Below are 55991 nucleotides of genomic sequence, written 5' to 3' on the forward strand. Positions count from 1 at the left end.
TCCGAAGGGATGGACCTGCCCCGAGGAGATCGACGGCGTGGCCGTGGAGGGCACGTTCCGATCGCACCAGGTGCCCCTCCCCAACGCGCGCGACACGGCGGAGCACCTCCGCATCCTCGAGGACTGGCTGCGCTCCTACCGACCGGACGAGCTCTTCGACGAGGCGGGCGCTCCACGCCAGGAGGTGGTGGCGCTCGCGCCCGAGGGCGAGCGCCGGATGAGCGCCAACCCCGCCGCGAACGGCGGCCTGCTGCGCGTGCCGCTGCGGCTGCCGGACTTCCGCGACTACGCCGTGGAGGTCGCCGAACCGGGCGGCGTGGATGATCAAGCCACCGCCGTGCTCGGACGATGGCTCGCCGACGTGATCCGCCTCAACCCGACCACCTTCCGGATCGTGGGCCCCGACGAGACCGCGTCCAACCGCCTCGCGCCGGCGGTCTACGAGGCCACGGCCAAGCAGTGGAACGCCGAATACCGGCCGGGCGATGTCGACCTGGCCCGCGCCGGACGTGTGCTGGAGGTGCTCAGCGAGCATCAGTGCCAGGGCTGGCTCGAGGGCTACCTGCTGACCGGCCGGCACGGTCTCTTCAACTGCTACGAGGCGTTCGTGCACATCGTCGACTCGATGTTCAACCAGCACGCCAAGTGGCTGGAGTCGTCTCGCCGGATCCCGTGGCGCCGGCCCATCTCGAGCCTGAACTACCTGCTCTCCAGCCACGTCTGGCGACAAGACCACAACGGCTTCAGCCACCAGGACCCCGGCTTCGTCGATCTGGCCGTCAACAAGAGCTCCGAGGTCGTGCGGGTCTACTTCCCGTTCGACGCGAACACGCTGCTCTCCACCTACGACCACTGCCTCCGCTCGGAGGACTACGTCAACGTCGTCGTCGCGGGCAAGCAGCCGGCACCCCAGTGGCTCACCATGGAGGAGGCCGTCGAGCACTGCGCGCGCGGGCTCGGGGTGCTCCCGTGGGCCGGGACCGAGCGCGAGGGCGAGGAGCCGGATGCCGTGCTCGCCTGCGCCGGCGACGTGCCGACCCTGGAGACCCTCGCCGCCGCGACGATCCTGCGCGAGCGGATCCCGGACCTCGCGATCCGGGTAGTCAACGTCGTCGACATCATGCGGCTGCAGTCGGAGCGCGAGCATCCGCACGGTCTGTCCGACATCGAGTTCGACGCCCTCTTCACCGTCGACCGTCCGGTGATCTTCGCGTACCACGGCTACCCCTGGATGATCCATCGGCTGACCTACCGGCGCCGCGGGCACGACCAGATCCACGCGCGCGGGTTCATGGAACGCGGCACCACCACGACGCCGTTCGACATGGTCATGCTCAACGACCTCGACCGCTACCACCTCGCGATCGACGTCCTCGACCGGGTGCCCGGCCTCGCGGCCCGGCACGCCGGGCTCCGGCAGGAACTGGTCGACGCCCGCGCGCGTGCCCGCGCCTACACGCGGGAGCGCGGCGAGGACATCCCCGAGATCGCCGAGTGGCGGTGGACCGCCCCCTAGGCTCCGCGGCGTGCCGTCCGCTCGCCGTGCGGGCGGAGCACCCCGAGCGTGAGCAGCACGAGCCCGCACTCGGCGATGCCGACCGCGAAGTACGCCGCCTGCAGGAAGCTGAAGGGGACGTAGATCATCTGCACGAAGATCCAGATGAGCGTCCCGAAGGCGGCCGCCGTCGACCATACCGGCGCATGCGGCGTCCGCCTCAGCTGCGCAACGAACGCCACGATGTGGGTGCCGCCGATGACCCCGAGCAGGAGGATCCCGGGAACCAGATAGGACGTGAACAGCGAGCCGTCCAGGTACGAGACCGGCGGGACCAGGGGGCCGGCCAGATCGGGACGGAGTCCGCCCAGCATCAGCGCGCCGCCTCCCGCTCCGGCGGTCACCGCGACGAGGGCGTGCAGGACCGCCAGCAACACGCGGGTTGGACGCGCGACCATGGGTCAGCCCGCCGCCGCCGCCGTGGGCGCCCTCGGGACACCGGTCGGCGCCGCCGCTGCCGTGCTCCGCTGTGCCAGGAGGACGACCAGGACCACGACGCCGGCCACCGGCAGCAGCACCCAGAAGATGTGTCCCCAGCCGAACCCCGCATCGCGCAGCCGGCGCACGGTGACCGCGAGCATCGGCAGAAGCGTGGCCAGACCCCACAGGCCCGAGAGGCTCGAGCCGAGGTAGACGGTGCCCTCAGGGGTGAGCACGTTCAGCGAGTTGAGCGCGGCGGAGACCAGAGCTCCGAAGAGCGCGAACCACCAGAACTCCGGGCGCGCGGCTCGGCCTGAGAAGTCTGCGTACTTACGAAACACGGTCGTGATCGCCGTCGGGAAGGTCATCATGCGATCAACGGTGCCCTCGTCGTCGCCACCGCCCCAGGGCCGAACGTCCCGCCGTGCTGCGCGCGACGTCGACCTTCACGAGAGCGGGTGGCGCCAAGGCGGAAGGGACCAATGGCCCTGTCGGGGCTCCGGTCGGCAGCGGACGATGAATTCAGCGAGAGGGAGTGAGGACGCCGGCGATGGACGCGGAATCGATCACGGAGGGCGAGTGCTGGGATCTGCTCCGATCGGAGCGGATCGGGCGATTCGCCCTCGCCACCGGTCGGGGACCGCAGATCTTCCCCGTCAACTACCTCGTCGAGGATGGCATCCTCTATTTCCGGACCGGCCCGGGGCGCAAGTCGATGGAGGCCTGGGCGCACCCTCGCGCGGCGTTCGAGGTCGACGGGCGCTCGGGCAACCGGTTCTGGAGCGTTGTCCTCGAGGGTGACGTCACAATCCTCGATGCGGCCGACCCGGCCCTCGCACGGCTTCTGGACGAACTCGTCTCGCTGCATCCATCGCCCAAGCACATGGTCATCCGCTTCGCCCCCGAGCTCATCAGCGGGCGCAGGTTCATCGCCCCGCAGCGGACCCGGCTGTGGGCCTGAGGTGGGCGACCCGCTGACCCGGGCGAATCCTGCGGCGGCCGTCGTCGCGGCTCCGGTCCGCCGCCGACGCATCCCGCTGACCTGGTCGCTCGCCGGCGGGACCGCGCTGATCGGTGCCGTCGCGGGTACCTGGCAGCTCACACTCGGACCAGGGGGCGTGCCGTGGATCCTGGGCACGCTGGCGGCCGGAGTCGCGGGATGGCGGCTGATCAGGATGATCTCCGACATCCGCTCGCAACGCTGGGGCATCGATGTCCTCGCCGTGCTCGCCGTCGCCTCCACGATGGTCGTGGGAGAGTGGTGGGCCGCCTGGGTGATCACGCTCATGATGACCGGCGGGGACGCTCTCGAGGACTTCGCGTCGCGTCGTGCCCACCGCGAGATCCAGAGCCTGATGGAACGCGCGCCGCGGCAGGCATTCCGTGTGCTGCCCGACGGCTCGACCGTCGAGGTCCTCGTCGACGAGGTCGCCGTCGGCGATGTCGTCCTGGTCCGGCCGGGCGACCTCGTTCCCGTGGACGGGACACTCCTCGAGGACCGCGCCGCGTTCGATCTGTCCTCGGTCTCGGGCGAGAGCCTTCCGGAGACGCTGACCCGGGGCGCGCAGATCCCGAGCGGCGCGGTGGCGACGACCGTGCCGGCTCGCGTGGCATGCACCGCACCCGCCCGCCTGAGCGAGTACCAGCGCATCGTCGACGCCGTGGGAGCCGCCGCAGGTTCGCGTTCCCGATTCGTCCGGTTGAGCGACCGGATCGCCGTGCCGTTCACCGTGGTCGCGCTGCTGATCGCCGCCGCCGCCTGGCTGATCACTGGAGAGTTCCTGCGGTTCGCCGAGGTCCTCGTCGTCGCGACGCCATGCCCCCTCCTGATCGCCGCTCCGGCGGCGTTCGTCGCCGGGATGGGCCGCACGGCCCGCGCGGGGCTCGTGGCGAAGAACGCGGAGGTGCTGGAGCGGATCGCAGCGGTGCGGACGGCCGCGTTCGACAAGACCGGCACGCTCACCGGCGGGGCCCCGATGGTGGCCGGCGTCGAACCGGCCGACGGCGTCGATGCCGATCGCCTCCTCGCGCTGGCCGCCGCCGCCGAGTCGCTCTCGGCGCATGCGCTGGCGGCCCCGATCGTGGCGGCCGCCGCTGAGCGCGGCCTGCGCCTCCCGGCGCTCTCCGCCGTCGCCGAGGTGCCCGGCGACGGCATGAGGGCCAAGGCCGAGGGCGCTGAGCTCCGGGTGGGGAGCGCCGCCTTCACCGGAGCACCCCTCGCCCAGCCGATCGCCGGCGTGGTCGCGGTCACGGTCAGCCTCGGCGGACGGGGCATGGGTCGGATCCTGCTGCGGGATCCGCTGCGGTCCGACGCCGCTGCCACGATCGCGGGCTTGCACGAGGACGGCATCGAGCAGATCGTCATGCTCACCGGCGATGACGCCGGTACGGCGCGAGCGGTCGCCGCGCTCGTCGGCATCGATCGTTTCGACGCTCGTCTGCGACCCGAGCAGAAGGCGGCCGTGGTGAAGGAGCTGCTGCCTCGCCCGGTGCTCATGGTCGGCGACGGAATCAACGACGTCCTCGTCCTGGCGTCCGCCGACGTCGGCGTGGCGGTGAGTCGATCCGGGCTGGGTGCGGTCGGGGAGTCGGCCGACGCCGTCATCGTCACGGACCGGCTCGGTGCGCTGCTGGATGCGCGGCGCATCGCGCGGCGCACGCGACGCATCGCGCGTCAGAGCGTGTGGTTCGGCGTCCTCGTCAGCGTCGGGCTGATGGCCGTTGCCACGACAGGAGTCCTGCCGCCGATCTTCGGCGCGCTCGCCCAGGAGGCGGTGGACGTTCTGACCATCCTGAACGCTCTCCGGGCGGCCCGGGCTCCCCAATAGCATCGGGAGGATGGTGCGACTGGGTCTTCTGCGGCGGCGACCGCTGTTGCATGTCGCCACCGATCGTGGCTCCGGCCCGGTCGTGGTGCTGCTGCACGGCATCGCATCCTCGTGGGTGACCTTCGAGAACGTCATCCCGCTCCTCGACGGACGGCACCGGGTGCTGGCCCTCGACCTCCTGGGCTTCGGCGGGTCGCCGGCGCCGGATGACGCGGCCTTCACCCTGGACGACCACGCAGCGGCCGTTCACCGGACCCTGCGCCGGATGAGGGTCGGCGCGCCGTTCGTGCTCGTGGGGCACTCGATGGGGGCGCTGATCGCGGCACGCTACGGTGCCGCGTTCCCCCGCGATCTCAGCCGGGTGGTCCTCGTCAGCCCGCCGATCTACCTCGCGCCGTCAGCGATCGGCGACCCGCTGGACCGCGCAGCGATGGAGCTCTACCTGCGCGCGTACGGGTTCCTGCGCGAGAACAAGGAGTTCACGATCCGGGCCGCCGGGCAGCTGGCGCGCCTGTCGCCGATCAAGGATCTCCTCGACGTCTCCGACGACAATTGGCGCGCGTTCGTCCTCTCGTTGCAGAGATCGATCGAGTCGCAGACCACCGTGAGCGACCTGGCCGCGATCCGGGTGCCGATCGAGATCGTGTACGGGACGCTCGACCCGTTCCTCGCCCCGGCCGGCATCCGCATCGCGGAGCGCCTGCGCGGCGTGACGAGTCATCGCGTGGTCGGCGGAGATCACGTGATCCGTCGACGGATGGCCCGTGTCGTCGCCACGGCGGTGGGCTGAACCGCCGGCGGGTCGTCGTGCGCTCCGGCATCGGACGATCGCTCCGACGACGGCCGGGGCTCGAGAGCCCGCTCCGCCTGCTGCTTCAGGTACAGCCATTCGGCGTCAGACACGCGCTTCATGCTGAAGGCTCCGCCCCAGGATGCCGCCCCACTCCCGCGCCCGGTCGACTTCACCGTCGCACAGCTGCCCGTGCTCGTCGACGAGGGCCTCGTACCCGCGCCTGCCGACCTGGGCACCGGCTCGGCGGAGCCTGCGCGCGATGGCCGGCAGGGCGGAGCCGCTGAGCAGCCGCGACATGTCCACTCGCGTCGTGAACGGCGTGATCTTCAGGCCTGACAGCGCGGTCCGATCGATCCATTCGCGAAGTCCCGGAGTCAGCGCGCGGTCCTCGAGCTGCGCTCCGTACATCCGCCCCTCCACCCATGTGGCGGCCTCGGCCCGCGACGCGGGCGTCGGCAGGGAGCGGGCGTGCGTCGGAGCGCCGACGACGATCAGGTCGAACCGGTGCAGCTCGAACGGCGAGACGCGCCGGACGTCGCGGCAGTCCGCCTCGGCGGAGCCGCGAACACCGTCGGAGATCGCCTCCGCCACCTGGCGGGTGGCTCCGAACATCGACTCGTAGGCGATGAGCACGCGGGGCGTGGAAGAACTGTCCATGTGTCGAGCGTGTCCGGCACCCGGCCCCGCCTGAAGGGTCGAAGGTCCCCTCGGACGGCGTGGGACCTTCGACCCTAGGTGGCGCTCGACGGGCACGACACGGTGGGCGTCATGACGAATCACCGTGCGCCGTCGACACCGTCGAGCGGCAAGTTCTTGAAGCTGCCGGCCGCGACGGCTCTCGTCGTCGGGTCGGTCATCGGCACCGGGGTGTTCGGCATCCCGTCCGCGCTGGCGGGCTTCGGCCCGATCAGCCTCATCGCGTTCATCCTGGTGACGATCGGCGCGATCGCGCTTGCGCTCGTGTTCGCGGCGCTGTCGAAGCGCTCCGGCGACGGAGCCGGCGGTCCGTACACCTACGCGCGTGAGGCGTTCGGCGAGTTCGCCGGGTTCCTCAACGCCTGGACGTACTGGGTCACGGCCTGGGCGGGAAACGCCGCCATCGTGGTCGCCCTCGTCGGATACGTCGAGGTGTTCGTGAACACCGACCACAACATCTGGTGGTCGATCGTCATCGCCCTGATCGGGCTCTGGATCCCGGTGGTCATCAACGTGCTCGGGCTGAGGTCGCTCGGAGCGGCCCAGACCATCTTCACGGTGCTCAAGGTCATCCCCCTGGCGTTCATCGCCCTGGTCGGCGTCTTCTTCATCAACCCGGCCAACTTCGGCCCGTTCAACTCCTCGGGCACGAGCGGCTGGGCGGCCCTCGCCGGCGCCGGCGCGATCGCGCTGTTCTCCTACCTCGGCATCGAGACCGCCGCGGTCGCCGCCAAGCGCGTCCAGGACCCGAGCAGGAACATCCCGCGGGCCACGATCGCCGGAACGCTGGTCAGCGCGGTGGTCTATATCCTGGGCACTCTCGCGGTGTTCGGCCTGGTCAGCAACGCCGCGCTGCGCAAGAGCACTGCACCGTTCAGCGACGCCGCGAACGCCATGTTCGGCGGCAGCTGGGCCGGCGAGGTCATCGCCGTGTTCGCGGTCGTGTCGGGGCTCGGCTGCCTGATCGGCTGGACCCTCATCGTCGGCGAGATGCCGAACGCCGCCGCCAAGAACCAGCTGTTCCCCCGCGTGTTCCAGACGGAGCGGCACAACGTCCCGATCGTCGGCGTCGTCGTCTCCACCGTCCTGGCGAGCCTCCTGACGGTGCTCGCGTACACGAGCTTCGAGCAGGTCTTCACCACGGTCGTGCTGCTGACCGTCTTCACCTCGGTGGTGCCGTACATGTTCTCCGCCGGCGCGCAGCTCCTTGACCTGATCCGTGGCAGGGGCGTGCGGGGTGGCCGGTTCGTGCGCGACATGACGATCGCGATCATCGCGCTCGCCTTCACCTTCTGGGCGCTGCTGGGAAGCGGCCAGGAGGCGGTCTTCTACGGCACGGTCTGCGTGCTGCTGGCGGTCCCGCTCTACGCCCTGACGCGTTCGGCCCGACGCCGCGGCAACGACCTGCTGCCGGACTCTGCGCCGCTCGGCGCACCTGCCGACCTCGAGGATGCCCGCATCGCCGGGCCTCTCCCCGACATCGATGACGACGCCGCGAGCGGCGAGAAGAAGCTGGAGCCGATCCGATGACCACCCTGACCCCTACTCCCGAGCTCGACGCGGTCGCCGCTCTCAGCGTCGAATCCGAGATCGGCACCCTGCGCGAGGTGATCCTGCACCGACCCGGCATCGAGTTGAATCGCCTCACGCCGGCCAACCGCGAGGAGCTGCTGTTCGACGACGTGCTCTGGCAGTCGCGTGCGCGCACCGAGCACGACACGTTCGCCGAGGCCCTGCGCTCGCGCGGGGTGGTCGTCCATCTGTTCGGCGACCTGCTGCACGACACCCTGCAGGACGGCCACGCCCGCAGCGAGGCGATCGCCGGGACGTTCACCGAGGACCGATTCGGGGCCCGGCTGGCCGCCGCACTCCGCGATCAGGCCGAGGACGCATCCTCCCCATGGCTGGCCGATGTCATGCTGGGCGGTCTCGCCCGCCGAGACATCGATACGCGCGTCGGTCGCGCTCTCGCCCTGGAGGTCGCCGCGCCCGACGGATTCCTGCTGCCGCCGCTGCCGAACACCCTGTTCCCCCGCGACAGCTCCGCCTGGATCTACGGCGGCGTGCAGGTGAACTCGATGGCCATGCCCGCACGACGTCGCGAGTCGCTGCACGTCGACCTCGTCTACCGGCACCACCCGCTGTTCGCGGGCGCACTCCGCTACGACGACCCGCACCGCGTCGGATCTGCGCCTGCCACCGAGGGCGGCGACATCCTCGTCATCGGCGATCGCACCGTGCTCATCGGCATGGGCGAGCGGTCCACCCCCGCCGGCATCGAGCGGCTCGCGTCGCGGCTGTTCGAGACCGGGGAGGCGGACCGGGTGATCGTCGTCGCCATCCCGAAGTCCCACGCGACCATGCACCTCGACACGCTCATGACGATGATCGATCGCGGCACCTTCGCCATGGGCGCCACCCTCGACCCGACCGCGCTGACCGGCTGGAACCTGACCCCCGGCGCGGATGGCGTCGACGTCTCCGAGTTGCAGCCGCTCACGCCGATGATCGCCGATGCGCTTGGCATCCCGTCCCTGACGACCTTCCAGACCGCGGAGGACGATTGGGCCGCCGCCCGGGAGCAGTGGGACGACGCCAACAACTTCCTCGCCGTGTCACCGGGCGTGGTCGTCGGGTACGAGCGCAACGTCGCCACCAACACGGCGCTGCGACGACACGGCATCGAGGTCATCACCATCGCCGGCAGCGAGCTCGGCCGCGGCCGAGGCGGCTCCCGTTGCATGACCTGCCCGATCCGCCGGGACTCGGTGGTGGAGCCGTGAGCGCCGTCATCGAGCGCCGCATCGGCGCCCTCAGCGACTGGAATCTCGTCCCGGCCGCGCGTACGATCCTCGACCTGGCCGCCGAATTGAAGACCGCCCGCCGGGAAGGATCCGAGGTGCAACGGCTGCGGGGTCGCGCCATCGTGCTGCTGTTCGAGAAGCCGTCGACGCGCACGCGCAATGCCTTCGAACTCGCCGCCGTCCAGCAGGGCGCGCACGTCACGTACATCGACGGCGGTCAGACCCACCTCGGCGAGACGGAGAGCGTTGCCGACACCGGCGCCGTGCTCGGACGGCTCTACGACGGGATCGCCTACCGCGGCGCGCCCCAGGCGACGGTCGAGCAGCTGGCGGTGTCCTCGGGTATCCCGGTCTGGAACGCGCTGACCGACGACTGGCACCCGACCCAGGCTCTCGCGGACTTCTTCACGCTCGAGGAGACCTGCGGACGGCCCGCATCCGAGTTGACGATCGCGTTCGTCGGCGACGGCCGCGACAACGTCGTGCACAGCATGCTCGTCACGGGCGCCGCGCTCGGGTCGCACGTGCGCGTCGGCTGCCCCGCCGAGCTGGCGCCGGACCCGGTCGTCGTCGAGCACGCTGCGTCGCTCGCGCACCGCACCGGTGGGACCATCGAGGTGCTGCACGACCCTCACGCCGCCGTCCGAGGAGCCGACGCCGTGTACACGGATGTCTGGGTCAGCATGGGCGAAGCGGATGGCCTCTGGGAGACCCGGGCCCGCACGCTCGCGCCCTACCGCGTGACGCCGGCACTCATGGCAGCGACCGGCAAGCTGGACGCGCGGTTCATGCACTGTCTCCCGGCGGTCCACGACGACACCACGACCGTCGGGGCGCGCATGCGCCGCGTGACGGGCCTGGTCGGCGCGGAGGTCGACGACGAGGTGTTCCGGTCGGAGCATTCCGTCGTGTTCCAGCAGGCCGAGAACCGCATGCACACCATCAAGGCGCTCATGGTCCACGACCTCGCCGGTGACGAGGGGCCGGCACGGTGAGGATCGTCATCGCACTCGGCGGCAACGCTCTGCTCAAGCACGGCCAACGGCCGGAGGCCGAGCCTCAGCGGGTGCGGGTGCTCGAGGCAGCGCGCGTGATCGCGGGCGCGACCCATGGGCATGACCTCGTCATCGTGCACGGCAACGGGCCGCAGGTCGGCATGCTGTCGCTCGAATCCCGGGCCGACCCGGCGCTGCGCAGACCGTATCCGCTCGCCGACCTCACCGCGGAGACGCAGGGGCTCATCGGCCACTGGATCGCGGCCGGGTTCCGCGCCGCCGAGCCGGCCCGTACCGCGGTCGCGATCGTGTCGCACACCGTCGTGGATGCGACGGATCCGGCGCTCGCACATCCCACGAAACCCATCGGCCCCGTCGTCACCGCGGCGGAGGCCGACGCGGCCCATCGCCGTTGGGGGTGGCAGTTCCGGCCGCACGACGACGGGATGCGTCGCGTCGTCGGCTCGCCCGAGCCGCGAGCGGTGATCGAGCTACCTGCGGCCGAGCTGCTGCTGCGCGCCGGCGCGGTCGTGGTGATCGGTGGCGGCGGCGGCATTCCCGTCACCACCGACGGCCGGGAGGTGGACGCGGTCATCGACAAGGATCTCGTCGCCGCGCAGGTCGCGAGCGCACTTCGCGCCGACCGGCTCGTCATCCTCACCGACGTGCCCGCCGTCGTCGACGGCTACGGGACCCCCCATGCTCGGCCGCTCGCCGGCCCGCACTCCAGCGCCGAACTGGCCGAGATGTCGTTCGAGGCCGGCTCGATGGGTCCCAAGGTGCTCGCAGCGCGGCGATTCGTGGACCAGACCGCGGGAGTCGCATCCATCGGTGCTCTGGGCGACGTCGAGGCGATCATGGCGGGCGAGGCGGGAACCCACGTCCTCCCGAGCCTCGGGCCCGCGACCATCGAGGAGAGCCGGGCCAAGCAGTTGGCGGAGGCGTGACGGGAGAACGTCCGGCGATCGGGCGTTGGATCGTCGCGGTCACCGTCGGCGAGGCCGTCGGCTTCGCCGTCGCTGCCGCGATCGCGGTGGTGGTCACGGTGTCCGGCATGAATCCGGCCCTCGGCCTTCTCCTGATCGTGAGCGGTGGCGCGGTGGAAGGCGCTCTGCTGGGGATCGGCCAGGTGGTCGGCCTGGGGCGATTCGCACCGGCGCGCCGACGGTGGATCGGAGCCACCTCGGCCGGTGCGGCCGCGGCGTGGGGAATCGGCCTCATGCCCAGCACGATCGGTCTGAACGATCTGACGCCGGCAGTGATCCCGCTCGTCGCTCTCGGCGCGGTCCTGCTTCTGTCGATGATCCCGGTGGCGCAGTGGCTCGCGATCCGTCACCGGCCGCGGAGCCTTCGATGGGTGCCCGCGTCGATGGGTTCCTGGGCGGTCGCGGCCGCCTGGACGGCCGCACCCTCGCCGTTTATCGACGAGGGCAGTCCGCTTGCGCTCGTCGCCGGGCTCTACGTCGTCGCCGGATTGCTGATGGCGCTCACGATCGCGTCGCTGACCGCTCCGTTGGCCCGCAGCGTGTTCACGGCGGGCCCACGGAACTAGGCCGACACGGCGTCCCGTTGGGGCTCGACGCTCCCCGAGGTGGGTGCCGCCGGCGGCACGATGCACAACGGTGCCGATGCGACCGGAAGAACGGCTCGAGCGGTGGACCCCAGGACGACACCCGTGACCGGGCCCCACCGGTGGCTGCCCAGGACCAGAAGCTGGCCCCGGATGGCATGCTCCGCCAGCACCGCGCTGGGCAGGCGCTGCTCCAGGAGACCGCGGAGCCTGACGCGCGGGAAGGCGGCACGGATCCGCTCCAACGATCGGGACAGGATGTCGCGGTGCAGCACCCGCTCATCGCCCTCGTTCATCGCGATCCGGGAGTCATGCATGTCGGGGACGGTGACGGTCCACGCGTGAACCGCTTCCAGCTCCACGCCGGCGTCCTGCGCCTCCCGGGCGGCGAACAGCATCGCGCGGTCGCAGGTGTGGTCACCGGAGATGCCCACGACGACGGTCCGCCGCATGGACGGCGTCCAATCCTCGGGCACGATCACCGTCGCGCACTTCGAGCGAGCCGCGACCTGCAGCGGCAGCGAGACGCCGAGCCTCCACGCGGCCGGCCGCCCGCGACGCGACCCGAGGACCAGCAGATCCGCCTCGGTCGACGCCTCGAGCAGCGCCGCCGGGATCGCGACCGTGACGAGTGACTCGTCGACGACGGTCGTAGGCGAGCGTCGACGAAGCTGGGCGGCCGCGTCCCGCAGTATGGCCTCCTCATCGTCTGGTTCGGCGAGAACGAGGTCGAATGCACGGACCAACTGCACGTGAGTCGGCTTCGACAGGGATCGGCGGATCACCCATTCCAGTGCCATCCGACCGCTGCCCGGATCCACGCCCAGGACGATTCGTTCCATCTCATGCTCCTTCGAGTGCTGTGCTCCTCCCACCCTCACCCCGCGCCCCGTCCGGGGTGAGGGCCGAAGGTCCCGTGGGACCTTCGGCCCTACGCGGCCCCGCGGTGCCACGGTTGCATCGACGGCATGGACAGTTCACATTTCGCCGGCAAGACCGTCATCGTCACCGGCGCGGGATCGGGTATCGGCCGAGCGACCGCGGAGCGCATCGTCGCCGAGGGCGGGCGCGTCGTCGCATCCGACGTCGTCGAGAGCCGTCTCGCCGCACTCGTCGACGAACTCGAGGGCGACGTGGTCACAGTGCTCGGCGACATCTCCGATGAGGCCGCGGTGGTCCGCGTGATCGAGGCGGCTGGTGAGCAGATCGATGGGCTGGCGAACGTCGCCGGCATCATGGACGGTTTCCTGCCCACCGCGGAACTCGACGACGAGACCTGGAACCACGTTCTGGCGGTCAACCTGACGGCTATGATGCGGCTGACCCGAGCCGTCCTGCCGAAGATGATCGCCGCGGGCAAGGGATCGATCGTCAACGTGTCGTCGGAGGCGGGGCTCCGGGCGTCCGCCGCCGGCACCGCCTACACGACCTCGAAGCACGCGGTGAACGGCTTCACCCTGAGCACCGCGTTCTTCTACACCCCGAAGGGGATCCGCTGCAATGCGGTCGCCCCCGGCGCGGTCGCCACGAACATCGAGGCGCCGTTCAAGTCGGAGTGGGCGCAGCAGCGCCTCGGGCCGCTGATGCAGACCAACGTGCCCGGCGTCGCCGAAGCCGCGCAGCTGGCCGCGGCCATCACCTGGCTGCTCAGTGACGACTCGGCGAACGTCTCCGGCGCGATCCTGCCCGATGACGGCGGGTGGGCGGCGTACTGATGACCCCTCTGCACCGACCGCTCACCAACTGGCACGACCAGGCCACGGGCCGGCTCTCGCGCGGAGAGCGCGCGGCGGACCGCCTGCGCAACGGGATGGGCAGCTGGTGGTTCGTCGGGATCTTCGTGCTCGTGATGGTGGCGTGGGCGCTCGCGAACGTGTTCGCGATTCGGTGGGACCCCTACCCGTTCATCCTTCTCAATCTCTTCCTCAGCATGCTCGCCGGTCTGCAGGGTGCGATCCTGCTGATCGCGGCGAAGCGGCAGGACGCGATCGCCGCGGCGCTCGCCCGGCACGATTATGAGACGAATCTCGCGGCCAAGCAGGAGATCGAGGAGCTGATGGAGCTCAACCGCCGCCAACTCGAACTCCTCCGAGAGCTGCACGCCGCCGGCGAAGCATCCGTGAGGGCGGTTGCCGGCTGACCACGACAGAACACCGTGCCGCAACTAGGCTCTGGGACGTGGCCTCGGTGGAGGAGATCAGCTTCCCCGATGCCCCGCGGTCCGAGCTCGAGCAGACCATCGAAGAACTCGTTGAGCGCGCGCAACGCGTGCTAGCGACGCAGGGCCGTCTGCGCAGCCTGTTGCGCGCCAATCGGGTCGTCATCGAGCAGCTGGACATCGAAGAGGTCCTGAAACACATCGTCGAAGCCGCCATCGACCTCGTCGATGCCCGCTACGGCGCTCTCGGTGTGATCGGGCCGGACGGCTTCCTCGAGCGCTTCATCCACGTCGGGATGTCGGGTGAGCTGGCGGCCAAGGTCGGAGACTTGCCGCACGGCGTCGGGATCCTCGGTGCCGTGATTCACGACGCGGCGCCGATCCGGTTGGAGCACCTGCACGACGACCCGCGGTCCAGCGGGTTCCCGGCCCACCACCCGCCGATGGACGCCTTCCTCGGCGTGCCGATCCGCGTCCGCGACGACGTGTTCGGCAACCTGTACCTTACCGACCCAGCCGCCGGACGCTTCACGCCGGAGGACGAGGAACTCGTCAGCGTTCTCGCCGCCACCGCCGGCATCGCCATCGAGAACGCGCGCCTGTTCGATGAGGTCAAGGTGCGCGAGAGGTGGGCGAACGCCCGGGCAGAGGTCACCGCCGCGATGCTGTCCGACGATGTCGACGCCCTCGACGTGATCGTCCGGCGGGTCGCCGACGTCATGGACGCGGCTCTCGCCTGTGTCGTGACACCGGAGGCGGACGGTTCGCTCGTCGTCTCCGCCGTTGAAGGAGCCCTGGCGGACGGCGTCCGCGGGCGTCATTTCGCCGCGGAGGGGTCGCTGGCCGGCCAGGTGATCGCCTCCGGGACGATGCTCACCACGAGCGGACAGCCGGCCGGCGCTCAGTTCGAATCACAACCCGAGGTCGGTCCCACGCTCGTCGTGCCGCTCAGCGCGAGCGGCACAGTGCTCGGGGCCCTGGCCGTCTCGAGAGCCCCCGGAGAGGACCGGATCCCGGACGTCGACATCAACCGAGCGACCGAATTCGCCCGCCAGGCAAGCGTTGCGCTGCAACTCGTGCAAGCGCGCCTGGACCGGCAACAGCTGGAGCGCGTCGAGGACCGCTCGCGCATCGCCCGCGATCTGCACGACCACGTCATCCAGCGACTGTTCGGCGCCGGACTGACCCTGCAGGCCGAAGCGACCCGCACGAGCGAGGGATCGCGCGGGGTGATCCTCGAGCAGGTGAACGCGATCGATGCCGCCATCGCGGAGATCCGCACCGTCATCTTCGCCCTCTCGTCGCCCCCGGCGGGAAGCTCCGCCCTGCGCCATCGAGTTCTCGACGCTGTCAGCGAGGCGGGGGCGGGTCTGCCCACGCCACCACGGCTCACCTTCGACGGCGCGGTGGATCTCATCGTGCCCGCCGAGATGGTCGAGGATGTCGTCGCCGTCGTCCGCGAGTCCGTCACGAACGTCGCCCGCCACGCGCGGGCGTCCCACACCGATGTCGGCGTCCAGGTCGACGACGATCACGTCACGATCCGCATCGATGACGACGGAATCGGGTATGCGCCGGGGGGACGCGCGAGTGGAACGGCGAACGTCGCTGCCCGCGCTGACCGACTCGGCGGCACCTATTCGATCCGGTCCCGGGACACCGGCGGCACCGCGGTGCTGTGGCGGGTGCCACTCCGAACGGAGCAGCCGTGATCCGAGTGTTCCTGGTCGACGACCACGAGATCGTGCGGCGCGGTATCGCCGAGCTCATCAATGCAGAACCTGACCTCGAGGTCGTCGGCGAGTCCTCCAGCGTCGCCCGTGCCCTCGGCCGCATCGCGGCGACGCAACCCGACGTCGCCGTGCTCGACGTGCGGCTGGCTGACGGCTCCGGCGTGGATCTGTGCCGAGATGTGCGCTCCGCACTGCCGGACACGCGGTGCATCATGCTGACCGCGTACGACGACGACGCCGCTGCGCGCGCGGCGGTCCTGGCCGGAGCCAGCGGCTACGTTCTCAAGGACATCCGCGGGCAGAACCTCGTCGCCGGCATCCGCACCGTCGCCGGCGGGGGGTCGCTGCTGCGGCCCGGTCTTGCCGACCGCGTCGTGGAAGCGGCATCCGAAGGCTCGGCGACGTCCGACGACGATCCCCTGTCGCTGCGGGAGCGGCAGGTGCTCAAGCTGATCGCGGAAGGACTCACCAATCGGCAGATCGGCGAACGGCTCGACCTGGCGGAGAAGACGGTCAAGAACTACGTCTCCGGCCTCCTCGCCAAGCTCGGCCTCGAACGACGCACGCAGGCCGCGGTGTATGGGGCGGCACGCCAGCGAGGGGACCTTCGGCCCTAGGACGGCGCGGGGCGGTCGCTGGATGCTCATTCCATGACGATCCGAGACGACCAGCTGCTCCGCTCACGTCTGCGCGACGCGTTCGACGCCGATCCCGCCCTCGACGCCTTCCAGCTCGCCGTGGACGTGCACGACGGGATCGCGCGACTGCATGGTGTGGTCGGCAGCTACGCCGAAAAGCTGGAGGCCTTCTCCATCGCGCGCCGGATGGCTGACGTGCGCGACGTGGTCAACGACCTCCACGTCCGTCCCTACGGCGCCGACTGGCGGGTCACGGACCGGCAGATCACGGACCACGTCCGCGAGCGGATCGGACTCGCCCTCGTCGAGACCGGCGAGGTCAACTTCTCGGTCGACCATCACGTCGTCACGCTCAGCGGCCTGGTTCCCACCGTCGAGGAACGCGCGCTCGTCCGGCACGTCGTCGAGACGGTGCCCGGCGTCGACTTCGTCGACAACGACATCGAGGTCGGCAGCCGATGAACGACCCCATCATCCGCGACCTCACACCCGAGGAGTGCTGGACCGAGTTGCGCCACAATCAGCTCGGCCGCCTCGCCGTCGCCGTCGCCGGCGAGGTCGACATCTTTCCCGTCAACTACGTCGCCCACGATCGTGCGCTGTACTTCCGAACCGCTCCGGGAACGAAGTTGCTCGAACTCACTGTGAACCAGCGCGTGGCGTTCGAGATCGACACCTGGACCTACGACCAGGCGCGCTCGGTCGTCGTGAAAGGAATCGCCGAGCGACTCGAACACCAGTCCGACATCGATGCCGCCGACCGACTGCCCCTCCTGCCGTGGATCCCGACGCTCAAGTACCGCTGGGTCCGGATCGCTCCGACGTTCGTCCGCGGCCTGTTCTTCGACCGCGCCGCGGAGCCCGAGAGGTACTGACGGTGCCATGACGAAAACCCCCGGAATTCCGGGGGTTTTGAGTGTGGGCGATACTGGGATCGAACCAGAATCTAGGCGCACTCGTCATCGCGCGCGGCGACCGGCAAACACTGGCGTCTCGTCCGGAAACACGGGCAGCAGCGCTAGGTCCACGGCCCAGTATCTTGCCCTAGGATGGGCACGGATGGACAGGTTTAGGTCCACATAGGTCCACGACGAGAGCTGAGCATGCCGACTCGACCGAAAGCCACCACGACGGACGCCCTCGGCAGGACGGTCCCGACCACCCGGAAGTCGTGGGGCTCGGTGATGCTCCTGCCCTCGGGCAACTACCGCGCCAGGTACGTCGGGCCGGACGGCTTGAAGCACTCCGCGCCCTCGACGTTCACGACCAAGATCGACGCCGACGCGTGGCTCGCGAGCCAGCGGGTAGCGATCGACCGGGGCGAGTGGACTCCTGCCACGACGACGGCCTCTCACGCGGCCCAGGCCGACCGCTCGCAGACGTTCCTCGACTACGCGACCAAGTGGATCAGCACCCGCACGAACGCCTCAGGCGAGCCCCTGCGGCACCGCACCCGCGACGAATACGTGCGCCTACTGGCGACCGTGCTGCAACCCCTGGCAGACATCCCTCTCGCGAGCATGAAAGCCAGCACCGTGCGCGACTGGTATTCCGAGCTGATCGCCTCCGGGCGAAAGACCACGGCGTCGCGCGCCTACGGGTTCGCCCGATCGGTCATGGCGACCGCCGTGCGCGACGGGCTGGTCGCGAACAACCCGGTCGAGGTCCGCGGCGCCCAGAACGCGACGACGGGCCGCGAGACGGTCCCGCCGACCGACGCCGAGCTGGCGATCATCGAGGCGAACATGCCGCCCCAGCTCCGTGCCGCTCTGCTGATCGCCGCCTGGGGCGGGCTGCGGTTCGGGGAGCTGACCGAGCTGCGCCGTCGCGATCTGATCCACGACGACGACCTGATCCGTATTCGGATCACGCGAGCAGTCACCCGCACGACTTCCGACGGGTTCGTGGTCGGCAAGCCCAAGAGCCGCGCGGGCATCCGCGACGTGGCGCTGCCGCCGTCGATCACCAGCGATGTGCTCGATCACCTCCGCGACTACGCCGAGCCGGGCGAGGACGGCCTGCTGTTCCCCTCGAAGAATGGCGGGCACATGGGCGAGCCGGAGCTGAACCGATCCGGGTGGTACGCCGCCCGCGCCGCTGCGGGCCGGGACGATCTGCCGTGGCACGGGCTCCGGCACTACGGCCTGACGAAGTACGCGATCGCCGGGGCGACCACCCGGGAGCTGCAGGACCGAGGGGGGCACGCGACCGCGACCACCGCGCTCCGCTATCAGCACGCCGCCGCCGACCGGGCTGCCGAGCTGGCCCGGCGCATGACGAGCGGCTAAGGCATGTGCGCGGCAAGGACCGCTGGCGCTTGGTCCTTGCAGTAGTAGACCGCGGAGCCGACGACCATGATCGAGGGTCGCGGGTATCCCAGCTTCTGGGCCTCCGCCGAGGCATCCGCCGGGGTCATGCCGCCCGCGAGATCCTTGCAGATCGTGTGAGCGTCAGCGACCACCTGATCCGACGCGATGGAGCCGAGGGCGTGCTGCTGCGATAGGTACTCCAAGAGCCTGGCCTCCGGCAAGACCGACGCTGCGGCGGAGTTGAGCGCGTCAATATCGACGGTCGGCGTGCTGGTCGGGTGCGTCGTCGCGCTACAGCCCGCCAGCAGGAGCAGCGGCACGAGGCCCACAAGAATGAGCGGGCGCGTCATGTGCTCGGGACCTCGTTGGAGGTGACCGTGACGGCCTGAAACGTGGTCGTGATGCCGCCGCCCGGGAGGGACCGCTGAACCGTTCGAGCCTTGATCGTCACCAACTGATTCAGGTGGAACGCCTCGCGCACCGCCTTCGTCAGCTTCGATGCGTCGATCCTCACGATCGTCTCGTCGTCCGATCCGACCGCGAGCTGCCAGGCGGTCTTTTCGCTGAGGGTGATGAGTCGGCCCGTCACCTCTTGCGTATCGACCTCCAACTCTCGCGACACGACGAGGTGGCGGACGAGTCTGGCGTCGTGCTGAGTAAACGTCGCGCGTCGGGTCGCGGTGTTCGGCTCGCGCCATTCGAGGTCCACGTCGAAGTCGGCGGACTCGATTGCCTTGGCGAACTTGCGAACCGCCGTCGCGAGGCGGGGGCCGCCCTCGCGCACCCGCTCGATGAACGCCTGCGCCTTGGCGGTTTCCAGCTCGTCGGGCAGGAGTGCTTCTAGGTCGCTCGCCGGTTGCTCGGTCGTGGGGGCGACCACCTCCGCGCCGAGCTGTTCGAACACCGCGGCTGCGCTTTCTTCGTCCGATTCGAATCCGACGATCCTGAGATTTGTCGTAATCGCGATGCCGTCCAGGGGCTCGACCGCGGCACGCTCCGCCGCGCGCTCGACGGCGCGCTGCTCGGGCTGGGCATCGGCATCCGGGCCGATCGAGTGCGCCGCGCCGACGAGCCGCAGGGCGTCCTCGAAACACTCATCGAGGAACTGCCGCTGAGCCTGGTCGAAGATCGCGACGTTTCCTTCCGTCAGCAGCTCCGTTTCCGGCAGCGATTCCGGGAGGAGGTCAAACACGAGACTCCCACCCGCGGGCGCCGCGGCGATCTTCAACGCGGTCAGCGTGACCAGCTCACCCGGCAGGGGTCCCTGTGTGCTGCGGATGCCGCGACGGGCTGCACCCACCGCGGTCACGAGCCGCTGGAGCTGAGCGAGCACGTCGGCGGTCGAGCCGAGCCGGGCTGAGTGATTCGTGACGTTCACCCCGAACAGCCGGAGCGAGCCGGAGCTGCGGAGCGTCCGCGCGCCAGCGCCGCCGCCGAACAGCGCCTCGAGGCTGATGCGATTGAGGTCGCGCGGCGTCTCCCACTCGGGCGCGGACGCTGCGGCCAGAGCTGCCTCGATTTCTTCAGGCGAAGCCATCGAGGATCACCTCCAAGTAACCGCGTCGCGGGAGTGCATCGGCTCGCGTAAGCGGCGCCGTCTTAGAGACCATTCTGCGCCGCTGCCACCAGTCGTCCCAATGACCGCGATCCTCGTAGTAGCTCTTGTCCAGGCCGTTTCGGCGTGCCGGGTCGACCACCTGCCGCCACGCGCACAGGTAGGTGTCCACCTGCAAGCCGGTCGCCGCCCTGACCAGCTTGCCGCCCGCGAACTGCCCCAGCACGCGATTCTTGGTCGGGTCGACCTTCGCCAGCGCGAGGGTCGCGTCGTCCACGATGTAGAGGCTGTCCACGTCGTCGGGGTCGAGCTTGGTCGTGGTGAAGCTGCCGCCGATCCACGCCGCCGACACGGGCACGACGGAACGCAGGAACGCGGTCGCGTTGAGCCAGTCGCTCCAGATTTTCGCCCGAGTGGTCGACGCAGCGAACTGCGGATCGGTCACGAACCGGGACTCGATCTCAGCCAGCGTCGTCGGATGCCGCCCGAGGTCGAGCACGTCCTGACCGGCCGGTATCACCGGGATCACTAGCGCCTCCGTCGGGTCTAGGAGCAGTCGCCCGAGTCTATGAACTGAGGGACCCCTGCGCGAGCCCTGAACCGGGGGACGCGCGAGGACTGGAGTGGACACGCTACCCGTGTCGCGATCCGCGACCGCTGCGCGAGCGGGCGACGGGAACATCGGGGGAGAGCGTCGGTCGCCAGCCGTCCCGGAAGTACCGTTGCTGATACGGCGGCCAACTCGACACGGGCTCGGTCGTCACGTCGCGCCCAGCCCGCCAGACCCGCTGCCACGGCCTCGGCAGCTCCGGGTCCATGCTCGCGAAATACTCCACAGTGTTGCCGCCGTCTCGATCGAGCGTCCGGCCACGCTGGTGAAATGAGAGAGCCCCGGACGGCTCAGGTTCGTGAGCGCTCCGGGGACTGCTCCCAAAGTACCGAGGGCCGCCGACAACCTGGGCAGCGGCGCGCCGATGCAGGTCCGCACCGATAGATTCGTGCCATGCCAAGACCGGCCTGGAACGAGATCACCGCACGGGCCGCAAAGTTCGCGGCCGATTGGGCCGGGGAGTCCTACGAGAAGGGCGAGGCGCAGTCCTTCTGGACCGAGTTCCTCGCCCTCTTCGACATCGACAGGCGCAGGGCAGGCGGGTACTTCGAATACGCCGTGAAGCTCGCTGGCAAGAAGTACGGCTTCATCGACATGTTCCTGCCGGGGAAGCTAATCGTTGAGCAGAAGAGCGCCGGGCGCGATCTGGGCGCTGCACAAGGCCAGGCTCTGGGGTACCTCGATGGCATCCCGGACCACGACCTCCCTCTGAGGATCGTTGCGTGCGACTTCCAGACCTTCCAGCTCTACGACACCGAGACCAGAGCGGTCAGCACCTTCACGCTCGCCGAACTCCCGAAGCACGTCCGAGAGTTCGGGTTTTTGGTCGACGAACAAGCCCTCCGTGTCGAGGAACAGAGCCCGGTCAACCGCGAGGCCGCCGAACGCATGGCCAAGCTGCACAACCTTCTATATGACTCCGGCTACGTCGGGCACAACCTCGAACTCTTCCTTGTCCGACTGGTCTTCTGCCACTTCGCCGATGACGCCCGGATCTTCGAGCCGAGCGCATTTGAGAAGTTCATCCGCAATCGGACCTCGCTAGACGGGACCGACCTTGGGCCTCGGCTTGGAAAGCTGTTCGAGGTACTCAACACTCCAATCGACAAGCGCTCGACGATGCTCGACGAAGACCTTGCGGCATTCCCTTACATCAACGGCGGCCTCTTCTCCGAGGTGACGGGGATGCCCGACTTCGACCAGACGATGCGGATGATGCTGATTCAGACGTGCGCGCCCGACTGGTCGCAGGTCTCTCCCGCGATCTTCGGCTCAATGTTTCAGGGCGTGATGAACGAGGAGGCGCGGCACGACGTTGGAGCGCACTACACCTCCGAGGAAAACATCCTGCGGGTCATCAAGCCGCTGTTCCTCGACGCACTCTATGAGGAGTTCGAGTCGGTCAAGGAGTCGAAGCCGAAGCTCTCGGCGTTCCACGACAAGTTGGCGGGCCTCGGCTTCATTGACCCCGCCTGTGGCTGCGGCAACTTCTTGGTGATCACCTACCGCGAGCTTCGTCGGCTGGAACATCGGGTGCTCTCCGCGCAGATGGGCACTTACGTCACGCTCACGGATGTTGGCGATCTGCTGAAGGTTCGCGTCGAACAGATGAGTGGCATCGAGATTCTGGAGTTCCCCGCTCTCATCGCGCAGACCGCGCTGTGGCTGACTGACCATCAGATGAACTTGGAAGCGTCCGCCCGTTTTGGGACCCACTACGCCCGCATCCCTCTTACCGAGGGCGGTCACATCGTCTGCACGAACGCGCTGACAGTCGACTGGGAGGACGTGCGACCGGCAGACAAGACCGACTACATCCTCAGCAACCCGCCCTTCCTCGGCTCCCGGGTTATGGACAAGGTCCAGAAGGCCGAGCTTCGTGCGGTCGCCGGTGCGGTCAAAGACGCTGGATTCCTCGACTACGTCGCGGCGTGGTACATCCGGGCCGACGAGGTGATGGCCAAGAACCCTTCGATCCAATGCGCGCTCGTCTCGACGAGTTCGATCAGCCAGGGTGAGCAGCCCGGGATCCTCTGGCCGCGCCTCCTTGGCCGCGGTGAGCACATCAACTTCGCGCACCGCAGCTTCATTTGGACGAATGACGCGCGAGGGGTCGCCAAGGTGCATTGCGTGATCGTCGGATTCGGACGCACCGAACGAAAGGTGAAGCAACTCTTCACCTACCAGGACGGCAAGGGTGAACCGGTTCTCGACCTCGTGCCGTCGATCAGTCCATACCTTGTGCCGGGCGGCGAGTTCGTCGTCACCAATCGGCAGGAGCAAATCAGCGGTGAACTCAAGATGGTCTTTGGGAACATGGCCGCCGACGGCGGCCACCTTCTGCTCACCCGGGAAGAGCGCGACGCGCTGATTGCCGAGTACCCGCAGACGGCAGCCTGGATTCGCACCTTCCAGGGAGCCGATGAGTTCATCAACCGTCGCCCTCGCTACTGCCTGTGGCTCGACGGGGTGAGTTCCGGCCAAATCAAGGCCGTGCCACCCGTGTACGAACGAGTCCGGGAGGTTCGGGAAGTTCGCGAGAAGTCGTCTCGACCGCAGCTTGCCAACATCCCGCACCTCTTCGCCCAGCGGACTCAGGACCCAGACCAGCCCTTCCTCCTGATCCCGGCTCATTCCTCTTCGCGGCGCCTGTACGTTCCTCTCGGCTTCTTCGAGGCCGGGACCGTGACCTCGAACTCTTCACTGGCGATCCCGAACGCCTCTCTTTACCACTTCGGAATCCTCACCAGCACCATGCACATGGACTGGATGCGCGCCGTCTGCGGTCGGCTCAAGAGCGACTACCGGTACTCCAAAGATGTCGTCTACAACAACTTCGTTTTCCCGAACCCGACCGACCAGCAGCGGGCGACGCTTGAGCACTTGGCGCAGGTCATCCTCGACGTTCGCGATCGATACGCGTCCGACAGTCTCGCCGATCTCTACGACGACGTTGTTATGCCCGCTGATCTCCGTAGCGCTCACAACGTTCTGGATGCCTACGTTGACGGGATGTATAACCCTCCCGCTCCCGGCTTCTCGAATGCCTCGGATCGGGTGCAATACCTGCTCGACCTGAACCGGCAGACCGAGCAACATCGGGCCAGGACCTAACGCCTGTTCGGGTCGTTCGCCGTCCCCTCGACTGGCAGACCGATGCCGTGCGCGCGCTGGGCGGGCGTCTGGCCGCGCTGCGCCTGCGCGATAGCCGCCAGGGTGCCCCGGGAGCCCCCGAGGGCGTAGGCCGGGGACAGCAGGCGCTGACCGACTGGCCCGACCCCGCTGGCCCGCGCCCGAGCAGCAATGCTGACCCTCGACGGGTCCGACACTCCCCCGCCGCTGAGGTCGGGCTGCTCGGTCAGGTCGGCCACGACCATGCCTACCGCCGTCAGCACGTCGTCGTGTGTGCCCGCCGGGTTGCTCATCTTCACGAGGCCCGGTCCGGTCTCGATCATTCGGACGGTCTGCGCCTCGGATCGCAGCTCGTCGTCATCGGGCAGCTCGACCGCTCGGTCTCTGAGCGCCACGAATAGCCCGCGGGCGAGCTTGCTGGCCCCCGCCGCCGAGAAGACGAACTCGCGGACGCGGACGCCCTCCCGGGTTAGGTTGCCGACCATCTGCTCGGCCTGCATCCGGTCGAAGCGCAGACGGGCGACGCCGTACTCGCGACACAGCCTGAGCACGGCGGCCTCGACCTCGGTGAGATCCACGCGACCACCGAGAACCTTGCCCGGCTTGTGGGCGCCGACCGTGCGCGCCAGCCGCGCCTCGATGCGCCCGCGTCGGAGGTGCTGCCACGGCAGCGCGTTCGGCTCGGCGCCGCGGAGCGCGACCCACGCCTGGCCCAACGGCTCGACGTAGGTGCGACCATTGAGGGACCATCCGAGGTGCGCCAGGATAGCTCGCTCGACGGCGGGGTGCCCCACCGCACCGACCTCCGCGACGACCCGGCGATCGGTCGGGCACACGTAACCAAAAACGGGCTCGGGTCGCGGCTGCCCTCCCAGCTCACCCGGGACCACGCGCACCGGAGAGCCCCACGCCTTCACCGCGTCGCTGGGCTTGACGCGCAGCGTGCCGACGCCGCACAAGAGGCACGCCCGCGGCGCGCCGTCCAGCTCGGGGGGCGCGCAGGGCGTCTCGGTCTCCATCGAGTACCGCCAGAACACCTGGAACGCATCGGCGGTATCCCGAGCGAGATCGGCAGGCACCGCGCCCCAGCGCGTCGCACTGGCGGTGCGCGGGTCGCCCCCGGTTCCGAGGTGCAGGCTCCACGAGCAGCTCGCGCCGCACGGCGCCATGGCCTCGACCAGTGATCGCACGTCGCTCGGTGAACGGGTGAACCGAGCGGTGTCGTCGCCCTCGATGCCGAGCACGTCGAGACCGGCCAGCGCAGCGTCAACGCGCTCGACCTCGATCTCGCCCGTGCCAGGAATCGAGCCGAGCCCGTGCACGAGCACGAGAGCCCGGGCGCGGTCGCGGCGTGCGTCGCACTTCTCGCAGCGGGTCAACGCGACCTCCATCGCGACCCGAGCGCCGCCGCCCATCGCGTCGAACGCGGGCGACACCCGCGGCCATACGGGCAGCGCCTCCGTCCTGGCCGGGTGGGGGTGCTCGACCCGGTTTCCGCACGAGCGGCAGGCGAGCGCGTCGGCGCCCAGCTCGGCGGCGGACCCGTCGCGCGGAAGTCGGATACGGGGCGCCTTGTTGCGCCGGTCGAGAGTGGTCGTCACGAGCTGGTGTCCTTGCGATTGGTCGGCATGGGCGACTCGCCCAGGCCGGGGTAGCTGTCGAGGCCCGGGAACCGAGCCGTGTCGCTGAGGTCAGGCAGGTCGCCGGAGGCGGTCGTGAGCAGGGGCGCCTCGGAAGCGGGCTCGCACCCGCAGTCGTTAGGGTCCGGCTCCCCCGCGTCGTCCTCCGGGTCCGGCTCCGAGCCGGGGCGCGGCGGCCCGACGAGCGCGATCCGCGCGCGGTCGAACGCAGGAATCTGAACGAGCGTGATGCCTCGGACGCGGGCGTCGCTGGTCACAGCCAGGTCTCCCCCGTCCTCACCCCTGGCGAGCGCCGTCGTCGGGTCGTCCAGGTCGACGGACACCCCGCCGGCGACGCCCGCGGCGATCTGACGGGCGACCTCGCGGCCCTCGGCACTACCGAGGTCGAGCGTCCCCGTCGCCCAGATCACCCCGCCCGGACGGCGGCTCAGGGTCTCGACGCGCCCGACCGCCAGCGCCCCGTCGTGGCCACCGTTGTCGATCGGCGCCCACCGCAAAGTCGGGTAGCCGCCCTGACGAAGCGCCCCCGTCGCGATGCGGCGCCCGTCCCCGGTCGACTCGTCCTCGAACGCGACTGGACCGGCCCAGTCCTGCACGAGCGCGCTCGGGAGCGACATGGACGAGATGAGCGACCGCTCGCTCGCCTCACGGCGGCGGTGCTCGTCAAGCGCAGCGAACCGCTGCTCGCGCAGCTCGTCCGCGGACGGGGCGGAGAGCGTGCGGCGCACCCCCTCGACCTTCACCCGCATCGCCGCCAGCTCGAAAAGGCCCGGGTCGTTGACGACCGAGCGGCGCTGAGCGACCGCGCCGATCCCTACCGCCGAGCGCATGACTCCCGCGGAGGCGATAAGGGCTCGCGGGCGCTCGATCGCGAACCCGGGCGACGACACGGCCAGCGCGGCGACGAGTTCGAGCGACCCCTGGTGCGAACGCCAGTCCCCCGAGAGCGGGCTGGCCCTGAGGGTCCGCACCTGTTCGGGCGTCGTGCTCGGGCGGAGCGCTCCGGCCACCCAGATACCGTGGTGGTCCTCCCCGATGCGAACGTCCGCGACCGCGTGCCCGGTGTCGGAGTAATGGCGCATCGCGGAGAGCTGATCGAACGCGGGATCGGCGTGGCTCGTGTCGAGGATGATCGGCCCGGTCGCGATGGTGTCGCCCTCTGCAGTCCGAACGGCGCCGAGCATGAACCTGCTGTAGCTGGTCCGGCTGCGCGGAGCCGTGACGCACTGGCGGCCCAGGGTCGCGCTCTCGACGTGGCATTCCTTCCAGCTCGCTAGATGCCCGAATACCCGGCCCGAGGGCTCAACGGTCAACGGTGTCAGCGCGGTCAGCTTCGGGTTCGCAAACCACGAGCCGGGCGGCTCGACAGGGGCCGTCCCGGTGGTCGCGGCGGGCCTGGTGGTCGTGCTGGTGGTCATCGGTTGTACCTCGCTCTCTGCTGCTGTCTCCGCTGCTCGTGCTCTTGCTGTGCGGCGTGCAGGCCGACGTTCCGCACGGCGGCGGCGCGCTCGGCCAGTGCGTCCACGAACGGCGCGGGCGCGGGACCGGAGGGCAGCCGCACCCGAGCCGCGTCGCCCAGCCCCAGCTCGTAACGGTGCAAGCACACGGCGCCGACGCCGGAGTCACCTGAGCCGATGCACCACGCGCCCAGCTCGGCGTCGTGCTCGTCGCACCTGATCCCGAGCGCGGCGTCGATCCGAGAGCGTGTCTGCGCCAGGCTCTGCCGAGTCAGGGCGCGGTCGGCGGCGAGGGCTCGATCGTCGTCCTCGGTCGTCTCGCGGTCGTGCGGGCTGGGCGGCTGGCCGGTCACGGCGCGCATGCCGCCGAACCCGGGCTCGCGGTACGGCGGACGCGACGGGAACACGTTCTCGATGTGCATGCGGTCCGGCATTGTCAGGCTCCGTCTCCGTTGTGGTTGTGGTCGTCGTCGAGCGCGTCGAGTTCGAGCCGCGCCGCAGGATCGTCGGAGGCGCGTCGGGCGTCGAGCGCCGCCTGCCCGAGCGCCATGCGGGCGGCTAGCAGCTCGACGCCGCCGCCGAGCGCGAGGCTGGTCGCCTGCGCCTGACGCACGCGTGCCTCGGCCAGCACCCCAAGACCGAGCCGGTCACGGGCTTGCGCAGCGTCTCGCTCGGCAGCCCGAACTCGGTCATGCAGGTTCGTGCGGGGGTTGCCCGAGGCCGAGTCGAACAGGCCGACGATCGCCTCGTGGTCGCGGTGCAGCTCGGCCCGGGCCTCGGCGTAGGACCACGCCTCAGCGTCGAACCGATAGCGGGGTCGATCGAACTCGGGGTGCTCGATCAGCAGGTCGGCCAGCAGCTCGGCAGCGCGGTCGCGGACGGCACGCGGGCTGCGGTACCCCGAGACCGTCTGTGACGGGTTGCCGGGCTGGAACGGCACGCGCTGGCCTGGAAACGCTGGCTCCCATGGCTCGCCGTGGAGCGTCGGCTGCGGGTGCTCCCAGTAGTCGGGCGATCCGAGTTCAGGACCGGTCTCTGTCGTCGTCTCGTCGTTCATCTCGAACTCCGATCAGACTCAGCGTGCCGGGCTCGGCGCGAGTGCGGCAGTGCGGCGCCCATATAGGGCGCCGCCGCACTGCCGCACTGACTCGCGGAGTGCGGCTGCCGCACTGCTGCCGCACTCTGCCGCACTGCCGCACTCAGGTATTTGCTGGCCTCAGTCGCTCGCATCGCCGCTCCCGCCGTTCGAGAACGTGGGCATGACCGGGATCGACCAGAGCTGCGAGTTTCGAGGCCCCTTCACCCAGTCGAGGCGGCCCATCCGCTTGCCGTAGGCGAGGGCGTCGCGCACGCCGTGATCGCCCAGCATGTCGTCGAGGGCGTCGTGAATCTGCCGACCGCTCATCGGCACCGCAGCGTCCCGCAGGAAACGCAGTATGCGGTCGAGACCGTCGCTGTGAGCCGCGTCACGGCGCGATCCGGCACCCGAGAACGTGAGCAGTCGAGTCGCCGGGTCGAACGTCAGGGCGGCCTCCGGCAGATCAACGTCGCGACCCTCGGCCCGCAGGTAGCGCGTCGCGCCCTGGCGGGTCAGCCAGACGTTCACGTCGGCCCAGCCCTCCATCGCGCTCGCGCCGCGGACGTGCTCGCCCAGGTGGCCGCTGTGCGCCAGCAGGATCACGTCGCGGGCTCCGACGACGGTTCGAGCCCAGGCATCGAGCCGGTCGAGGAACCTGGACACCTCGGAGTTCGAGTTCTGATCCGCTCCGTCGAACGCGCGCGAGAACGGGTCGATGATGAGGCTCTCGACGTTCCGATCGCGCAGGAGCTCCCCGAGGTGCCGCAGCTCGTGGTCGTTCGCGAACGGGGTGGGGCGTCCGCGCAGGCTAGCGACAATCAGCCGGTCTGCGGGCACCCGGGCGTCGGACGCCCACCGCGCGAACGTTGCCGCCGAGACCTCAAAGTTGAGGTAGGCGACCCGCGCACCCGGCTCGATCGGGCGGACGGCCAGGGTGCCGAGGAACGGCTGACCCGTGATGAGCGACCTGCTGGCCCCGATCGCCACGGTCGACTTCCCGGCTTTCCGCTCCGCGATCAGCAGCATGCCCGCCTCCCAGGGCATCAGGCCCTCTACGCGGGCCAGGGGCTCGGCGGGACGGGACAGCAGCTCGGCCAAGCTGGTCACGTCGAGCGGCTGGCGGGGGGCCGTGTCGATCGCGTACTGACGCCTGGCCTCTTCCCGCACGTGCATCATCTCGACGGCATATGCGACCGCAGAGAGGTGCGCGCCGTCGACCCACTGACCGTCGTCGCCGATCTCCTGCACGGCGCCGTAGGGTCCCTGCGGACGTGGCAGCTCACGCGGCACGATCGCCAGATCGGCGGCGGGCTCGTCTGCTGCTCGGGCGCGGGATCGGCGTCGAGGTCGATACCCGGCAGCTCGTCCTCCGAGCTGGGCTCCGGCACGTCGGCGTCCGGGTCTCCGCGGTCGGCGGGATCGCGCAGGTCGAGGGTGAACGAGTCGCCGCCGAGCAGGATCACGTCCTCGAACTCAACCCGGGCTCCGGGCTGGTCGGAGTAGCCGTTCACGAGACGGCCTCCAGCTCCCGCAGCTCGGCGCGCAGGCGTGCGGTCTCACGCTCGAACTCGACGTAGTGCGCCCAGGTGCAGAACCGCACACCCTGGCCGGGCCACGATCGGCGGTTCCCGAACTTCACTCGCCGAGGACGGTAGGGCTGGATGCACCACCAGCAAGTCCGCAGACCACGAGCAGCGTGCTCAGCTCGGATGCGGCGGGCGTCCGAGTCCGGAAGGAACGGACCGAACAGCGATCGCTCCAGCAGCTCGACGCGGCACCACTGGGCCAGTCCGACGATCACGAGCTGGCGGCCCCGCTGCTGACCGTGACAGGCTCCATGAGTCTCGCGAGGTCGGAGAGCTTGACGCGGATCGGGCGCGTGTCGCGACCGGCTCCGGGCCTGCGCGTGCCGATCCGCACGGCGGGCAGCGTGCCGTCAGCGATCCGGCGCCGCAACGTCTTGCTGTCCAGCTCGCAGGCTGCCGCCGCGTGCTGGAGGGACACGTACTGATCGAGGTCGAGAGGCATCGAGTCGTCCTATAGAGGTGGCGGACCTCACGCTGCGATGTGCCTCGATCGCGTGCGGCCCTGCTATCACCTCGTGGACCCGGGAGGGCCACTCTCACGCTGTCCACCTGCCGCGGGACCCGGTGGAGGGGCGGCAGTTCACGCGATCCCGAGCGCCGGAACAGCTCAACCTCGGGTGCGACTCAATGATCCCACGTTTGGGCTGGCCCGTGGGGCAGGAAGTCCAGTCACGGCGTGTCCTGTCCCAATGTGTCACACCCGAGTAACACGCCCAGTAGTGGGCGGCTCAGAGGGCCGAAATACGGCCATTCGGCGGGCATAGGTCCACGGTAAGTCCACGCGGCTACCCCGAGAAATGCGAAACCCCCGGCTGATCTGGGGTTCTTGTGGTGGGCGATACTGGGATCGAACCAGTGACCTCTTCCGTGTCAGGGAAGCGCGCTACCGCTGCGCCAATCGCCCGTTCCGGTGGTGCCTTGCGGACCGCCGGGGGTGTTGCCGAGGTGGCGACGGGACTCGAACCCGTGTATACGGCTTTGCAGGCCGCTGCCTCGCCTCTCGGCCACGCCACCATGTGAGCGGTCACTGCACTTGGCGAGCACAGCGGACCGTGAGACTTGATCCTCGAGCGGATGACGAGACTCGAACTCGCGACCCTCACCTTGGCAAGGTGATGCGCTACCAACTGCGCTACATCCGCATGCCGCTTGCGCGACTCGAACGACTTTAGCATCCCGCGTGGGCTCGCCAAATCGCATGACACGCCCGCGTCGGACGGGTCGGCGCCGTATGGCAAGATGGGTTCCCGCGGGCGATTGGCGCAGTTGGTAGCGCGCTTCCTTCACACGGAAGAGGTCATCAGTTCGAGTCTGGTATCGCCCACCCAGATGGCACGCCCGCCGGCGACCGTGAGCCGAACCGGATGCCGAGCCACACCGGCAGCGACACCAGCGCCGCGAACCCGGCGACCGCGCCCGCAGCGACCAGCGGCACGGGAACGGCCTCGATCTGCGCCGTGAAGAGCACCCCGATCGCGTCGCCCGAGACCACCGGCGCCACGAGGCCGATGAGCCCGGCGGCGAGCACCACCCAGCCGGCGCGTGCCACCGACCTCGTGCGTCCCCGGGCGATCACGGCGGAGATCACGCCTGCCAGCACCGCGACGGCGACCGACCACGGGATGGCGACGGTCGCCGCCCCGGCCATCGTCGCGACGATCCCGGCGAGGGCTCCGAGCGCGAGAGAGCGGGCCGGCGGGCGCGCCGAGCGGCGCAGCCGGTCGACGATCAGCCAGACGGCCGCCCCCACGCCGGGGCCGACTCCGCCCGCCACGAGGAGGAGCGGCGTGTAGGCGTCGACGAGACCCTCCATCGCGGCGATCCAGACGACGAAGGCGGCCCACAGCGCACCGCCGAGCAGGACCGAAGCGCGGGTCCCGGGCGCCGGCAGGTCGTTGCGACGGGATCGCGGCATAAGTAGGGCGAGGAGCACGAAGGACGCGGGGGCGATCGCGAGCGGCAGTGCCCCGCCGAAGTCCAGCAGCTCGCACGGCGTGCCCCGGCATCCCGCCGTCGTGAGCAACGGTCCGAGCGCCGTGACCGGCAGGACGACGACGCCCCACACGGCCGGGACGATCCAGCGCATCCGGAGACCGGCCCCCGCGGCGGTCGCGGCGGCGAGGAGGACGGTGAGGACGACCGCTGCCGCAGCGGCGAGGTCGATGAGGTACGGGGCGCCCGCGGCATCCGTGATCAGCCCGAGGACGACGACCTCTCCCCCGCAGACGATCGCGAGCCCCAGCAGGCGCCATCCCGCGCGTCGCAGCGACGGCACGACCAGCACGAGCGCGAGCGCCGCGCCCAGCGCGGCCACGACCCCCGAGTACGCCACGGCGGCGCTCTCGGGGGTCATGGCACCACGTTAGGGCGCCCCGCGGTTACACGGCACTCGGTTCGAGCTCGTACGCGCCCTCGCCGTGCACGATGGTGTCGACGCCGGCGACCTCGTCCTCGTTCTTGATGCGGAAGCCCATCGTCTTCTGGATGATCCAGCCGATCGCGTAGGCCATCACGAAGCTGAAGATCCCCACGCCGAAGGCCGCCACCGCTTGCACTCCGAGCTGGCGGAGGCTGCCGGTGTCGAGCAGGCCTATGCCCGAGCCGAAGATGCCGATGTAGAGCGTGCCGATGATGCCGCCCACGAGGTGGATGCCGACCACGTCGAGCGAATCGTCGAAGCCGAGCTTGTACTTCATCTCGATCGCGATGCAGCAGACGGCGCCGGTGACCAGGCCGAGGAGGATCCCCCAGCCCGGCGTCAGGATGTTGCATGCCGGCGTGATGGCCACGAGGCCGGAGACGGCACCCGACCCGGCGCCGATCGACGTGGGCTTGCCGTCCTTGATCCGCTCGACGATGAGCCAGCCGAGCGTCGCCGCGGCGGGGGCCGCGAGCGTGTTGATCCAGGCGATCGCCGAGATCCCGTCGACGGCGCCCTCGGAGCCCGCGTTGAACCCGAACCAGCCGAACCACAGCAATGCGGCGCCGATCAGCGTGAGCGGCACGTTGTGCGGGGCGTTGAAGCCCTTCTTGAAGCCGACCCGGCGTCCGAGTACGAGGGCGAGAGCCAGACCCGCCGCCCCGGCGTTGATGTGCACCGCGGTGCCGCCGGCGAAGTCGTTGACCTTGAGCACGGCCGGTGCCCACCCGTCGCCGAGGTTGAAGACCCAGTACGCGACCGGGAAGTAGACGAGCGTGACCCAGACGCCGGCGAACACCATCCAGGCGCCGAACTTGGCCCGGTCCGCGATAGCGCCGGAGATCAGGGCGACGGTGATGATCGCGAAGGTCGCCTGGAACCCGACGAAGCTCAGCCCGCCGAGGTCCGGTGTCATCGCCCCGTCCTTGCCGACGTCGATGAGCGAGCTCAGTCCGAGCAAGAGGTTGTTCGGGTCGAACGGGTTCCCGAGGAAGTGCGGGATCAGTGGCGTGCCGAACGACAGTCCGTAGCCGTAGAGCACCCACAGCACGCCCACAATGGCGATGGCGCCGAAGCTCATCATCATCATGCTGATGACGCTCTTGGCCTTGACCATGCCGCCGTAGAAGAAGGCGACGCCGGGGGTCATGAGCAGCACGAGTGCTGCCGCCACCATCAGCCAGAGGGAGTTGTCGAACGTCGAAGCCGCGGGGGCCGCGAGGTGGAGCATGGGCGGATCCTCATCTCGTCATGGTGCTCGGGTGAGGGTCAGTGTGACGAGGGTCTGTTACCGCCAGGGGCGAGGCGTGTTTCGCCGTGGTTACAGCGGGCGCCGGTCTGTGAACATCGTGTTTCGCGCTACGCGACCGGCTGCGGGTTCGTGAGCGCGATGAGCCGGGAGGTGGCGCGCAGGTACTTCTTGCGGTAGCCGCCGGCGAGCATCTCGTCGCCGAACACCCGGTCGAGCGGGGTGCCAGTGGCGAGCACGCGCACCTGGGCGTCGTAGAGGCGGTCGACCATGGCGACGAAGCGCAGCGCATCCGACTGGTCGGTAAGCGTGCGCACGCCCCGGATGCCGATCGCGTCCAGTCCGTCGACGAGCTTCACGTAGCGCGAGGGGTGCACCGTCGCGAGGTGCCGCAGCAGTGCGCCGAAGTCGTCGGACGTGGCGGCCCCCGCAGCGGCGGCCTGGCCGAGCTCCTGCTCGAACGCCGTGTCGTCGAGGGCGATCGCATGTCCCTCGATCTCGCGCCGGCGGTAGTCGAGCCCGTCGATCCGCACGATCTCGAAGCGATCCGCCAGCGCCGAGATCTCGCGCAGGAAGTCGACGGCGGCGAACCGGCCCTCCCCGAGCGCATTCGGCGGCGTGTTCGAAGTCGCCGCGATCCGGGTTCCGGATGCCACCAGCTCCCCGAGCAGCCGGCTCATCATCATCGTGTCGCCGGGGTCGTCGAGCTCGAACTCGTCGATCGCCAGCAGGGTCGCGCCCGAGAGCAGCTTCACCGCGCCCGCGTACCCGAGCGCCCCGACCAGCGCGGTGTACTCGATGAAGGTGCCGAAGTACTTGCGTCCGGGGGCCAGCTTCCACAGGGCGGCCAGCAGGTGCGTCTTGCCCACGCCGAATCCGCCGTCGAGGTAGATGCCGGGCTTGCCCTGCGGGGCCTTGCGACGGCCGAACAGGCCTCCCCCGCGGTGCGTGCCCCAGCGGCCCGCGAACGCCCGCACCTTCGCGACCGCCTCCGCCTGCGAGGGATAGTCGGCATCCGGCACGTAGTTCTCGAGCGTCGCCCTCGCGAACTGCCGCGGCGGCACGAGCGAGGCGGCGAGTTCGGAGCCGCTCATCTGCGGGAGGCGATCGACGAGGGAGGGGACGGAGACCTGCTGCACGATGTCCTTCGGGAGGGATGCTGTGTCGAACTCTTACGGTCTCGCAGCGGGCCGGGTGCTCGAGTCCTAGCCTGGAAGGCGGCTTCCAGCCTAGATGACGAGGAGACAGCATGACCGTCGAGCGCGACCAGGATCCCGCACTGCAGGGGTTCGCCCATCCGGAACGACTCGTCACCACCGGCTGGCTGGCGGAACACCTCGGCACGCCCGGGCTCGTCGTCGTCGAATCCGACGAGGACGTGCTGCTGTACGAGACCGGGCACATCCCCGGAGCGGTCAAGATCGACTGGCACACCGACCTCAACGACCCGGTCGCCCGCGACTACATCGACGGCGCCGCGTTCGCGAAGCTCGTCGGCTCGAAGGGCATCGGCCGCGACACGACGGTCGTGATCTACGGCGACAAGAACAACTGGTGGGCCGCTTACGCCCTGTGGGTGTTCACGCTGTTCGGGCACGAGGACGTGCGGCTGCTCGACGGCGGCCGCACCAAGTGGGAGGCCGAGGGCCGCGCGTACACGACCGAGGCACCCGCTTCCACGGCGGTCGACTACCCCGTCGTGGAGCGGGATGACGCGCCCATCCGCGCCTACAAGGAGGACGTGCTCGCCGCCCTCGGAAGCGCGAAGCTCGTCGACGTGCGCTCCGCCCCCGAGTACGTGGGAGATCGCACCACCGCTCCCGACTACCCGGAGGAGGGCGCGTTGCGTGCCGGCCACATCCCGACCGCGGCGAGCGTGCCATGGGGCCGGGCCGTCGCCGAGGACGGCACTTTCAAGAAGACCGAGGAGCTCAGCGCCATCTACCTCGACGAGGTGGGCCTGCGGCCCGGGGACAGCATCATCGCCTACTGCCGGATCGGCGAGCGGTCGAGCCACACCTGGTTCGCGCTGACCCACCTGCTCGGTCTGGAAGGCGTACGCAACTACGACGGCTCCTGGACCGAGTGGGGCAGCGCCGTGCGCGTGCCGATCGTCCGCGGCGACCAGCCGGGCGAGGTGCCCGCGCGCTAGCCTCGAGGGATGGCGAAGACGACGCTCCCGGGATCGCTCGCGGCGATCCAGGACGACTTCCTCGCCCTCGATCAGGGTGAGCGACTGCAGTTGCTGCTCGAGTTCTCGCAATCGCTGCCGGAGCTGTCCGAGCGCTACCGCGATCACCCCGACCTGCTCGAGCGCGTGGTCGAGTGCCAGTCCCCCGTCTACCTCTTCGTCGATGTCGAGGACGGCGTCGTGCGGATCAACGTGACGGCTCCGAAGGAGTCGCCGACCACGCGCGGGTTCGCCTCGATCCTGCACGAGGGGCTCGACGGGCTCACGGTCGACGAGGTGCTCGGCGTGCCCGCCGACTACCCGCTCGACCTGGGTCTCACCGAGGCCGTCAGCCCGCTGCGCATCCGCGGGATGATGGGCATGCTCGGCCGCATCCAGCGTCAGGTCCGCGAGAAGTCCGGCGCATGATCCTCGGCCGGGTGCCCGCCGATCGCGACGAGCTCCGCCGCCGGTACGCGGCACCGGCCGCCGACTGGGTCCGGGTCAACCTCGTCGTGAGCCTCGACGGCAGCGCGGCCGGGCCCGACGGCACCTCGCGCTCCCTCACGACCGGAGCCGATCGGCGGGTGCTGGGGGCCATCCGTGCCGAGTCGGACCTCGTGCTCGTCGGCGCCGCGACGCTGCGTGCCGAGCCGGAGCTCGTGCCGAGGGTCACGCCGCTCGCCGTGCTCTCGCGCAGCGGCGACACCGGCGCCGCGCGGCTGAGGCCGGGCGACGTGGTGCTCGACCGGTTGCCCGAGCTGGGGGGTCGCATCGTCTGCGAGGGCGGGCCATCAGTCGTCGCCCAGCTGCTCGACGCCGGGCTCATCGACGAGATCTGCCTGACGACGGTGCCGCGCATGGTCGGCGGGGTGGCCGTCGCCCCTTTCGGCGGCGCCGTCACACCGTCCCTCGAACTGCAGCAGCTGCTCGTCGACGATGCCGGGGTGAGCTACGCCAGGTTGCTGTGCGTGCCACGCGGCGCGTCCAGCGCCGCCAGCCAGTCCCGGATCGCGCCCTCCCAGCGCTCCGGGTCGTAGTTCCACAGCTTCGTGTGCCGGGCCACCTCGAACGGCACGAAGGTCACGATGTCGGGACGCGCGACCGCCAGCGCGCGCGATGCCGTCGACGGCACGAAGCCGTCGTCGTCGCTGTGCAGCAGCAGGATCGGCGTGTGCAGCTCCCGCGCCCGGCGCACGAAGTCCATCCGGTCGAGGTCGAGCGGCTCCGCCAACCCGGTCAGGATCCCGCCCCACCGCGAGCGGAACATCGCGAGCACCAGATAGCGCACGACCGCCGGCAGTCGCCGCAGCGTGACCTGGAAGTCGAGGGTCGCGATCCAATCGACGACCGGCGACTCCAGCACGACGCCGATGACGTGCTCCCGATAGAGCGAGCGGGTGAGCGCCTGCAGCACCGTCGCGCCGCCCATCGACCAGCCCATCAGCACGAGCTCCTCGGCGCCGTGGTCGAGGGCGTAGCGCATCGCCTCCTCGACGTCGATCCACTCGCGATCGCCGAGCGCATAGCGGTAGTCCGCGCTGCGCGGCGCCTCGCCGTCGTTGCGATAGGAGACGATGAGCGAGTCGTACCCCGCGTCGCGGAACACCGGCACCGCACGCAGCACCTCGCTGCGCTTGACCGCGCGACCGTGCACGCCGATCATCCAGCGCTTCGATGCCCTGGCGGGATCGGCCGGCACGAGCCAGGCGGGGGCATCGCCGAGCGGGGTGGCGATCGCCACGTCCTCGTACGCCACGCCCAGGTCGTCGGGGGTGAGATACACCCAGCCGTTGAACCGGCCGGAGCTCGCGGCGTCGAGGTCGCCGAACTCGACGCTCAGCACGCGGCGCGTCACGGTGCGCTCGTCGCGGGCGACGATCTCGCCGAGCCGGGCCTCGCCGGCATCCTGGTCGAACCAGAAGCTGTAGGTGCCCGGCAGCAGGGAGTCCGGCGTCGCCGAGAGCACGATGAGGCCGCGGTCGAGGTCGACCCGGAGGATCCGCACGTCCTCGGTGCGGCGCGACGGCGGCACGATGACCGCCCGCGCGACGAGCACCGTCAGCGCACCGGAGGCCAGAGCGGCGGCGCCGAGCGCCCCGGCGACGCCGATGGCGGTTCCCACCGCGACTCTCCGGGCATGTGAACGTGTGGCGCGCATGCCGCTCCCCAGGGCTCCGGGCGGCGTGTTCAGCACGCGCCGCTGCGCCGACGAGCCTAATCTGCTGAGGTGGCACAGTCGTCCGGTTCCCTCCTGCCGGCACCGTTCCGTGCCGCGCAGGATGCCGTGCGCTCCGCCCAGCTGCGAGCGGAGCTCCAGGTGGAGGAGATCGCGGCGCCGACCGGGCTCGCCCCGTTCGCGATCGCCCTCGCCGGTGACGTGCGCCCCGTGACGCACGGCGTCGACTCGCTGCTCGGCACCGGCCGGTTCGTCCTGTTGTACGACCCGGAGGAGCCCGAGTCGTGGGGCGGCGCCTTCCGTGTCGTGTGCTTCGCGCAGGCGCCGCTCGAGACGGACATCGGACTCGATCCGTTCGTGGCCGAGGTCGCCTGGTCGTGGCTCGTCGACGGGCTGGCGGCGCGCGGCGCCGCCTACCACGCGGCCTCCGGCACGGCGACGAAGGTGCTCTCGACCGGGTTCGGCGAGCTCGCCGGCTCGACCGACAGCGCGCAGCTCGAACTCCGCGCGTCGTGGAGCCCGGACGGCGGCGAACTGGGTCAGCACGCCGCCGGGTGGGGCGATCTGCTCTGCCTGCTCGCGGGGCTCCCCCCGGCGGGCGACGCCGTGGGGCTGCTGCCCGGAGTGCGAGCGGTACGTGACTGAGCCCGAGGCCCCGTCGCGCGATCCGCTCCCCCACGCCGCTCTGCCCGTCGTCGACACCCGGGAGGTGTACGACGCCGCGGTCGCCGACCTCGCCGGTGGCAGCGGCCCGTTCGCCGTCGACGCCGAGCGCGCCTCCGGCTTCCGCTACTCGCAGCGCGCCTATCTCATCCAGGTCTACCGTCGCGGCTCGACGGTGCAGCTGTTCGACCCGCCCGCGCTCGGGGACCTGAGCGCGCTCGCGGACGTGATGCGCGGCGAGGAGTGGATCCTGCACGCCGCCAGCCAGGACCTCGCCTGCCTGCGCGAGGTCGGACTCGACCCCGAGCGCATCTTCGACACCGAGCTCGGGGCCCGGCTCGCGGGCCGGCCCCGCGTCGGGCTCGGGCCCATCGTGGAGGATCTGCTCGGCATCCACCTCGCCAAGGAGCACTCGGCGGCCGACTGGTCGACGCGCCCGCTGCCGCAGAGCTGGCTCGTGTACGCCGCGCTCGACGTCGAACTGCTGCCCGATCTGCGCGACGAGATCGGCGCACTGCTCGACGAGCAGGGCAAGAGCGAGATCGCGCGGCAGGAGTTCGACGCGGTCCTGCGGCACGAGACCCCGGTGCGCGGAGAGCCGTGGCGTCGGCTGACGAGCATCCACTCGCTGCGCCAGCCCCGCAATCTCGCGGTCGCGCGTGAACTCTGGATGGCGCGCGACGCCTACGCCCGGGAGATCGACACCGCGCCGGGCCGGCTCGTGCCCGACGCGTCGCTCGTCGCGGCCGCGCGCACCCTGCCCGCCACCAAGCGCGAGCTGGCGGCCATGAAGGACTTCACCGGCCGCGCGAGCCGCGGTCAGATCGACCGCTGGTTCGCCGCGATCGAGGCGGGCCGCACGACGACCGACCTGCCGCTGCTGCGACCGCCCGGCGACTCGCTGCCGCAGCCGCGGGTCTGGGCGGACAAGAACCCGGATGCCGATGTGCGTTTCCGCTCCGCCCGCCCCGCCGTCACGGCGGTGGCCGAGGCGATGAACCTGCCGGTGGAGAACCTGCTGACCCCCGAGTACCTGCGCCGCGTCGCCTGGGCGCCGCCCGCCGAGATCAGCGCGGAATCCGTCGGAGCGGCTCTGACGGCCCTCGGCGCGCGCCCATGGCAGGTTGCGGCGACCGCACAGGTGATCGCCGATGCCTTTGTGACACCTCCCCAAAGCGCCGGAGAGGCGTCCGAGGCCCCTTCGTAGGAAGGATCAACGGGTCCGGCGCCCGGAAGGGGCGCGGCCTAGGGTCGGAAGAAGGGGCACGCGGGACGCTCTGCGTGCGCGCCCTCAATCCGATCCAGCTCCTGGAGGAATCGTGGCTCAGACCCCCGACGTCGTCTTCGTGGACGGTGTCCGCACCCCCTTCGGCCGCGCCGGCGAGAAGGGCCAGTACTGGAGGACCCGCGGCGACGACCTGATCGTGAAGGCCATGATCGGCCTGCTCGAACGCAACCCGAATCTGCCCAAGGATCGGGTGGACGACGTCGCGATCGCGGCGACCTCGCAGACCGGCGACCAGGGTCCGACGATCGGACGCAGCGCCGGCATCCTGGCGGGATTGCCCCTGAGCGTGCCGGGTTACGCGCTCGACCGCATGTGCGCGGGAGCGATGACCACGGTCACGACGATCGCCGGCGCCATCGCCTTCGGCGCTTACGACATCGGCATCGCCGGCGGCGTGGAGCACATGGGGCACCACCCGATGGGACAGGGCATCGACCCGAACCCGCGCTTCGTCGCGGAGAACCTCGTCGCCGCCGACGCCCTCAACATGGGCAACACCGCCGAGCGGCTGCACGACCGGTTCCCGCAGCTGACGAAGGAGCGCGCCGACCATTACGCCATGCGCAGCCAGCAGAAGCTGGAGGTCGCCTACCAGGCCGGCAGGATCCAGCCCGACCTGATCCCGGTCGCGATCCAGTCCGATGAGGGCTGGGGGCTCGCGACCGAGGACCAGGGCCGCCGCCCGGAGACGACGATGGAGACGCTCGCCGGCCTGAAGCCCTCGTTCCGACCGCACGGTCGGGTCACCGCCGGCAACTCGTCGCCGCTCACCGACGGCGCGACGGTGTCGCTGATCGCAAGCGCCGACACCGCCCGGGAGCTCAACCTCGGCGTCAAGATGCGGATGGTCTCCTTCGCCTTCGCCGGCGTCGAGCCGGAGGTCATGGGCATCGGCCCGATCCCCTCGACCGAGAAGGCCCTGCGCAAGGCCGGACTGACGATCGGCGACATCGGGCTCTTCGAGCTCAACGAGGCGTTCGCCGTGCAGGTGCTGTCCTTCCTCGACCACTTCGGCATCGACGACGACGACCCCCGGGTGAACCTGTGGGGCGGCGCGATCGCGATCGGGCATCCGCTCGCCTCCTCCGGCGTGCGTCTCATGATCCAGCTCGCGCGTCAGTTCGAGGAGCACCCCGAGGTGCGCTACGGCCTGACCGCCATGTGCGTCGGCCTCGGGCAGGGAGGCTCCGTCATCTGGGAGAACCCGCACTACCGGGGGGCGAAGTAAGCGATGACCGACTTCTCGAAGCTGCTCGCCCTCGACCCCGACGAGGTCGTCACCCACTCCTTCGTGCGCGACATCCGCCTGCCGAGCGGGAAGACGCTGGCGCTCATCACCCTCGACAACGGCAAGGACTACACCCGGCCGAACACCCTCGGGCCGAACACGCTGCACGAACTCTCGGGCGTGCTCGACCGGCTCGCGGCACGGGGGGCGGCGAAGGAGATCGACGGCGTCGCCGTGATCGGCAAGCCGTTCGGCTTCGCGGCGGGAGCCGACCTCAGCAAGGTGGGCGAGATCCCGGACCGCGAGACGGGCCTGCTGATGGCGCGACTCGGCCACTCGACGCTCGGCAAGCTGTCCGAGCTCGGCGTTCCCTCGTTCGTGTTCTACAACGGCCTCGCGCTCGGCGGCGGCGTGGAGATCGGCCTGAACGCGACCTACCGCACGGTCGACGCGTCGGTGCCGATGTTCGGTCTGCCCGAGGTCATGCTCGGGATCGTGCCCGGCTGGGGCGGTGCCTGGCTGCTGCCGAATCTCATCGGCGTCGAGAACGCGCTCAAGGTCATCGAGTCGAACGCGCTGCGCCGCCGGTTCCTCCGGGGACCGGAGGTGTTCGAGCTCGGCATCGCCGACGCCATGTTCGGGCCCGCGAACTTCCTCGAGGAGTCACTGCGCTGGGCCGACGGCGTGCTGTCGGGATCGATCAAGGTGAAGCGCAAGAACGAGCCCGGCAGGATCGAGCGCCTCGCCAAGTGGGACATCGCGATCGGCATCGCCGAGAAGCAGCTCAAGGACGCCGTCGGCGAGACGCCGCTGAGCCCCTACCGCGCCCTCGCGCTCATCAAGGCCGCCAAGAACACCGACAAGCAGACCGGCTTCGCGGCCGAGGACGCGGCGCTGGCCGACCTGATCTCGGGCGACCAGTTCCGCGCGAGCGCGTACGCATTCGACCTCACCCAGAAGCGCGCGAAGCGCCCCGCGGGCGCGCCGGACAGGCAGCTCGCGCGCACGGTGACGAAGGTCGGCATCCTGGGTGCCGGTCTCATGGCGTCGCAGTTCGCGTTCCTGTTCGTGCGCCGCCTGCAGGTTCCCGTGGTGATCACCGACCTCGATCAGGCTCGGGTCGACAAGGGCCTCGGCTACATCCGCGACCACATCGACGAGCGGCTCGCCAAGGGCCGCATCTCGTCGGACGAGGCCAACCGGCTCAAGGCCCTCGTCACCGGGACGACCGACAAGAAGGACTTCGCCGACTGCGACTGGGTCATCGAGGCGGTCTTCGAGGAGGTCGGGGTCAAGCAGCAGGTGTTCGGCGAGGTGGAGCAGTACCTCGCCGAGGACGCGGTGCTGGCGACCAACACCTCCTCGCTCTCGGTCGACGAGATCGGCGCGAAGCTGCGGCATCCGGAGCGCCTGGTCGGGTTCCACTTCTTCAACCCCGTCGCCGTCATGCCGCTCATCGAGGTCGTGAAGGCGCCGAAGACGAACGACGCCGCGCTCGCGACCGCCATGGAGATCGCGAAGAAGCTCGGCAAGAACGCGATCATCACGAAGGACACGCCTGGCTTCATCGTCAACCGCATCCTGGCCAAGCTGCTCGGAGAGGCCATGCACGCGGTCGAGCAGGGGACCCCGTTCGACACGGTCGTGGAGGCCGTGAAGCCGCTCGGACTGCCGATGGACCCGTTCGTGCTCCTCGAGCTCGTCGGGCTCCGCGTCGGCGCGCACGTGCTGGAGACCCACCACGCCGCCTTCCCGGAAAGGTTCTTCGACTCCCCCGCCCTCGACGAGCTCGCCGACTACGGGCACCTGCTCGAGAAGGACGCGAAGGGCAAGACCAAGGGCTACGACCCGAAGGCGCTCGCGATCGTGAAGAAGCACACGGCGCCGGGGGCCACGCCGTTCACGGTCGAGCAGCTCCGGGCGCGCGTCGAGGACGGGCTAGCCGACGAGATCCACCGCATGCTCGAGGACGGCGTCGTCTCGGCGCCCGAGGACATCGACCTCGCCATGATCCTCGGTGCCGGCTGGCCGTTCATCATGGGCGGCGCGACGCCGTACCTGGACCGCGTGGGCGCGAGCGAGCGGGTGTTCGGCGACACCTTCCACCACCCGCCCGTGCGCGGGGTCGCCTAGCGGCCCTCAGTGCTGCTGCGCCGCCTCCAGCTCGGCGTCGGTCAGCTCCGGAGCCGTCGGCTTGTGCACGAAGAAGGCGACGACGATCGAGCCGATCGAGACGATCGCGCCGACCATGAACGCCCAGTGCACGCCCACCATGACCTGAGCGGGCGCCGCGTTCTCCGCGTCGGTACCGCCCGCCGCGGCCGTGCCCGCCGCCAGCAGGGCGATGAACGCCGCGGTCCCGGCGGCCGCCGCGACCTGCTGCAGCGTGGTGAGGGTGGCGCTGCCGTGCGAGTACAGATGCGGCGGCAGCGCCGAGGTGCTCACCGTGAACAGGCAGGTGAACAGGATGCCGAGGCCGATGCTCATGATGACGTGCGGCAGCAGGATGAACCACACCGGGGTCTCCTGGTTCAGGAGCGTGAGTCCCCACAGGCCCAGGCTGACCAGCACGGTGCCTGGTACGAGCAGCGGGCGAGTGCCGAAGCGGTCGTAGATGCGACCCACGAACGGGCCGATGAGCCCCATGATGAGGCCGCCCGGCAGCAGCACGACGCCGATCGTCCAGGCCTCCATCTTCAGCACGTTCTGCACGTAGAGCGGGAGCACGATCACCGCGCCGAACAGGGCGATGGTCATCACGACGAACAGCACGATCGAGATCGAGAAGGTCTTCGCTCGGAAGGTGCGCAGGTCGAGGAGGGCCCGGTCGGTGCGCTGGAGGGCGATCTGGCGCAGGACGAACAGCACGAGGAAGACCACGCCGACGACGGTCGGGATCCACGGTGCGATCACGCTGCTCCCCTCCGCCGACGCGCCCAGACTGCTCAGCCCGTACACGACGCCGCCGAAGGCGAGGGCCGACAGCACGATCGACAGCACGTCGAGGTGCGCCTTGCGCGGCTCGGAGACGTTCGGGATGCGGACGATGCCGATCACGAGCATGACCACGGCAAGCGGGAAGCTGATCCAGAACAGGTAGCGCCATGATCCGAGGCCGTCGATGACCAGGCCGGACACCGCGGGCCCGATCGCGGGCGCGACCGACATGACGATCGAGATGCGGCCCATGATCCGGCCGCGGTCGAACATCGGCACGAGCTGGAGCACGGTCGTCATGAGCAGCGGCAGCATGATGGCCGTGCCGGAGGCCTGGACGACCCGGCCCAGAAGGAGCACGCCGAACGTCGGCGACACCGCGGCGATGAGCGATCCGAGTGAGAACAGCGACATCGCGGTGATGAACACCGGGCGGGTGTTGAGCCGCTGCAGCAGCCATCCCGTGATGGGCACGACGATCGCGGTGGTCAGCGCGAACGCGGTCGTCAGCCACTGGCCCGCGCTCGGCGTGATGTGCAGGTCCTTCATGATCGGCGGCACGGCGACGCTCATGACGGTCTCGTTGAGGAAGACGACGAAGACCGCCGCGAGCAGCAGGACGATCGCGACCCGGTTGCGCGACGCGATGGCCGGATCAGGGGTCGTCGGCGCCGCGGGGACGTGGACGGCGGCTTCGGTCATGGCTCCTCCAGGAGTCTCAGCGCTGATGTGGGAATCGACCTGACCGGTTCGCCGGCGGCCTAAGTGAACAGCGTCCACATTATCGGCGACCACCGACATCCGGATAGCGATGGACGTTCGCTGAGAGGAGAAACCGCCGGGGGGCGACGGTATTCCCGACGGGAGAGGATCAGCGCGAGCGGCGCACCGTATCGGTGTCGGTGCCGACATCCTCCGGGAGCGGACGCGCGATCGGCAGCCGCTGCCCGAGCACCTGCGACACGATGTCACGCGCGATCTGCTGGTCGGTCAGCCCCACGCGCGCGAGGATCTCGTCCCGCTCCCCGTGCTCGAGGAACTCATCGGGCAGCCCCAGCTCGTCGACCGCGGTGTCGACCCCCGCGGCCCGCAGGTCCTGCCGGATGCGGGTGCCGATCCCGCCCACCCGGATGCCGTCCTCGATCGTCACGACCAGACGGTGCTGGGCGGCGAGCTCGATGATCCCGGACGGCACCGGCACGACCCAGCGCGGGTCCACCACGGTCGCGCCGATCCCCTGCGCCGCCAAGCGCTCGGCGACCTGCATCCCGATCTTGGCCATCGGCCCGACGGTGACGATGAGCACATCGCGGAACGGCGCCTCGCGGAGCACGTCGACGCCCGATGCGTCACGGCGCACGGCGTCGAACTCGTTGCCCACATTCCCCTTCGAGTAGCGCAGCACCGTGGGGGCGTCCTGCACGGCGACCGCCTCGCCGAGCTCCTCGCGCAGCCGGCTCGCGTCGCGAGGGGCCGCGATGCGGATATGCGGCACCGCCTGCAGGATCGCGAGGTCCCAGATGCCGTGATGGCTGGGTCCGTCGGGGCCGGTCACGCCGGCCCGGTCGAGCACGAAGGTCACGCCCGCGTCGTGCAGGGCGACGTCCATCAGCACCTGGTCGAAGGCCCGGTTGACGAAGGTCGCGTACAGCGCGACCACCGGGTGCAGGCCGCCGAACGCCAGCCCGGCCGCGCTCGCGACCGCGTGCTGTTCCGCGATGCCGACGTCGAAGACGCGACCGGGATGCTTCTCGGCGAACCGGTGCAGCCCGGTCGGACGCAGCATCGCGGCCGTGATCCCCACGATGCGGGGGTCGCGATCGGCGAGCTCGACGATCTCGTCGGCGAAGACGCTCGTCCACGACGGGCGGCTCGCGTGCTCCACCGGCTCGCCCGTCTCGGGATCGATCTGGCCGACCGCGTGGAACTGGTCGGCGACATCGGCCACCGCGGGCTCGTAGCCGTGCCCCTTCTCGGTGATGACGTGCACGATCGACGGGGCGTCGTACTCCTTGGCCTGACGCAGGGCGAGCTGCAGGGCCTCGAGGTCGTGGCCGTGCACGGGGCCGATGTACTTGATGTCGAGGTTCGAGTAGAGCGACTCGTTGTTGGTGAAGCGGGAGAGGAACCCGTGGACCGCTCCGCGCGTGCCGCGGTAGACGGCGCGGCCGACCGGTCCGAACCTGGCGAACACCCGCTCGGTGGTGCGATGGAGGTCGCGGTAGGCACGACGGGTGCGGACGCTGTTGAGGAAGTGCGCCATCCCGCCGATCGTCGGCGCATAGGAGCGGCCGTTGTCGTTGACGACGATCACGAGACGGCGCGAGTTGTCGTCCGTGATGTTGTTGAGGGCCTCCCACGTCATGCCGCCGGTGAGAGCGCCATCGCCGACCACGGCGACCACGTGGCGGTCGCTCTGCCCCGTCATCGCGAAGGCGCGGGAGATGCCGTCCGCCCAGCTGAGCGAGCTGGACGCGTGCGACGACTCCACGATGTCGTGCTCGGACTCGCTGCGCTGCGGGTATCCGGCGAGGCCGCCCGACATCCGGAGCCGGCTGAAGTCGTGCCGGCCGGTGACCAGCTTGTGCACGTAGCTCTGGTGGCCGGTGTCGAACACGATCGCGTCGCGCGGCGAGTCGAACACCCGGTGGATCGCGAGGGTCAGCTCGACGACGCCCAGGTTCGGCCCCAGGTGACCACCCGTCTTGGAGACCTCACCGACCAGGAATCGACGGATCTCCCCTGCGAGGTCCTCGAGCTCCTTCGGAGTGAGCCGGTCCAGGTCGCGAGGCGTCCGGATCCCGTCCAGCAGCGACATGCTCCGAGCCTACGCGGGCGACCTACACCAGGCTGCGAAGCACGTACTGCAGGATGCCGCCGTTGCGGTAATAGTCAGCTTCACCTGGCGTGTCGATCCGCACCACCGCGTCGAACTCGATCGGCGTCCTGCCCGCCGCCGAGTGCTCACTCGGGGCGGCCGTCACGTGCACCGTCTTCGGCGTCGAGCCGTCGTTGAGCGCCTCGATGCCGGAGATCGAGACGACCTCGGTGCCGTCGAGCCCCAGGTCGGCGGCGGTCCTGCCCTCCGGGAACTGGAGCGGGATGACGCCCATACCGATGAGGTTGGAGCGGTGGATGCGCTCGAAGCTCTCCGCGATGACCGCGCGGACGCCGAGCAGGTTGGTTCCCTTGGCCGCCCAGTCCCGGCTCGATCCCGAGCCGTACTCCTTGCCCGCGAGGATGACCAGCGGAACGCCGGCGGCCTGATAATTCTCGCTGGCGTCGAAGATGAACGCCTGCGGGCCGTCGGGCTGCGTGAAGTCGCGGGTGTAGCCGCCCTCGACGCCGCTGCCGCCGTTGAACTGCGCGAGCAGTTGATTCTTCAGCCGGATGTTCGCGAACGTGCCGCGGATCATCACCTCGTGGTTGCCGCGCCGGGAGCCGTAGGAGTTGAAGTCCTTGCGGTCGACCCCGTGCTCCAGCAGGTAACGACCGGCCGGACTGTCCGCCTTGATGGAGCCGGCGGGCGAGATGTGGTCGGTCGTGACGGAGTCGCCGAGCTTGGCGAGCACGCGCGCGCCGGCGATGTCGGCGACGGGGGTCGTCTCGAGCGTCATGCCCTCGAAGTACGGGGGCTTGCGCACGTAGGTGGAGGCGTCGTTCCACTCGAAGACGTCGCCGGTGGGCGTCGGGAGGCTCGTCCAGCGCTCGTCGCCGTCGAACACGGCGCCGTACTCCTTCGTGAACATCTCGGTCGAGATCGACTCGTCGATGGTCTTCTGCACCTCGCCGGCATCCGGCCAGATGTCCTTGAGGAAGACGTCGTTGCCGTCCTGGTCCTGCCCGAGCGGGTCGACCTCGAAGTCGAAGTTCATCGATCCGGCCAGGGCGTAGGCGATGACCAGGGGCGGGGACGCGAGGTAGTTCATCTTGACGTCCGGGTTGATCCGACCCTCGAAGTTGCGGTTGCCCGAGAGCACCGCGGTCACGGCGAGGTCGTTCTCGTTGACCGCCGCCGAGATCTCGTCCAGCAGCGGACCCGAGTTGCCGATGCACGTGGTGCAGCCGTAGCCGACGGTGTAGAAGCCGAGTGCCTCGAGGTCGGAGGTCAGTCCCGCCTTGGCGTAGTAGTCGGTCACGACCTTCGACCCGGGCGCCAGGGTCGTCTTGACCCACGGCTTGGCCGTGAGGCCCTTCTGGTGCGCATTGCGCGCGAGCAGCCCCGCGGCGAGCATCACGCTCGGGTTCGAGGTGTTCGTGCAGCTCGTGATCGCGGCGATCGCGACCGCGCCGTGGTCGAGCGTGAAGGTCGTGCCGTCCACCGACACCTCGGTGGGCTTCGTGGCGGTCGACGGAGCGGCGCTCACGTGGTGGCGCGTGTGCGAGTGCGCATGCGCGCTGTCCTCGTCCTGCGCGGTGAAGCCGATGGGGTCGGAGGCCGGGAACGTGCCCTCCACCGCGGCATCGACCATCGAGAGGTCCTGGTCGGCGTAGTCGTCGAGGTCCGCCTCGAACTGGGTCTTGGCCCGGCTCAGCTCGATCCGATCCTGCGGGCGGCGCGGGCCGGCGATCGAGGGCACGACGGTCGACAGGTCGAGCTCGATGTACTCGCTGTAGGCGGGCTCGAGCTCCGGATCGTGCCAGAGGCCCTGCGCCTGGGAGTACTCCTCGACGAGCGTGATCTGCTTCTCGCTGCGGCCGGTCTGGCGCAGGTAGTCGAGGGTCACGGCGTCGATGGGGAAGATGGCGGCGGTCGAGCCGAACTCCGGGCTCATGTTGCCGATGGTGGCGCGGTTCGCGAGCGGCACCTCGGCCACGCCGGCGCCGTAGAACTCGACGAACTTGCCGACGACACCGTGCTTGCGCAGCATCTGGGTGATCGTCAGGACGACGTCGGTCGCCGTGACGCCGGTCGGGATCGCGCCGGTGAGCTTGAAGCCGACGACCTTGGGGATGAGCATCGAGACCGGCTGGCCCAGCATCGCGGCCTCCGCCTCGATACCGCCGACGCCCCAGCCCAGCACACCGAGACCGTTGACCATCGTGGTGTGCGAGTCGGTCCCGACGAGGGTGTCGGGGTAGGCCTGCAGGACGCCGCCGACCTCGCGCGTGTAGGTGACGCGGGCGAGGTACTCGATGTTGACCTGGTGCACGATGCCGGTGCCCGGCGGCACGACCTTGAAGTCGTCGAAGGCGGTCTGACCCCAGCGCAGGAACTGGTAGCGCTCGCCATTGCGCTCGTACTCGAGCTCGACGTTGCGCTCGAACGCGTTCTCGGTGCCGAACAGGTCGGCGATCACGGAGTGGTCGATGACGAGCTCGGCGGGGGCGAGAGGGTTGACCTTCTTCGGGTCGCCGCCGAGGGTGCTCACCGCCTCGCGCATGGTGGCGAGGTCGACGATGCACGGGACTCCGGTGAAGTCCTGCATGACGACGCGGGCGGGGGTGAACTGGATCTCCGTGTCCGGCTCCGCCTGCGGCTGCCAGGCGCCGAGGGCCTCGATCTGCGACTTGGTGACGTTCTTGCCGTCCTCGGTGCGCAACAGGTTCTCGAGGAGCACCTTGAGACTGAAGGGCAGCTTCTCCGACCCCGGGACCTTCGCGATCCGGAAGATCTGATACTCGGTGCCGCCGACCGTCAGAGCGCTCTTCGCGCCGAAGCTGTCCACCGCCGTGCCCTGTTCATCCACCATTTTGGCCGTCTCCTCGCTGTCGTGATCCATCGTCGGACCCGTGGTCGACCACCGTCCAGCAAGGCAAGCCTAAGACCGGGCGAGCGTCTAACTATCTCGACATCAAGATATCTTAGCGCTCGACATCGTCCTCGGACGACTCGCCGTCGTCGCGCTCGGGCATCGTCCAGGCGGTGCGGAACAACAGCCAGGTCAACCAGAGGATGACCGCGTACAGCGGCACGCCGAGGATGAGCTTCATCGTCGCCAGCGCCGTCGTCTGGTCGAGGAGGAACAGCGGCACCTCGACGATCAGCCGGATGGCGCCCAGGAACAGCCAGAGCACGGTCGCGACGAGCGCGACGCGGCGCTGGGCGGCGTCCTCGCGCCAGGTGCGGTCGCCGATCAGGAACCCGACGAGCACGCCGAGGAACGGCCGGCGCACGACCAGGCTGAGCGCCATGATCACGACGATGGCGCCGTCGATGCCGAAGCCGAGCAGGAAGTTGTTGTTGATGTTGTTCGTGAAGAACGCCAGGCCACCGGAGACGGCGATGCCGAGGAAGCCGACGATCGCGGTCATGACGGCCTGCCGGCGCACCACCCGCACGACGATGAAGGCGATGGCGACGACTGCGGGAGCGGCGACCGCCCAGACCAGCCGATCGGTCGGCGAGAGGAACGACCCGGTCACGGTGTAGACGATCAGGAACAGCAGCGTGGGCAGGATCGACTCGACGATGCCGAGCACACCGCCCATGGCCTGCAGGAGGGTGCGCGCCGACGGGGTCTCGCCCGGCGCGATCCGGCCGAGGCTGGAGCGGCGCAGGGCCTGCCCGAGCGCGTCGTGGACGTCGGGTGCGTCGCCCTCGGGTCGCTGCGGATCCGGCGTCGTCATCAGACCGTCCCGGCATTCGCCGGCACGTGCAGCGGGATGAGGTCGCGCGGCGGCATGGGCGTGGTGCCGCGCACGACGACGATCGACCGGAACAGTTCCTCGACCTGCGCCGCCGCCTCGGGGTCCGCTGCGGCCTGTCCGCTGATGACGCCCCGCAGGAACCAGCGCGGCCCGTCGACACCGACGAAGCGCGCGAGCCTGCCGCCCTCCGGCGACGGGATCTCCGCGCGCACCTCCGGCCCGAGAGGGCCCTCGACGGACTGTGCGGCTCCGCCCTGACGCTGGATCTGCTCGACGATCTGCTCACGGATCTCGTGCCAGAGCCCACTCGTGCGCGGCGCGGCGAAGGGCTGCACCTGCAGCGTCGAACCCGCGTAGTCGAGCGCCACGGCCACGATGCGCTGCGACTCCTCCTCGACCTCGAGGCGCAGGCCCAGGTCGGCACGCGGCACGATCTTCACCCCGCCGAGGTCGACGTAGGGACGCACGGCGTTGGCCTCGGCCTCGTCGAACGGGCCCGCGTCCTCGCGGTCCACGGGTGCCGACTTCGGGCGGTCGGCCGCGTCGTCGGAGAAGGCGGACGGATCGGGGGTCTGGCTCACGCAGGGACTCCGGTGGTGGTCGCATAGCCGGTCGAACCGAAGCCGCCCTCGCCGCGTTCGCTGCCGGGCAGGCGCTGCACCTCGACGAAACGTGCGCGGCTCACGGGCAGGACGATCAGCTGGGCGATGCGATCGCCGGCGCTGATCCGGTACGACTCGGAGCTGTCGGTGTTCAGAAGCGTGACCCGCAGCTCGCCGCGGTAGCCGGCATCCACGGTGCCAGGGCTGTTGACGATCGTGATCCCGTGTCGCGCGGCGAGGCCGCTGCGGGGCACCACGAAGGCGACGTAGCCATCCGGCAGCGCGATCGCGACTCCCGTGCCGACGGTCGCCCGCCCGCCCGGCGCCAGCGTCACGTCGTCCGCGGAGGTGAGATCGGCTCCCGCATCGCCCGGATGCGCGTAGCGCGGTTCGGGGCCCGTGAGGAGCACCTCGACGAGGTCGGTCACGCGTCGAGGCTAGTCCCCGCGGCTCGGCGTGGTCGAATAGGAGGGATGCCCACCTCGCCCCCCGCCTACCGCGAACGCCTCTGGCCTTCGCCGTGGGTCTTCCTCACGACCGCGCTCGTGATCCCGGCCGCCCTGCTGGTCTTCCTGCCGATCTCGGAGACCGCCGGGATCGTCGTCGCGATCGTGCTCTACGGCGCGATCGTCGTGATCCTGATCGCGACCACGCCCCTGGTCGAGGTGACCGATGCGGAGTTCGGAGCGGGTCGGGCCCATCTGCCGCTCGCGGTCGTGCATGCGGTGCGCGCGGTCGAGGGCGACGAGGCCGGCGCCGAGCGCGGGGTGCGCCTCGACGCTCGGGCGTTCCTGCTCATCCGGGGCTGGATCCCGGACCTCGTCCGTGTGGAGCTCGACGATCCGAGCGACCCGACGCCCTACTGGCTCGTGTCCACGCGCCACCCGCGACGACTGGTCGCGGCCCTCGCGGGGGCGCGGGCGGGCTCAGCGGATTAGGCCGCGCACTCCTGGCAGATCGGCCCCAGCTTGGAGTCGTGGTCGAACTGCGACTGGTGCTTGACGAGGAAGCAGTTCACGCAGGTGAACTCGTCCGCCTGGGGCGGGAGCACGACGACGTCGAGGTCGACGTCGGACAGGTCGGAACCGGCCAGCGCGAAGTCGGGATTGTCCCCCTCGTCCACGTCGATGGCACTCGACAGCTTGTCGGGCGTGCGCTCCTGAAGAGCCTGGATCGACTCGGTGTCGTCGTCCGTCTTCCTCGGTGCGTCGTAGTCGGTTGCCATTCCCATCCATCTCGATTCGGGTGCCGGTGAAGGCGATTCGGCGGGGCACAGTCTGCACGATCGATCCGACCGCCGCAAACCGGCTGGGCCCACCATGCCCTCGTGCCCGCATCAACCTGCGGCGCGCCCGCGATATTCCCGGGTGAAACGGTTATCGCATGGCATCCTGTGCCTGACTCACAGGGTCAGGAGGTCGGCGCTCATGCAAGAGCTGAAGGTCATCGGAGTCGAGGACGGGGCCCTCCTCGTCGCCTCGGACGAGGGCTCGCGCTTCCGCGTCGAGATCGACGAGGCGACGCGTGCGCGGCTGCGCCCTCCTGCGCCCGAAACGGGTTCGGCGCGCCGGCTCGCCCCCAAGGAGATCCAGGCGCACATCCGGGCCGGGATGTCGGCGGAGGACGTCGCGGCGGTCACCGGCGCACCCCTGGAGTACATCCAGCGTTTCGAGGGGCCCGTGCTCGCGGAGCGCGAGTTCGTGATCGAGTCCGCGCTGGGCGTGCCCGTGCAGATCGCCGTGGAGGCCGACCCCGCCGCGGGAACGACATTCGGCACCGTGATCCGGCAGCGCCTGGCCGACGCGGGAGCGGCGGACGAGCGGTGGGCGAGCTGGAAGGAGCAGGCCGGCAGCTGGGTCGTCAAGCTGACCTTCGAGATCGCTCAGGTCGAGCACGACGCCCGCTGGAGTTTCGATCCCAAGCGCACGGCGCTCTCGCCCATCAACCCCGAGGCGATCTCGCTCTCGCAGCAGGGCGAACTGCCGCCGAGCCTGATCCCGCGCCTCCGAGCGGTCACGACCCAGCCCGGCGACACCGGCCGATTCGACAGCGGCGCGTTCGAGATCTCGGATGAGCAGGCCGACCCGGGGATCGTCGCGCCGGTGCCCATCGGACGCGTCGCACCGGCCGAGGCCGATCCGCCCGCGCACCAGCAGACCGCCGACCTGCTGGAGGCGCTGCGGCGCCGGCGCGGCGAACGGGACCCGATGGATCCCGGCCCCTCGGATGCCATGGCGTCGCACCCGTCGACGGGCGCGATCCGGCTCATCGACATCCCGCTCACCCCCGGGGACGCCGGGGCGGAGGACCAGCCCGGCGCCGCGCATCAGCCCGCCCCGCCGGCGCAGACGCGTAACGCCACCGGACCCCTCGGCAAGCGGCGCGGGCGCGCCGCCATGCCGACGTGGGACGAGATCGTGTTCGGCGCCCGGCCCGACGACGACCTGGTCTGAGCCGGGCGGTCACGCCCAGCGGGCGAAGCGCAGCAGCGGGATCGCGAGCTCGTCGGCGCTCAGCGAGCCGTGCTGGCCGATCATGCGCCGGCCGCGGTCCTCGGGGTCGATGTAGTAGGCGACGCGATCGCGCGCCGCGACGAGCACGTCGCCGATGCGCGGCACGACCTCGGGGTCGACCTCGCCGAACCAGCCCGCCGCGACCGCCTCGGCACGCGTCGCCACCCAGGCCCGCCGGCCCTCCCGCTCGCGCCACCGGGCGGCCACCTCGTCGGCGTCGACGCCCGGGGCGAGATGCAGCTGCAGGCAACGCGGCTCCCCCGCGACCGCCACGACGCCGTCCAGGGCGGCGTCGCCGACGACGACCTGGCGCTCGTGCGGCACGTCGACGACCCCGTGATCGGCGGTCACGAGAACGCCGTCGCGGGGCCCGACCCCGGCCAGGAAGGTCGCGAGCGCGGCGTCGAGCTCCTCCAGCGCCGCGACCCAGGTGTCCGACTCCCAGCCCCTGGCATGCGCCGCGGTGTCGAGCTCCGGGACGTAGAGGTAGCCGAGCGCAGACGGCCCGGCGAGCACCTCGCGGGCGCGGGCGAACCGGTCGGCGATCGAGCGACCGCCGAGGTACTCGGCACCGTGCAGGACGGCGTCGGTGAAGCCGGAGCCGCGGTAGCGCTCGGGGCCGATCGCGACGGCACGAAGACCGACCGCCGTCGCGCGTTCGAAGCACGTCGGCATCCGCTGCCATCCCCGCGGCAGGCCCCCGTCGTCCCAGCCGCTCAGGTGGTTCACGACCGTGCCGTCCGGGCCGAGCGCGGTGTAACCGACCACGCCGTGGCGGCCGGGATCCGTGCCGGTCGCGAAGCTGGCGAGGGCGCTGGCAGTCGTGGTCGGGAAGACGGACGAGATCGGGGCATCCCGGGCCAGTCGCGAGGCCAGGGTGCGCGCATGCCCGCCCCGCGCGGTCAACGCGGCGAGGCCCAGGCCGTCCACGAGCACGACCACGGCGTGATCGACGGGCGCGAGGCCGAGTCCCGTGCTGCGTCCGCCGAGCGCGTCGAGGCATCCGGGGAGCACATCGGCGAGCCGGAACCGGTGCGCCCTGCCAGCGGGGAGTCGGGCCGCCGGTAGCATGACGGCGATCCTATGGCCACTCCCTCCTCCACCTCACCGTCCTCATCGAGCCCGGCAGAGGGCGAGCGCATCCAGGACGTCGACGTCTCGACCGAGATGCAGGGGTCGTACCTCGAGTACGCGTACTCCGTCATCTACTCTCGCGCCCTGCCCGACGCCCGCGACGGCCTGAAGCCGGTGCAGCGCCGCATCCTGTTCCAGATGAGCGAGATGGGCCTGCGCCCGGATCGCGGGCACGTGAAGAGCGCACGCGTCACCGGCGACGTCATGGGCCGCCTGCATCCGCACGGCGACGGGGCGATCTACGACGCCCTCGTGCGGCTCGCGCAGGACTTCACGATGCGCCTGCCGCTCGTCGACGGGCACGGCAACTTCGGCTCGCTGGACGACGGCCCCGCCGCCGCGCGCTACACGGAGGTGCGGCTGCAGGCCGCCGCGCTCGCGATGACGGACGGGCTCGACGAGGACGTCGTCGACTTCGTTCCCAACTACGACAACCAGCTCACCCAGCCCTCGGTGCTGCCGGCGGCCTTCCCGAACCTGCTCGTCAACGGCGCCAGCGGCATCGCGGTCGGCATGGCGACCAACATGGCACCCCACAACCTCATCGAGGTCGCCGCGGCGGCGCGGCACCTGCTCGAGAACCCCGAGGCGACCCTCGAGGACCTCATGGAGTTCGTGCCCGGCCCCGACCTGCCCACCGGCGGCACGATCGTCGGGTTGGAGGGCATCAAGGACGCCTACGCGACGGGTCGCGGCTCGTTCAAGACGCGTGCCCGCGTCTCGATCGAGCAGCTCTCGGCCCGTCGCGCGGGCCTCGTCGTGACCGAGCTGCCGTACCTGGTCGGGCCCGAGAAGGTGATCGAGAAGATCAAGGACGGCGTGCAGTCCAAGAAGATCACGGGCATCGCCGACGTCACCGACCTCACGGACCGCAACCACGGCCTCCGGCTCGTCATCGGCATCAAGACCGGCTTCAGCCCGGAGGCCGTGCTCGAGCAGCTCTACCGGCTCACGCCGCTCGAGGACGGCTTCGGCATCAACAACGTCTGCCTCGTCGAGGGCCGACCGCTCACGCTCGGACTGCGCGAACTGCTGCGGGTCTACCTCGACCACCGCATCGAGGTCGTCACGCGGCGATCTCGATTCCGCCTCGCCCGGCGGCAGGAGCGCCTGCACCTGGTCGACGGGCTGCTCGTCGCGATCCTCGACATCGACGAGGTCATCCAGGTGGTGCGCACCTCCGACGACACCGCGCAGGCCCGCACGCGTCTCATGGACGTCTTCGATCTCTCGCAGCTGCAGGCCGACTACATCCTCGAGCTCCAGCTGCGCCGGTTGACCCGGTTCAGCCGCATCGAGCTCGAGACCGAGCGCGAGAAGCTGCGCGCCGAGATCGCCGAGCTCGAGGCCCTGCTCGCCGACCCCGGTCGGGTGCGCACCACGGTCGCCGACGAGCTCGACGAGGTCGCGGAGCGGTTCGGCACCCCGCGACGCACCCTGCTGACCCAAGGCGCGGCCAGC

54 protein-coding genes and 4 tRNA genes (2 of these 58 running past the window's edge) are annotated in these 55991 nt (G+C 70.1%); 28 read left to right on the plus strand and 30 right to left on the minus strand.

Annotated elements, in window-relative coordinates:
* Window positions 1-1516, plus strand: partial view of a phosphoketolase family protein gene (locus ABD285_RS11670; protein ID WP_425565026.1) — the 3' portion only. Its footprint begins 923 nt before the window's first position; 1516 of the gene's 2439 nt are visible here — the last part of the coding sequence; the start codon falls outside the window, past its left edge; it ends in the stop codon at window positions 1514-1516.
* On the opposite strand, the gene ABD285_RS11675 is transcribed toward ABD285_RS11670, so the two are convergent.
* Window positions 1513-1953, minus strand: coding sequence for a hypothetical protein (locus tag ABD285_RS11675; protein ID WP_344202697.1), 441 nt, complete (start codon window positions 1951-1953; stop codon window positions 1513-1515). The genes ABD285_RS11670 and ABD285_RS11675 overlap by 4 nt on opposite strands.
* Before the next feature lie 3 nt (window positions 1954-1956).
* Entirely contained in the window at window positions 1957-2346 is a 390-nt protein-coding gene (locus tag ABD285_RS11680) for a DUF805 domain-containing protein (protein ID WP_284255419.1), read from the minus strand.
* A gap of 179 nt (window positions 2347-2525) precedes the next feature.
* Between ABD285_RS11680 and ABD285_RS11685 the strand changes: the two genes are divergently transcribed.
* The 3 genes from ABD285_RS11685 to ABD285_RS11695 are packed head-to-tail and all read left to right on the plus strand — an operon-like array spanning window position 2526 to window position 5593.
* Entirely contained in the window at window positions 2526-2936 is a 411-nt protein-coding gene (locus ABD285_RS11685; protein WP_284255418.1) for a pyridoxamine 5'-phosphate oxidase family protein, read from the plus strand.
* A 1-nt stretch (window position 2937) separates the two neighbouring features.
* The gene (locus ABD285_RS11690) at window positions 2938-4803 is read left to right on the plus strand and encodes a heavy metal translocating P-type ATPase (RefSeq protein ID WP_284255417.1); all 1866 of its coding nucleotides are present in this window, start codon (window positions 2938-2940) and stop codon (window positions 4801-4803) included.
* 10 nt (window positions 4804-4813) lie between these two features.
* A complete protein-coding gene (locus ABD285_RS11695; RefSeq protein ID WP_284255416.1) occupies window positions 4814-5593 on the plus strand; it encodes an alpha/beta fold hydrolase in 780 nt (259 codons plus the stop codon).
* A gap of 105 nt (window positions 5594-5698) precedes the next feature.
* Here ABD285_RS11695 and ABD285_RS11700 read toward each other — a convergent pair whose 3' ends face one another.
* Entirely contained in the window at window positions 5699-6253 is a 555-nt protein-coding gene (locus ABD285_RS11700) for a flavodoxin family protein (protein WP_284255414.1), read from the minus strand.
* Window positions 6254-6364: 111 nt separating this feature from the next.
* Here ABD285_RS11700 and ABD285_RS11705 point away from each other — a divergent pair, with 111 nt between their 5' ends.
* From ABD285_RS11705 to ABD285_RS11725, 5 genes are read left to right on the plus strand one after another with little or no spacing between them, the layout of a single operon-like run.
* Window positions 6365-7822 carry an amino acid permease gene (locus tag ABD285_RS11705; RefSeq protein ID WP_284255413.1) on the plus strand — a complete coding sequence of 486 codons (1458 nt, stop codon included), beginning with the start codon at window positions 6365-6367 and terminating at the stop codon, window positions 7820-7822.
* Entirely contained in the window at window positions 7819-9075 is a 1257-nt protein-coding gene (locus tag ABD285_RS11710) for an arginine deiminase (protein WP_344202701.1), read from the plus strand. The genes ABD285_RS11705 and ABD285_RS11710 overlap by 4 nt, the downstream gene beginning before the upstream one ends.
* Window positions 9072-10091 (plus strand): ornithine carbamoyltransferase, encoded by a 1020-nt coding sequence (argF, locus tag ABD285_RS11715; RefSeq protein WP_284255409.1) that lies wholly within the window; start codon window positions 9072-9074, stop codon window positions 10089-10091. The genes ABD285_RS11710 and argF overlap by 4 nt, the downstream gene beginning before the upstream one ends.
* Window positions 10088-11038 (plus strand): amino acid kinase family protein, encoded by a 951-nt coding sequence (locus ABD285_RS11720; protein ID WP_344202703.1) that lies wholly within the window; start codon window positions 10088-10090, stop codon window positions 11036-11038. Before argF ends, ABD285_RS11720 begins: the two co-directional genes overlap by 4 nt.
* On the plus strand, window positions 11035-11643 hold the full coding sequence (locus tag ABD285_RS11725) for a hypothetical protein (RefSeq protein WP_284255406.1): 609 nt from the start codon (window positions 11035-11037) through the stop codon (window positions 11641-11643). The genes ABD285_RS11720 and ABD285_RS11725 overlap by 4 nt, the downstream gene beginning before the upstream one ends.
* On the opposite strand, the gene ABD285_RS11730 is transcribed toward ABD285_RS11725, so the two are convergent.
* The gene (locus ABD285_RS11730; protein ID WP_284255405.1) at window positions 11640-12503 is read right to left on the minus strand and encodes a universal stress protein; all 864 of its coding nucleotides are present in this window, start codon (window positions 12501-12503) and stop codon (window positions 11640-11642) included. The two genes, ABD285_RS11725 and ABD285_RS11730, sit on opposite strands and share 4 nt — an antisense overlap.
* A 126-nt stretch (window positions 12504-12629) precedes the next feature.
* On the opposite strand from ABD285_RS11730, the gene ABD285_RS11735 reads away from it, so the two are divergent.
* The 7 genes from ABD285_RS11735 (at window position 12630) to ABD285_RS11765 (ending at window position 18478) form a co-directional block, all read left to right on the plus strand.
* The gene (locus ABD285_RS11735; RefSeq protein ID WP_284255403.1) at window positions 12630-13376 is read left to right on the plus strand and encodes an SDR family NAD(P)-dependent oxidoreductase; all 747 of its coding nucleotides are present in this window, start codon (window positions 12630-12632) and stop codon (window positions 13374-13376) included.
* Window positions 13376-13801, plus strand: a complete 426-nt coding sequence (locus tag ABD285_RS11740; protein ID WP_284255402.1) for a DUF1003 domain-containing protein — start codon at window positions 13376-13378, stop codon at window positions 13799-13801. Before ABD285_RS11735 ends, ABD285_RS11740 begins: the two co-directional genes overlap by 1 nt.
* A gap of 38 nt (window positions 13802-13839) precedes the next feature.
* A complete protein-coding gene (locus ABD285_RS11745; RefSeq protein WP_344202707.1) occupies window positions 13840-15531 on the plus strand; it encodes a sensor histidine kinase in 1692 nt (563 codons plus the stop codon).
* On the plus strand, window positions 15528-16169 hold the full coding sequence (locus tag ABD285_RS11750; protein ID WP_344202709.1) for a response regulator: 642 nt from the start codon (window positions 15528-15530) through the stop codon (window positions 16167-16169). The genes ABD285_RS11745 and ABD285_RS11750 overlap by 4 nt, the downstream gene beginning before the upstream one ends.
* Before the next feature lie 33 nt (window positions 16170-16202).
* Window positions 16203-16652, plus strand: coding sequence for a BON domain-containing protein (locus ABD285_RS11755; RefSeq protein WP_284255399.1), 450 nt, complete (start codon window positions 16203-16205; stop codon window positions 16650-16652).
* A complete protein-coding gene (locus ABD285_RS11760; RefSeq protein ID WP_284255398.1) occupies window positions 16649-17065 on the plus strand; it encodes a pyridoxamine 5'-phosphate oxidase family protein in 417 nt (138 codons plus the stop codon). Before ABD285_RS11755 ends, ABD285_RS11760 begins: the two co-directional genes overlap by 4 nt.
* Before the next feature lie 228 nt (window positions 17066-17293).
* Entirely contained in the window at window positions 17294-18478 is a 1185-nt protein-coding gene (locus ABD285_RS11765; protein ID WP_344202711.1) for a tyrosine-type recombinase/integrase, read from the plus strand.
* Here the strand turns inward: ABD285_RS11765 and ABD285_RS11770 are convergent.
* The 3 genes from ABD285_RS11770 to ABD285_RS11780 are packed head-to-tail and all read right to left on the minus strand — an operon-like array spanning window position 18475 to window position 20583.
* Window positions 18475-18849: a DUF732 domain-containing protein gene (locus ABD285_RS11770; RefSeq protein ID WP_284255396.1), complete on the minus strand. Its 375-nt coding sequence runs from the start codon at window positions 18847-18849 to the stop codon at window positions 18475-18477. The genes ABD285_RS11765 and ABD285_RS11770 overlap by 4 nt on opposite strands.
* Entirely contained in the window at window positions 18846-20036 is a 1191-nt protein-coding gene (locus ABD285_RS11775) for a hypothetical protein (RefSeq protein ID WP_284255395.1), read from the minus strand. Before ABD285_RS11775 ends, ABD285_RS11770 begins: the two co-directional genes overlap by 4 nt.
* Window positions 20023-20583, minus strand: coding sequence for a DUF6932 family protein (locus tag ABD285_RS11780; protein ID WP_344202714.1), 561 nt, complete (start codon window positions 20581-20583; stop codon window positions 20023-20025). The genes ABD285_RS11775 and ABD285_RS11780 overlap by 14 nt, the downstream gene beginning before the upstream one ends.
* Window positions 20584-21057: 474 nt before the next feature.
* Between ABD285_RS11780 and ABD285_RS11785 the strand changes: the two genes are divergently transcribed.
* Window positions 21058-23778, plus strand: a complete 2721-nt coding sequence (locus tag ABD285_RS11785) for a DNA methyltransferase (RefSeq protein WP_284255393.1) — start codon at window positions 21058-21060, stop codon at window positions 23776-23778.
* On the opposite strand, the gene ABD285_RS11790 is transcribed toward ABD285_RS11785, so the two are convergent.
* From ABD285_RS11790 to ABD285_RS11840, 11 genes are all read right to left on the minus strand, one after another.
* Window positions 23775-25397 (minus strand): hypothetical protein, encoded by a 1623-nt coding sequence (locus tag ABD285_RS11790; protein ID WP_344202716.1) that lies wholly within the window; start codon window positions 25395-25397, stop codon window positions 23775-23777. The genes ABD285_RS11785 and ABD285_RS11790 overlap by 4 nt on opposite strands.
* The gene (locus tag ABD285_RS11795; protein WP_344202718.1) at window positions 25394-26854 is read right to left on the minus strand and encodes an HK97 family phage prohead protease; all 1461 of its coding nucleotides are present in this window, start codon (window positions 26852-26854) and stop codon (window positions 25394-25396) included. Before ABD285_RS11795 ends, ABD285_RS11790 begins: the two co-directional genes overlap by 4 nt.
* On the minus strand, window positions 26851-27327 hold the full coding sequence (locus ABD285_RS11800) for a hypothetical protein (protein WP_344202720.1): 477 nt from the start codon (window positions 27325-27327) through the stop codon (window positions 26851-26853). The genes ABD285_RS11795 and ABD285_RS11800 overlap by 4 nt, the downstream gene beginning before the upstream one ends.
* A 2-nt stretch (window positions 27328-27329) precedes the next feature.
* Window positions 27330-27950 carry a hypothetical protein gene (locus ABD285_RS11805; protein WP_284255388.1) on the minus strand — a complete coding sequence of 207 codons (621 nt, stop codon included), beginning with the start codon at window positions 27948-27950 and terminating at the stop codon, window positions 27330-27332.
* Between the two features lie 159 nt (window positions 27951-28109).
* Window positions 28110-29078, minus strand: a complete 969-nt coding sequence (locus ABD285_RS11810) for an AAA family ATPase (RefSeq protein WP_284255387.1) — start codon at window positions 29076-29078, stop codon at window positions 28110-28112.
* A 65-nt stretch (window positions 29079-29143) separates the two neighbouring features.
* The gene (locus tag ABD285_RS11815) at window positions 29144-29482 is read right to left on the minus strand and encodes a hypothetical protein (protein WP_284255386.1); all 339 of its coding nucleotides are present in this window, start codon (window positions 29480-29482) and stop codon (window positions 29144-29146) included.
* Complete coding sequence (locus ABD285_RS11820; RefSeq protein WP_284255385.1) at window positions 29479-29610, minus strand: hypothetical protein; 132 nt, start codon at window positions 29608-29610, stop codon at window positions 29479-29481. Before ABD285_RS11820 ends, ABD285_RS11815 begins: the two co-directional genes overlap by 4 nt.
* A 158-nt stretch (window positions 29611-29768) precedes the next feature.
* Window positions 29769-29999, minus strand: a complete 231-nt coding sequence (locus tag ABD285_RS11825; protein WP_284255384.1) for a helix-turn-helix transcriptional regulator — start codon at window positions 29997-29999, stop codon at window positions 29769-29771.
* Between the two features lie 387 nt (window positions 30000-30386).
* Window positions 30387-30461, minus strand: a tRNA-Val gene (locus tag ABD285_RS11830).
* 39 nt (window positions 30462-30500) lie between these two features.
* Window positions 30501-30571, minus strand: a tRNA-Cys gene (locus ABD285_RS11835).
* A 55-nt stretch (window positions 30572-30626) separates the two neighbouring features.
* Window positions 30627-30699: transfer RNA gene (locus ABD285_RS11840), tRNA-Gly, on the minus strand.
* Window positions 30700-30808: 109 nt separating this feature from the next.
* On the opposite strand from ABD285_RS11840, the gene ABD285_RS11845 reads away from it, so the two are divergent.
* Window positions 30809-30881, plus strand: a tRNA-Val gene (locus tag ABD285_RS11845).
* Here ABD285_RS11845 and ABD285_RS11850 read toward each other — a convergent pair.
* The 3 genes from ABD285_RS11850 to zapE all read right to left on the minus strand — a co-directional run bounded on the left by ABD285_RS11850 (window position 30858) and on the right by zapE (window position 34319).
* Window positions 30858-31910: a hypothetical protein gene (locus ABD285_RS11850; protein ID WP_344202723.1), complete on the minus strand. Its 1053-nt coding sequence runs from the start codon at window positions 31908-31910 to the stop codon at window positions 30858-30860. The two genes, ABD285_RS11845 and ABD285_RS11850, sit on opposite strands and share 24 nt — an antisense overlap.
* A gap of 25 nt (window positions 31911-31935) precedes the next feature.
* Window positions 31936-33207 (minus strand): ammonium transporter, encoded by a 1272-nt coding sequence (locus tag ABD285_RS11855; protein ID WP_344202725.1) that lies wholly within the window; start codon window positions 33205-33207, stop codon window positions 31936-31938.
* 128 nt (window positions 33208-33335) lie between these two features.
* Complete coding sequence (zapE, locus tag ABD285_RS11860; RefSeq protein WP_344202727.1) at window positions 33336-34319, minus strand: cell division protein ZapE; 984 nt, start codon at window positions 34317-34319, stop codon at window positions 33336-33338.
* Window positions 34320-34474: 155 nt separating this feature from the next.
* Between zapE and ABD285_RS11865 the strand changes: the two genes are divergently transcribed.
* From ABD285_RS11865 to ABD285_RS11875, 3 genes are read left to right on the plus strand one after another with little or no spacing between them, the layout of a single operon-like run.
* Entirely contained in the window at window positions 34475-35377 is a 903-nt protein-coding gene (locus ABD285_RS11865; protein WP_284255381.1) for a sulfurtransferase, read from the plus strand.
* A 9-nt stretch (window positions 35378-35386) separates the two neighbouring features.
* A complete protein-coding gene (locus tag ABD285_RS11870; RefSeq protein ID WP_284255380.1) occupies window positions 35387-35824 on the plus strand; it encodes a SufE family protein in 438 nt (145 codons plus the stop codon).
* Window positions 35821-36435: a dihydrofolate reductase family protein gene (locus ABD285_RS11875; protein WP_344202729.1), complete on the plus strand. Its 615-nt coding sequence runs from the start codon at window positions 35821-35823 to the stop codon at window positions 36433-36435. The genes ABD285_RS11870 and ABD285_RS11875 overlap by 4 nt, the downstream gene beginning before the upstream one ends.
* Here ABD285_RS11875 and ABD285_RS11880 read toward each other — a convergent pair.
* Window positions 36348-37520: an alpha/beta hydrolase gene (locus tag ABD285_RS11880; protein ID WP_344202731.1), complete on the minus strand. Its 1173-nt coding sequence runs from the start codon at window positions 37518-37520 to the stop codon at window positions 36348-36350. The two genes, ABD285_RS11875 and ABD285_RS11880, sit on opposite strands and share 88 nt — an antisense overlap.
* Before the next feature lie 105 nt (window positions 37521-37625).
* Between ABD285_RS11880 and ABD285_RS11885 the strand changes: the two genes are divergently transcribed.
* From ABD285_RS11885 to ABD285_RS11900, 4 genes are all read left to right on the plus strand, one after another.
* A complete protein-coding gene (locus tag ABD285_RS11885; RefSeq protein WP_344202733.1) occupies window positions 37626-38219 on the plus strand; it encodes a DUF3000 domain-containing protein in 594 nt (197 codons plus the stop codon).
* On the plus strand, window positions 38212-39444 hold the full coding sequence (locus tag ABD285_RS11890; protein ID WP_344202735.1) for an HRDC domain-containing protein: 1233 nt from the start codon (window positions 38212-38214) through the stop codon (window positions 39442-39444). The genes ABD285_RS11885 and ABD285_RS11890 overlap by 8 nt, the downstream gene beginning before the upstream one ends.
* 112 nt (window positions 39445-39556) lie before the next feature.
* On the plus strand, window positions 39557-40753 hold the full coding sequence (locus ABD285_RS11895; RefSeq protein ID WP_344202737.1) for a thiolase family protein: 1197 nt from the start codon (window positions 39557-39559) through the stop codon (window positions 40751-40753).
* 3 nt (window positions 40754-40756) lie between these two features.
* A complete protein-coding gene (locus ABD285_RS11900; protein ID WP_344202739.1) occupies window positions 40757-42886 on the plus strand; it encodes a 3-hydroxyacyl-CoA dehydrogenase NAD-binding domain-containing protein in 2130 nt (709 codons plus the stop codon).
* A gap of 6 nt (window positions 42887-42892) precedes the next feature.
* On the opposite strand, the gene ABD285_RS11905 is transcribed toward ABD285_RS11900, so the two are convergent.
* The 6 genes from ABD285_RS11905 to dut all read right to left on the minus strand — a co-directional run bounded on the left by ABD285_RS11905 (window position 42893) and on the right by dut (window position 51311).
* A complete protein-coding gene (locus ABD285_RS11905) occupies window positions 42893-44392 on the minus strand; it encodes an MDR family MFS transporter (protein ID WP_284255375.1) in 1500 nt (499 codons plus the stop codon).
* Window positions 44393-44561: 169 nt separating this feature from the next.
* On the minus strand, window positions 44562-46508 hold the full coding sequence (gene dxs, locus ABD285_RS11910; protein ID WP_284255374.1) for a 1-deoxy-D-xylulose-5-phosphate synthase: 1947 nt from the start codon (window positions 46506-46508) through the stop codon (window positions 44562-44564).
* 22 nt (window positions 46509-46530) lie between these two features.
* Window positions 46531-49413: an aconitate hydratase gene (locus ABD285_RS11915; RefSeq protein ID WP_284255373.1), complete on the minus strand. Its 2883-nt coding sequence runs from the start codon at window positions 49411-49413 to the stop codon at window positions 46531-46533.
* Window positions 49414-49495: 82 nt separating this feature from the next.
* Window positions 49496-50260, minus strand: coding sequence for a DUF3159 domain-containing protein (locus tag ABD285_RS11920; protein WP_284255372.1), 765 nt, complete (start codon window positions 50258-50260; stop codon window positions 49496-49498).
* A complete protein-coding gene (locus ABD285_RS11925) occupies window positions 50260-50862 on the minus strand; it encodes a DUF3710 domain-containing protein (protein ID WP_284255371.1) in 603 nt (200 codons plus the stop codon). The genes ABD285_RS11920 and ABD285_RS11925 overlap by 1 nt, the downstream gene beginning before the upstream one ends.
* The gene (gene dut, locus ABD285_RS11930; protein ID WP_284255370.1) at window positions 50859-51311 is read right to left on the minus strand and encodes a dUTP diphosphatase; all 453 of its coding nucleotides are present in this window, start codon (window positions 51309-51311) and stop codon (window positions 50859-50861) included. Before dut ends, ABD285_RS11925 begins: the two co-directional genes overlap by 4 nt.
* A 45-nt stretch (window positions 51312-51356) precedes the next feature.
* Here dut and ABD285_RS11935 point away from each other — a divergent pair, with 45 nt between their 5' ends.
* Window positions 51357-51821 carry a DUF3093 domain-containing protein gene (locus tag ABD285_RS11935; protein WP_344202743.1) on the plus strand — a complete coding sequence of 155 codons (465 nt, stop codon included), beginning with the start codon at window positions 51357-51359 and terminating at the stop codon, window positions 51819-51821.
* On the opposite strand, the gene ABD285_RS11940 is transcribed toward ABD285_RS11935, so the two are convergent.
* A complete protein-coding gene (locus ABD285_RS11940) occupies window positions 51818-52108 on the minus strand; it encodes a DUF4193 domain-containing protein (RefSeq protein ID WP_284255368.1) in 291 nt (96 codons plus the stop codon). The genes ABD285_RS11935 and ABD285_RS11940 overlap by 4 nt on opposite strands.
* A 202-nt stretch (window positions 52109-52310) precedes the next feature.
* On the opposite strand from ABD285_RS11940, the gene sepH reads away from it, so the two are divergent.
* Window positions 52311-53336, plus strand: coding sequence for a septation protein SepH (gene sepH, locus ABD285_RS11945; RefSeq protein WP_344202745.1), 1026 nt, complete (start codon window positions 52311-52313; stop codon window positions 53334-53336).
* Between the two features lie 9 nt (window positions 53337-53345).
* On the opposite strand, the gene ABD285_RS11950 is transcribed toward sepH, so the two are convergent.
* Window positions 53346-54467 (minus strand): alkaline phosphatase family protein, encoded by a 1122-nt coding sequence (locus ABD285_RS11950; RefSeq protein WP_284255366.1) that lies wholly within the window; start codon window positions 54465-54467, stop codon window positions 53346-53348.
* A gap of 12 nt (window positions 54468-54479) precedes the next feature.
* On the opposite strand from ABD285_RS11950, the gene ABD285_RS11955 reads away from it, so the two are divergent.
* Window positions 54480-55991, plus strand: partial view of a DNA gyrase/topoisomerase IV subunit A gene (locus tag ABD285_RS11955; protein ID WP_344202748.1) — the 5' portion only. It continues 963 nt past the right edge of the window; the window shows 1512 of its 2475 coding nt (coding positions 1-1512); its start codon is at window positions 54480-54482; the stop codon falls past the right edge of the window.

Source organism: Pseudolysinimonas kribbensis, from assembly GCF_039531715.1.
Lineage (GTDB): Bacteria > Actinomycetota > Actinomycetes > Actinomycetales > Microbacteriaceae > Pseudolysinimonas > Pseudolysinimonas kribbensis.

Coding starts and splice junctions, on each gene's coding strand:
- ABD285_RS11735 (WP_284255403.1), top strand. CDS start 12,630: ATGGACAGTTCACATTTCGCCGGCAAGACCGTCATCGTCACCGGCGCG.
- ABD285_RS11730 (WP_284255405.1), bottom strand. CDS start 12,503: ATGGAACGAATCGTCCTGGGCGTGGATCCGGGCAGCGGTCGGATGGCA.
- ABD285_RS11695 (WP_284255416.1), top strand. CDS start 4,814: ATGGTGCGACTGGGTCTTCTGCGGCGGCGACCGCTGTTGCATGTCGCC.
- ABD285_RS11915 (WP_284255373.1), bottom strand. CDS start 49,413: ATGGATCACGACAGCGAGGAGACGGCCAAAATGGTGGATGAACAGGGC.
- ABD285_RS11765 (WP_344202711.1), top strand. CDS start 17,294: ATGCCGACTCGACCGAAAGCCACCACGACGGACGCCCTCGGCAGGACG.
- dxs (WP_284255374.1), bottom strand. CDS start 46,508: ATGTCGCTGCTGGACGGGATCCGGACGCCTCGCGACCTGGACCGGCTC.
- ABD285_RS11905 (WP_284255375.1), bottom strand. CDS start 44,392: ATGACCGAAGCCGCCGTCCACGTCCCCGCGGCGCCGACGACCCCTGAT.
- ABD285_RS11675 (WP_344202697.1), bottom strand. CDS start 1,953: ATGGTCGCGCGTCCAACCCGCGTGTTGCTGGCGGTCCTGCACGCCCTC.
- sepH (WP_344202745.1), top strand. CDS start 52,311: ATGCAAGAGCTGAAGGTCATCGGAGTCGAGGACGGGGCCCTCCTCGTC.
- ABD285_RS11775 (WP_284255395.1), bottom strand. CDS start 20,036: ATGGCTTCGCCTGAAGAAATCGAGGCAGCTCTGGCCGCAGCGTCCGCG.
- ABD285_RS11680 (WP_284255419.1), bottom strand. CDS start 2,346: ATGATGACCTTCCCGACGGCGATCACGACCGTGTTTCGTAAGTACGCA.
- zapE (WP_344202727.1), bottom strand. CDS start 34,319: ATGAGCGGCTCCGAACTCGCCGCCTCGCTCGTGCCGCCGCGGCAGTTC.
- ABD285_RS11785 (WP_284255393.1), top strand. CDS start 21,058: ATGCCAAGACCGGCCTGGAACGAGATCACCGCACGGGCCGCAAAGTTC.
- ABD285_RS11770 (WP_284255396.1), bottom strand. CDS start 18,849: ATGACGCGCCCGCTCATTCTTGTGGGCCTCGTGCCGCTGCTCCTGCTG.
- ABD285_RS11855 (WP_344202725.1), bottom strand. CDS start 33,207: ATGCTCCACCTCGCGGCCCCCGCGGCTTCGACGTTCGACAACTCCCTC.
- ABD285_RS11935 (WP_344202743.1), top strand. CDS start 51,357: ATGCCCACCTCGCCCCCCGCCTACCGCGAACGCCTCTGGCCTTCGCCG.
- ABD285_RS11900 (WP_344202739.1), top strand. CDS start 40,757: ATGACCGACTTCTCGAAGCTGCTCGCCCTCGACCCCGACGAGGTCGTC.
- ABD285_RS11800 (WP_344202720.1), bottom strand. CDS start 27,327: ATGCCGGACCGCATGCACATCGAGAACGTGTTCCCGTCGCGTCCGCCG.
- ABD285_RS11795 (WP_344202718.1), bottom strand. CDS start 26,854: ATGACCACCAGCACGACCACCAGGCCCGCCGCGACCACCGGGACGGCC.
- ABD285_RS11950 (WP_284255366.1), bottom strand. CDS start 54,467: ATGCTACCGGCGGCCCGACTCCCCGCTGGCAGGGCGCACCGGTTCCGG.
- ABD285_RS11825 (WP_284255384.1), bottom strand. CDS start 29,999: ATGCCTCTCGACCTCGATCAGTACGTGTCCCTCCAGCACGCGGCGGCA.
- ABD285_RS11710 (WP_344202701.1), top strand. CDS start 7,819: ATGACCACCCTGACCCCTACTCCCGAGCTCGACGCGGTCGCCGCTCTC.
- ABD285_RS11705 (WP_284255413.1), top strand. CDS start 6,365: ATGACGAATCACCGTGCGCCGTCGACACCGTCGAGCGGCAAGTTCTTG.
- ABD285_RS11805 (WP_284255388.1), bottom strand. CDS start 27,950: ATGAACGACGAGACGACGACAGAGACCGGTCCTGAACTCGGATCGCCC.
- ABD285_RS11700 (WP_284255414.1), bottom strand. CDS start 6,253: ATGGACAGTTCTTCCACGCCCCGCGTGCTCATCGCCTACGAGTCGATG.
- ABD285_RS11760 (WP_284255398.1), top strand. CDS start 16,649: ATGAACGACCCCATCATCCGCGACCTCACACCCGAGGAGTGCTGGACC.
- ABD285_RS11875 (WP_344202729.1), top strand. CDS start 35,821: ATGATCCTCGGCCGGGTGCCCGCCGATCGCGACGAGCTCCGCCGCCGG.
- ABD285_RS11865 (WP_284255381.1), top strand. CDS start 34,475: ATGACCGTCGAGCGCGACCAGGATCCCGCACTGCAGGGGTTCGCCCAT.
- ABD285_RS11870 (WP_284255380.1), top strand. CDS start 35,387: ATGGCGAAGACGACGCTCCCGGGATCGCTCGCGGCGATCCAGGACGAC.
- ABD285_RS11755 (WP_284255399.1), top strand. CDS start 16,203: ATGACGATCCGAGACGACCAGCTGCTCCGCTCACGTCTGCGCGACGCG.
- ABD285_RS11940 (WP_284255368.1), bottom strand. CDS start 52,108: ATGGCAACCGACTACGACGCACCGAGGAAGACGGACGACGACACCGAG.
- ABD285_RS11740 (WP_284255402.1), top strand. CDS start 13,376: ATGACCCCTCTGCACCGACCGCTCACCAACTGGCACGACCAGGCCACG.
- ABD285_RS11850 (WP_344202723.1), bottom strand. CDS start 31,910: ATGACCCCCGAGAGCGCCGCCGTGGCGTACTCGGGGGTCGTGGCCGCG.
- ABD285_RS11920 (WP_284255372.1), bottom strand. CDS start 50,260: ATGACGACGCCGGATCCGCAGCGACCCGAGGGCGACGCACCCGACGTC.
- ABD285_RS11685 (WP_284255418.1), top strand. CDS start 2,526: ATGGACGCGGAATCGATCACGGAGGGCGAGTGCTGGGATCTGCTCCGA.